This is a genomic window from Polaromonas sp. CF318 (genome assembly GCF_000282655.1).
Classification (GTDB): domain Bacteria; phylum Pseudomonadota; class Gammaproteobacteria; order Burkholderiales; family Burkholderiaceae_C; genus Polaromonas.
Genome location: NZ_AKIV01000010.1, coordinates 1 through 54172, shown reverse-complemented (window position 1 = coordinate 54172; position 54172 = coordinate 1). Strand labels below are relative to the sequence as shown.

Annotated in this window: 58 protein-coding genes and 3 tRNA genes (1 of these 61 cut by a window edge); 27 read left to right on the top strand and 34 right to left on the bottom strand. The window is 64.6% G+C overall.

Annotation, left to right across the window (positions count from 1 at the left end; genetic code table 11):
• From ctaD to PMI15_RS01555, 5 genes are all read left to right on the top strand, one after another.
• A protein-coding gene (gene ctaD / locus PMI15_RS01570; RefSeq protein WP_007862925.1) for a cytochrome c oxidase subunit I crosses the window boundary here: on the top strand, window positions 1–284 show its end. 1351 nt of this gene lie to the left of the window's left edge; the window shows 284 of its 1635 coding nt (coding positions 1352–1635); the start codon falls outside the window, past its left edge; the stop codon is at window positions 282–284.
• Window positions 285–308: 24 nt separating this feature from the next.
• Window positions 309–422, top strand: a complete 114-nt coding sequence (locus PMI15_RS25230) for a cytochrome oxidase small assembly protein (RefSeq protein ID WP_007862923.1) — start codon at window positions 309–311, stop codon at window positions 420–422.
• Window positions 423–463: 41 nt separating this feature from the next.
• Window positions 464–1075: a cytochrome c oxidase assembly protein gene (locus PMI15_RS01565; RefSeq protein ID WP_007862921.1), complete on the top strand. Its 612-nt coding sequence runs from the start codon at window positions 464–466 to the stop codon at window positions 1073–1075.
• The gene (locus PMI15_RS01560) at window positions 1072–1287 is read left to right on the top strand and encodes a DUF2970 domain-containing protein (RefSeq protein ID WP_007862920.1); all 216 of its coding nucleotides are present in this window, start codon (window positions 1072–1074) and stop codon (window positions 1285–1287) included. The genes PMI15_RS01565 and PMI15_RS01560 overlap by 4 nt, the downstream gene beginning before the upstream one ends.
• 75 nt (window positions 1288–1362) lie before the next feature.
• On the top strand, window positions 1363–2280 hold the full coding sequence (locus tag PMI15_RS01555; RefSeq protein ID WP_007862918.1) for a cytochrome c oxidase subunit 3: 918 nt from the start codon (window positions 1363–1365) through the stop codon (window positions 2278–2280).
• Window positions 2281–2365: 85 nt separating this feature from the next.
• Here PMI15_RS01555 and PMI15_RS01550 read toward each other — a convergent pair whose 3' ends face one another.
• Complete coding sequence (locus PMI15_RS01550) at window positions 2366–2596, bottom strand: twin transmembrane helix small protein (protein ID WP_007862915.1); 231 nt, start codon at window positions 2594–2596, stop codon at window positions 2366–2368.
• A gap of 18 nt (window positions 2597–2614) precedes the next feature.
• On the opposite strand from PMI15_RS01550, the gene PMI15_RS01545 reads away from it, so the two are divergent.
• The 5 genes from PMI15_RS01545 to PMI15_RS01525 are packed head-to-tail and all read left to right on the top strand — an operon-like array spanning window position 2615 to window position 6837.
• Window positions 2615–3376 (top strand): SURF1 family protein, encoded by a 762-nt coding sequence (locus PMI15_RS01545; protein WP_007862913.1) that lies wholly within the window; start codon window positions 2615–2617, stop codon window positions 3374–3376.
• Complete coding sequence (locus PMI15_RS01540) at window positions 3373–4089, top strand: hypothetical protein (protein WP_007862912.1); 717 nt, start codon at window positions 3373–3375, stop codon at window positions 4087–4089. The genes PMI15_RS01545 and PMI15_RS01540 overlap by 4 nt, the downstream gene beginning before the upstream one ends.
• Window positions 4090–4133: 44 nt before the next feature.
• The gene (locus PMI15_RS01535) at window positions 4134–5267 is read left to right on the top strand and encodes a heme A synthase (protein ID WP_007862911.1); all 1134 of its coding nucleotides are present in this window, start codon (window positions 4134–4136) and stop codon (window positions 5265–5267) included.
• A 9-nt stretch (window positions 5268–5276) separates the two neighbouring features.
• Window positions 5277–6197, top strand: a complete 921-nt coding sequence (cyoE, locus tag PMI15_RS01530) for a heme o synthase (protein WP_007862910.1) — start codon at window positions 5277–5279, stop codon at window positions 6195–6197.
• 7 nt (window positions 6198–6204) lie between these two features.
• Window positions 6205–6837 carry an SCO family protein gene (locus PMI15_RS01525; protein WP_007862909.1) on the top strand — a complete coding sequence of 211 codons (633 nt, stop codon included), beginning with the start codon at window positions 6205–6207 and terminating at the stop codon, window positions 6835–6837.
• A 9-nt stretch (window positions 6838–6846) separates the two neighbouring features.
• On the opposite strand, the gene PMI15_RS01520 is transcribed toward PMI15_RS01525, so the two are convergent.
• The 3 genes from PMI15_RS01520 to PMI15_RS01510 all read right to left on the bottom strand — a co-directional run bounded on the left by PMI15_RS01520 (window position 6847) and on the right by PMI15_RS01510 (window position 10806).
• Entirely contained in the window at window positions 6847–8646 is a 1800-nt protein-coding gene (locus PMI15_RS01520; protein WP_007862908.1) for a 7TM diverse intracellular signaling domain-containing protein, read from the bottom strand.
• Between the two features lie 213 nt (window positions 8647–8859).
• Window positions 8860–9822: an RNA polymerase sigma factor RpoH gene (rpoH, locus tag PMI15_RS01515; RefSeq protein ID WP_007862907.1), complete on the bottom strand. Its 963-nt coding sequence runs from the start codon at window positions 9820–9822 to the stop codon at window positions 8860–8862.
• Window positions 9823–10032: 210 nt separating this feature from the next.
• Window positions 10033–10806, bottom strand: a complete 774-nt coding sequence (locus PMI15_RS01510) for an IclR family transcriptional regulator (RefSeq protein WP_007862905.1) — start codon at window positions 10804–10806, stop codon at window positions 10033–10035.
• A gap of 95 nt (window positions 10807–10901) precedes the next feature.
• On the opposite strand from PMI15_RS01510, the gene PMI15_RS01505 reads away from it, so the two are divergent.
• The 3 genes from PMI15_RS01505 to PMI15_RS01495 are packed head-to-tail and all read left to right on the top strand — an operon-like array spanning window position 10902 to window position 13540.
• Window positions 10902–11873, top strand: a complete 972-nt coding sequence (locus PMI15_RS01505; protein ID WP_007862903.1) for a tripartite tricarboxylate transporter substrate binding protein — start codon at window positions 10902–10904, stop codon at window positions 11871–11873.
• A gap of 45 nt (window positions 11874–11918) precedes the next feature.
• On the top strand, window positions 11919–12602 hold the full coding sequence (locus PMI15_RS01500; RefSeq protein ID WP_007862901.1) for an RraA family protein: 684 nt from the start codon (window positions 11919–11921) through the stop codon (window positions 12600–12602).
• Window positions 12599–13540, top strand: coding sequence for an NAD(P)-dependent oxidoreductase (locus PMI15_RS01495; protein ID WP_007862898.1), 942 nt, complete (start codon window positions 12599–12601; stop codon window positions 13538–13540). The genes PMI15_RS01500 and PMI15_RS01495 overlap by 4 nt, the downstream gene beginning before the upstream one ends.
• A gap of 205 nt (window positions 13541–13745) precedes the next feature.
• Here PMI15_RS01495 and PMI15_RS01490 read toward each other — a convergent pair whose 3' ends face one another.
• From PMI15_RS01490 to PMI15_RS01460, 7 genes are all read right to left on the bottom strand, one after another.
• Window positions 13746–14048: a hypothetical protein gene (locus PMI15_RS01490; protein ID WP_157214491.1), complete on the bottom strand. Its 303-nt coding sequence runs from the start codon at window positions 14046–14048 to the stop codon at window positions 13746–13748.
• A 60-nt stretch (window positions 14049–14108) separates the two neighbouring features.
• Complete coding sequence (locus PMI15_RS01485) at window positions 14109–14600, bottom strand: DUF962 domain-containing protein (protein WP_007862894.1); 492 nt, start codon at window positions 14598–14600, stop codon at window positions 14109–14111.
• A 101-nt stretch (window positions 14601–14701) separates the two neighbouring features.
• Window positions 14702–15676 carry a tripartite tricarboxylate transporter substrate binding protein gene (locus tag PMI15_RS01480; protein ID WP_007862892.1) on the bottom strand — a complete coding sequence of 325 codons (975 nt, stop codon included), beginning with the start codon at window positions 15674–15676 and terminating at the stop codon, window positions 14702–14704.
• Between the two features lie 21 nt (window positions 15677–15697).
• On the bottom strand, window positions 15698–16723 hold the full coding sequence (locus PMI15_RS01475; protein WP_007862890.1) for an Ldh family oxidoreductase: 1026 nt from the start codon (window positions 16721–16723) through the stop codon (window positions 15698–15700).
• Window positions 16724–17650, bottom strand: coding sequence for a hydroxyacid dehydrogenase (locus tag PMI15_RS01470; protein ID WP_007862879.1), 927 nt, complete (start codon window positions 17648–17650; stop codon window positions 16724–16726). It abuts the gene before it with no gap.
• Between the two features lie 12 nt (window positions 17651–17662).
• Window positions 17663–18838 carry a UxaA family hydrolase gene (locus tag PMI15_RS01465; protein WP_007862871.1) on the bottom strand — a complete coding sequence of 392 codons (1176 nt, stop codon included), beginning with the start codon at window positions 18836–18838 and terminating at the stop codon, window positions 17663–17665.
• 148 nt (window positions 18839–18986) lie between these two features.
• Window positions 18987–19268: a UxaA family hydrolase gene (locus PMI15_RS01460; protein WP_007862870.1), complete on the bottom strand. Its 282-nt coding sequence runs from the start codon at window positions 19266–19268 to the stop codon at window positions 18987–18989.
• A gap of 127 nt (window positions 19269–19395) precedes the next feature.
• Between PMI15_RS01460 and PMI15_RS01455 the strand changes: the two genes are divergently transcribed.
• The 3 genes from PMI15_RS01455 to PMI15_RS01445 are packed head-to-tail and all read left to right on the top strand — an operon-like array spanning window position 19396 to window position 22046.
• Window positions 19396–20181 carry a GntR family transcriptional regulator gene (locus PMI15_RS01455; RefSeq protein ID WP_238541057.1) on the top strand — a complete coding sequence of 262 codons (786 nt, stop codon included), beginning with the start codon at window positions 19396–19398 and terminating at the stop codon, window positions 20179–20181.
• A gap of 2 nt (window positions 20182–20183) precedes the next feature.
• On the top strand, window positions 20184–20975 hold the full coding sequence (locus tag PMI15_RS01450; protein WP_007862866.1) for an inositol monophosphatase family protein: 792 nt from the start codon (window positions 20184–20186) through the stop codon (window positions 20973–20975).
• A gap of 48 nt (window positions 20976–21023) precedes the next feature.
• Window positions 21024–22046 carry a YeiH family protein gene (locus tag PMI15_RS01445; protein ID WP_007862863.1) on the top strand — a complete coding sequence of 341 codons (1023 nt, stop codon included), beginning with the start codon at window positions 21024–21026 and terminating at the stop codon, window positions 22044–22046.
• A gap of 16 nt (window positions 22047–22062) precedes the next feature.
• Here the strand turns inward: PMI15_RS01445 and ftsY are convergent, their stop codons facing one another.
• Complete coding sequence (gene ftsY, locus PMI15_RS01440) at window positions 22063–23166, bottom strand: signal recognition particle-docking protein FtsY (RefSeq protein ID WP_007862862.1); 1104 nt, start codon at window positions 23164–23166, stop codon at window positions 22063–22065.
• 73 nt (window positions 23167–23239) lie between these two features.
• Here ftsY and PMI15_RS01435 point away from each other — a divergent pair, with 73 nt between their 5' ends.
• From PMI15_RS01435 to PMI15_RS01415, 5 genes are all read left to right on the top strand, one after another.
• Window positions 23240–24745 carry a pitrilysin family protein gene (locus tag PMI15_RS01435; protein WP_007862859.1) on the top strand — a complete coding sequence of 502 codons (1506 nt, stop codon included), beginning with the start codon at window positions 23240–23242 and terminating at the stop codon, window positions 24743–24745.
• A gap of 20 nt (window positions 24746–24765) precedes the next feature.
• On the top strand, window positions 24766–26130 hold the full coding sequence (locus PMI15_RS01430) for a pitrilysin family protein (protein WP_007862857.1): 1365 nt from the start codon (window positions 24766–24768) through the stop codon (window positions 26128–26130).
• Complete coding sequence (rsmD, locus tag PMI15_RS01425; RefSeq protein ID WP_007862855.1) at window positions 26127–26768, top strand: 16S rRNA (guanine(966)-N(2))-methyltransferase RsmD; 642 nt, start codon at window positions 26127–26129, stop codon at window positions 26766–26768. Before PMI15_RS01430 ends, rsmD begins: the two co-directional genes overlap by 4 nt.
• 78 nt (window positions 26769–26846) lie before the next feature.
• On the top strand, window positions 26847–27356 hold the full coding sequence (gene coaD, locus PMI15_RS01420; RefSeq protein ID WP_007862854.1) for a pantetheine-phosphate adenylyltransferase: 510 nt from the start codon (window positions 26847–26849) through the stop codon (window positions 27354–27356).
• A gap of 2 nt (window positions 27357–27358) precedes the next feature.
• Complete coding sequence (locus PMI15_RS01415; RefSeq protein ID WP_007862853.1) at window positions 27359–27628, top strand: YfhL family 4Fe-4S dicluster ferredoxin; 270 nt, start codon at window positions 27359–27361, stop codon at window positions 27626–27628.
• A gap of 19 nt (window positions 27629–27647) precedes the next feature.
• Here the strand turns inward: PMI15_RS01415 and pth are convergent, their stop codons facing one another.
• From pth to PMI15_RS01380, 7 genes are all read right to left on the bottom strand, one after another.
• Complete coding sequence (gene pth, locus PMI15_RS01410) at window positions 27648–28271, bottom strand: aminoacyl-tRNA hydrolase (RefSeq protein WP_007862851.1); 624 nt, start codon at window positions 28269–28271, stop codon at window positions 27648–27650.
• 135 nt (window positions 28272–28406) lie between these two features.
• Window positions 28407–29102 carry a 50S ribosomal protein L25/general stress protein Ctc gene (locus tag PMI15_RS01405; protein WP_007862849.1) on the bottom strand — a complete coding sequence of 232 codons (696 nt, stop codon included), beginning with the start codon at window positions 29100–29102 and terminating at the stop codon, window positions 28407–28409.
• Between the two features lie 112 nt (window positions 29103–29214).
• The gene (locus PMI15_RS01400; RefSeq protein WP_007862847.1) at window positions 29215–30189 is read right to left on the bottom strand and encodes a ribose-phosphate pyrophosphokinase; all 975 of its coding nucleotides are present in this window, start codon (window positions 30187–30189) and stop codon (window positions 29215–29217) included.
• 231 nt (window positions 30190–30420) lie between these two features.
• Window positions 30421–30497: transfer RNA gene (locus PMI15_RS01395), tRNA-Gln, on the bottom strand.
• Between the two features lie 85 nt (window positions 30498–30582).
• Window positions 30583–31503: a 4-(cytidine 5'-diphospho)-2-C-methyl-D-erythritol kinase gene (gene ispE / locus PMI15_RS01390; RefSeq protein WP_007862845.1), complete on the bottom strand. Its 921-nt coding sequence runs from the start codon at window positions 31501–31503 to the stop codon at window positions 30583–30585.
• Window positions 31504–31536: 33 nt separating this feature from the next.
• On the bottom strand, window positions 31537–32058 hold the full coding sequence (locus PMI15_RS01385) for an outer membrane lipoprotein LolB (protein WP_007862843.1): 522 nt from the start codon (window positions 32056–32058) through the stop codon (window positions 31537–31539).
• A gap of 15 nt (window positions 32059–32073) precedes the next feature.
• Entirely contained in the window at window positions 32074–33855 is a 1782-nt protein-coding gene (locus PMI15_RS01380) for a tetratricopeptide repeat protein (RefSeq protein ID WP_007862840.1), read from the bottom strand.
• 131 nt (window positions 33856–33986) lie between these two features.
• Here PMI15_RS01380 and mutM point away from each other — a divergent pair, with 131 nt between their 5' ends.
• The 3 genes from mutM to mutY all read left to right on the top strand — a co-directional run bounded on the left by mutM (window position 33987) and on the right by mutY (window position 37922).
• Window positions 33987–34802 (top strand): bifunctional DNA-formamidopyrimidine glycosylase/DNA-(apurinic or apyrimidinic site) lyase, encoded by an 816-nt coding sequence (gene mutM, locus PMI15_RS01375; RefSeq protein ID WP_007862837.1) that lies wholly within the window; start codon window positions 33987–33989, stop codon window positions 34800–34802.
• A 78-nt stretch (window positions 34803–34880) separates the two neighbouring features.
• Complete coding sequence (locus tag PMI15_RS01370) at window positions 34881–36860, top strand: dynamin family protein (RefSeq protein ID WP_007862836.1); 1980 nt, start codon at window positions 34881–34883, stop codon at window positions 36858–36860.
• A 3-nt stretch (window positions 36861–36863) separates the two neighbouring features.
• Window positions 36864–37922, top strand: a complete 1059-nt coding sequence (mutY, locus tag PMI15_RS01365) for an A/G-specific adenine glycosylase (RefSeq protein WP_007862835.1) — start codon at window positions 36864–36866, stop codon at window positions 37920–37922.
• A gap of 25 nt (window positions 37923–37947) precedes the next feature.
• Here mutY and rapZ read toward each other — a convergent pair whose 3' ends face one another.
• Genes rapZ through PMI15_RS01350 form a run of 3 tightly spaced genes read right to left on the bottom strand, consistent with a single transcriptional unit; the run spans window position 37948 to window position 41351 of the window.
• A complete protein-coding gene (rapZ, locus tag PMI15_RS01360; protein ID WP_193372134.1) occupies window positions 37948–38799 on the bottom strand; it encodes an RNase adapter RapZ in 852 nt (283 codons plus the stop codon).
• Between the two features lie 14 nt (window positions 38800–38813).
• On the bottom strand, window positions 38814–40457 hold the full coding sequence (recN, locus tag PMI15_RS01355; protein WP_007862831.1) for a DNA repair protein RecN: 1644 nt from the start codon (window positions 40455–40457) through the stop codon (window positions 38814–38816).
• A gap of 18 nt (window positions 40458–40475) precedes the next feature.
• A complete protein-coding gene (locus PMI15_RS01350) occupies window positions 40476–41351 on the bottom strand; it encodes an NAD kinase (RefSeq protein WP_007862829.1) in 876 nt (291 codons plus the stop codon).
• A 48-nt stretch (window positions 41352–41399) separates the two neighbouring features.
• Here PMI15_RS01350 and hrcA point away from each other — a divergent pair, with 48 nt between their 5' ends.
• From hrcA to PMI15_RS01335, 3 genes are all read left to right on the top strand, one after another.
• A complete protein-coding gene (gene hrcA / locus PMI15_RS01345; protein ID WP_007862828.1) occupies window positions 41400–42419 on the top strand; it encodes a heat-inducible transcriptional repressor HrcA in 1020 nt (339 codons plus the stop codon).
• Window positions 42420–42464: 45 nt separating this feature from the next.
• Window positions 42465–42541 (top strand) — tRNA-Ile (locus PMI15_RS01340).
• 27 nt (window positions 42542–42568) lie between these two features.
• Window positions 42569–42645, top strand: a tRNA-Arg gene (locus PMI15_RS01335).
• Between the two features lie 89 nt (window positions 42646–42734).
• Here the strand turns inward: PMI15_RS01335 and PMI15_RS01330 are convergent.
• The 12 genes from PMI15_RS01330 to PMI15_RS25110 form a co-directional block, all read right to left on the bottom strand.
• Window positions 42735–43856: a tyrosine-type recombinase/integrase gene (locus PMI15_RS01330; protein WP_007862827.1), complete on the bottom strand. Its 1122-nt coding sequence runs from the start codon at window positions 43854–43856 to the stop codon at window positions 42735–42737.
• A gap of 233 nt (window positions 43857–44089) precedes the next feature.
• Window positions 44090–44575 (bottom strand): hypothetical protein, encoded by a 486-nt coding sequence (locus PMI15_RS01325; RefSeq protein ID WP_007862826.1) that lies wholly within the window; start codon window positions 44573–44575, stop codon window positions 44090–44092.
• The gene (locus PMI15_RS01320; RefSeq protein ID WP_007862818.1) at window positions 44572–45525 is read right to left on the bottom strand and encodes a phage Gp37/Gp68 family protein; all 954 of its coding nucleotides are present in this window, start codon (window positions 45523–45525) and stop codon (window positions 44572–44574) included. The genes PMI15_RS01325 and PMI15_RS01320 overlap by 4 nt, the downstream gene beginning before the upstream one ends.
• Window positions 45522–47348 (bottom strand): DNA cytosine methyltransferase, encoded by a 1827-nt coding sequence (locus tag PMI15_RS01315; RefSeq protein WP_036837082.1) that lies wholly within the window; start codon window positions 47346–47348, stop codon window positions 45522–45524. The genes PMI15_RS01320 and PMI15_RS01315 overlap by 4 nt, the downstream gene beginning before the upstream one ends.
• Window positions 47349–47404: 56 nt before the next feature.
• The gene (locus PMI15_RS01310) at window positions 47405–47656 is read right to left on the bottom strand and encodes a hypothetical protein (RefSeq protein ID WP_007862814.1); all 252 of its coding nucleotides are present in this window, start codon (window positions 47654–47656) and stop codon (window positions 47405–47407) included.
• Window positions 47653–49722, bottom strand: coding sequence for a ParB/RepB/Spo0J family partition protein (locus tag PMI15_RS01305; protein ID WP_007862811.1), 2070 nt, complete (start codon window positions 49720–49722; stop codon window positions 47653–47655). Before PMI15_RS01305 ends, PMI15_RS01310 begins: the two co-directional genes overlap by 4 nt.
• A gap of 236 nt (window positions 49723–49958) precedes the next feature.
• On the bottom strand, window positions 49959–51371 hold the full coding sequence (locus tag PMI15_RS01300) for an RNA-directed DNA polymerase (protein WP_369751946.1): 1413 nt from the start codon (window positions 51369–51371) through the stop codon (window positions 49959–49961).
• The gene (locus PMI15_RS01295; protein ID WP_007862806.1) at window positions 51368–51757 is read right to left on the bottom strand and encodes a four helix bundle protein; all 390 of its coding nucleotides are present in this window, start codon (window positions 51755–51757) and stop codon (window positions 51368–51370) included. Before PMI15_RS01295 ends, PMI15_RS01300 begins: the two co-directional genes overlap by 4 nt.
• A gap of 49 nt (window positions 51758–51806) precedes the next feature.
• Window positions 51807–52322 (bottom strand): DUF1566 domain-containing protein, encoded by a 516-nt coding sequence (locus tag PMI15_RS23870; protein ID WP_007862804.1) that lies wholly within the window; start codon window positions 52320–52322, stop codon window positions 51807–51809.
• Between the two features lie 61 nt (window positions 52323–52383).
• On the bottom strand, window positions 52384–52893 hold the full coding sequence (locus tag PMI15_RS01285) for a DUF1566 domain-containing protein (RefSeq protein ID WP_007862802.1): 510 nt from the start codon (window positions 52891–52893) through the stop codon (window positions 52384–52386).
• Between the two features lie 68 nt (window positions 52894–52961).
• A complete protein-coding gene (locus PMI15_RS01280) occupies window positions 52962–53468 on the bottom strand; it encodes a DUF1566 domain-containing protein (protein ID WP_007862800.1) in 507 nt (168 codons plus the stop codon).
• 13 nt (window positions 53469–53481) lie between these two features.
• The coding region (locus PMI15_RS25110; protein ID WP_007862798.1) for a hypothetical protein at window positions 53482–54172 on the bottom strand (691 nt) is incomplete at its 5' end.

Sequence of the window (54172 nt, the reverse complement as noted above, 5' to 3'; positions counted from 1 at the left end):
GCATGCCGCGCCGCTACGCCGACTACCCCATGCAGTTCGCCGACTTCAATGCCGTGGCCAGCGTGGGTGCCTTCTTCTTCGGCTTCGCGCAGCTCTATTTCTTCCTGTTCATCGTGGTGCCCACGATGCGCGGCAAGGGCGCCCCGGCCAAGCAGAACCCCTGGGTGGATGAAGGCGGCAAGGGCGCCGAAGGCCTGGAGTGGGAAGTCCCGTCTCCCGCGCCTTTCCACACCTATGAAACCCCGCCCAAGCTGGATGCCTCGGCAACCCGCGTGATCGGCTGATTCAAACTCCATCGGTAAACCGTCATGACGACACCTGAGCAAAAGAAAAGCAACCTGAGGCTGGCCCTGATACTGGCCTCGGTCGCGCTCGTCTTTTTTGTGGGTTTCATGGCCAAGATGATTTTCCTGGCGCACTGAACCGGTCCATCCGGCTACAGGCTCAAACCGATACCACTGTGATGCGGCTCAAGCGCGAAAACTTCAAGATGATGGGCAAGCTGGGCGTGATCGTGCTCGGCATGTTCGCCTTCGGTTATGCGCTGGTGCCCCTTTACAAGGCGATTTGCGAGATGACCGGCATCAACGTGCTGGCCCTGTCGGACCGGCAGATTCCCGGGGCGACTTCCAGCCTGCCGGCCAATACCCAGGTGGACTTCAGCCGCACCATTACCGTCGAGTTCGACGCGAATTCGCGCGGTCCCTGGCAATTCAAGCCCGCGAAAAACACGCTGCAGGTGCATCCGGGCGAGCTGACCACGGTGATGTACGAATTCCAGAACGTGCAGAACCGGACCATGTCCGCCCAGGCCATTCCCAGCTACGCGCCCGCCCAGGCCGGCGCGCATTTCAACAAGCTGGAATGCTTCTGCTTCAGCCAGTACACCCTGGCGCCCGGCGAGAAAAAGCAGTGGCCGGTGGCCTTTGTCATCGACCCGAAGCTGTCGAAAGACGTGAGCACCATCACGCTGTCCTATACCTTTTTTGAAGTCGGCGGCAAGACGCCGGCCGCGCCGGCGACGTCCAAGGCGACGACGGCCGGTGTTGCTGCGGAAAAACAGGCAGGCGCATGAGCAGCATGGCCGCCGCATCCGCCAAAAAACCTTCCTTCTGGCGCACGGTCAAGGCCGTGGCCTGGTCCTTCGTGGGGCTGCGCGCGCGCGGCGATTACGAGGAAGACGTGAAAAATCTGAACCCTCTCCACATCATTGTGGTCGGGCTGATCGCCGTGGTGGTATTTGTCGCAGTCCTGGTGCTGCTGGCGAAGTGGATGGTCGCGCGCTGAGGCCGCATCCGCCAGCGCATCACGGTGTGAGTTAAAAGATTATTGAAAATTCGAGAGAAAAACAGGAGTCCAGCGATGTCATCAGCAACCCACGGGTCAACCCCCCACTATTTTGTTCCCAGCCCATCGAGCCATCCGGTGATGGCGTCTATCGGCCTGTTTTTTGTCATTCTCGGCGCCAGCCAATGGATCAACGGCCACGACTGGGGCAAATGGTCGCTGGCCTTCGGCATGATCTGGTGGCTGGTGACGCTGTACCGCTGGTTCAGCCAGTCCATCGGCGAAAGCGAAAGCGGCATGTACGGCCGCAAGATCGACATGTCTTTCCGCTGGAGCATGAGCTGGTTCATCTTCTCGGAAGTGATGTTCTTCGGAGCCTTCTTCACCGCCCTGTGGTGGGCCCGCGCGCACTCGCTGCCTGCCTTGGGCAGCCTGGAAAACGCGCTGCTCTGGCCCGACTTCAAGGCCGTCTGGCCCAGCCTGGCCGCCGGCGTGACCGCTTCACCCGCTGACATCATCGAGCCATTCACCGCCATGAAGCCGCTGGCCGTGGGCGGCGGCATCTGGGCCAGCATCATGGGCTCCCTGCCGACGGTCAACACCGCGCTGCTGCTGAGTTCCGGCGTCACCATCACCATTGCCCACCATGCGCTGATCGAAGGCAAACGCGCCCGCACCATCGCCTTCATGTGGGCGACGGTGGTGCTCGGCGTGGTCTTCCTGTTCGTGCAGGGCTATGAGTACTTCCACGCCTACCACGAGATGAACCTGAAGCTGTCGTCCGGCGTGTACGGCTCGACCTTCTTCATGCTCACGGGTTTCCACGGCTTTCACGTGTTCGTCGGCATGCTGATGCTGCTGTTCATCACGCTGCGCCTGCAAAAAGGCCATTTCACGCCTGAAAAGCACTTCGGCTTTGAAGGCGCCGCCTGGTACTGGCACTTTGTGGACGTGGTGTGGCTGGGCCTCTACATCCTGGTGTATTGGCTCTAAGACGGAACCAATTGCGGCTACGGCCGCTCAATCAAAGGCCGCTTGATGCGGCCTTTGTTCTTTATTTCGCCAGCTGGCGTGACGTTTATTTGCCTGCGGGAATACCAGTGGGCTGTATGTAACCAAGCTTCCACGCAATCAGAATGCAAATGAACAGCAGCACAGAGAACCCGATACGGAAGGCCAGCGCGCGCGCCATGTTGCTGGCTTTGCGCTTGCCATCTTTACTGTCGCCGCTGCCCCTGAGCATGAAAAAAAGCGCGGAAGCCAGGCTGGCCAGGATGGCGATAAACGCCAGTGCAACGAGATAGTTCATGAACAGGATTATCGACGCATGACACCGGCTTTGCATTCCCCGCGCTTCTGGCTGCTGACCGCGGCCGCTGTGCTGGTGGCCGGCACCACCTTCTCGCTGGGGCAGTGGCAGCTACGCCGCGCCGCGCAGAAGGAAGCCCTGCAGGCGGACGTCGAGTCCAAGGGCCGTTTGCCCGCCCTCGATGCGCGCGCGCTGCTCGCGAGCCCGAACAGGGCGGGCGAGATACACCGGCCGGCCGTGCTCAAGGGCAGCTGGCGGCCGGAACACACGGTTTACCTCGACAACCGGCCCATGGCCGGCAAGACTGGTTTTGTGGTGCTCACGCCGCTGGTGCTGGAAGGCGGCTCCCAGGCCATCGTGGTCCAGCGCGGCTGGGTGCCGCGCGATTTCGCCGACCGCACGCGCCTGCCGGAGGTGGCAACGCCCACCGGTACCGTCACGGTGGAGGGCCGTATCGCCTCGTCACCTTCCAAGCTTTATGAGTTCCAGGGCATAGAGACCGGCCGGATACGGCAAAATCTCGACTTGCCGGCCTATGGGGCGCAAACCGGCCTGCCGCTGCTGGAGGTCTCCCTGCTGCAGACAGGCGTGGCCAGCGAAGGCCTGTTGCGCGAATGGGCCGCCCCGAATCTCGGTGTCGACAAGCACTACGGTTATGCCTTCCAGTGGTTCGGCCTGTGCGCCCTGGTATTCATTCTTTATGGCTGGTTTCAGCTGGTTCTTCCTTTCCGTGCCCGTATCCACTCACGCCGCCCAACAAGCCGCGATCAACTGCCGTGACCCCAACGCCTGACACCTCCTCCAACCCCGCCGCCGCGCCGGCCCCGCAGGACCAGCCCCTGGGCCTGACCGTGCATGCCATGCCCGTGCTGGACCAGTCCAGCACGCGCGAGCCGAACACCGTCGCCGGCCGCTGGAAGATGCTGGCCGTGCTGCTGGTGTGCGCCGCCCCGGTGGTCGCCTCCTATTTCACTTACTACGTGGTCCGTCCTGAAGGCCGCCGCAACTTCGGCGATCTGATAGACCCGCAGCGCCCGCTGCCGCCGCTGGCCACACGCGCGCTCGACGGCCGCACCGGCACGCTGACGGCGCTCAAGAACCAGTGGCTGCTGATCAGCGTGGCTGGTGGCGCCTGTGAGGCGCGCTGCGAACAGAACCTGTATTTCCAGCGCCAGCTGCGCGAATCGCTGGGCAAGGAAAAAGAGCGCCTGGACCGCGTCTGGCTGGTTGCCGACGACGCGCCCGTGCGCGATGCGCTGCTGCCGGCGCTGGCATCGTCGGCCGTGTTGCGCGTGGCGCCGGCCGAACTCGCGCAGTGGCTGGAGCCCGCCGCCGGCAAGCGCCTGGAAGACCACCTCTACCTGGTCGACCCCATCGGCAATTTGATGATGCGTTTCCCGGCCGACATGGATACCGCCGCTGCGGCCAAGGCCAAGCGCGACCTGGAGCGCCTGTTGCGCGCCTCAAGTAGCTGGGATAAAGAAGGACGTTAAACCGACAAAGCCGGTTTAACGCCTATCTCATCTCACATCACACCATGTCCAGTACCGTCCTCTACGACCTGAGCCCCGCCCTGCGCCTGATGATCATGGGCCTTGTGGTTGCGCTCGGGCCGCTGGCCTGGGTGTGGGCGCACAACAAGCATGCGCCGGTAGCGCAGCGATTGCGCGTGCTCACGCTGGTCACGCTCTTCCTTACCTTTGACCTGGTGATCTTCGGCGCCTTCACCCGCTTGACCGATTCGGGCTTGGGCTGCCCCGACTGGCCGGGCTGCTACGGCAGCGCCAGCCCGGTCGGTGCGCAGGTGTACATCGAAGCCGCGCAAGCCGCGATGCCCACGGGGCCGGTCACGCATTCCAAGGCGTGGATTGAAATGATCCATCGCTACCTCGCCACGGGCGTCGGCGTGCTGATCCTGACCCTCGCGGTGACCAGCTGGCTGGAGCGCAGGCGTATATCCGTCTCGCCCTGGTGGCCTACCGCCACCTTGGTCTGGGTGTGCTTGCAGGGCGCATTCGGCGCGCTCACCGTCACCATGAAGTTATTCCCCGCCATCGTCACGCTGCACCTGCTGGGCGGCCTGGTGTTGCTGGCGCTGCTGCGCGCGCAGGCCGCGCGGTACGCGCAGGCACACGGCGCCAGCGCCACGGTTCTTCCCGCGGGCCTGCGCCTGGCCGTGATGGCGGCCTTCGCCTTGCTGTGGTTGCAGATTGCTCTGGGCGGCTGGGTCAGCACCAACTACGCGGTGCTGGCCTGCACCGACTTTCCGGGCTGCCAGAGCTCGCTGTGGCCGGCCATGGACTTTCGCCAGGGTTTCACGCTGTGGCGCGAGCTGGGCGCGGGCCATGACGGCGCCAACATCAGCTTCCAGGCGCTCACGGCCATCCACTATGTGCACCGCCTCACGGCCTACCTGGTGTTTGCCGCGTTTCTCGCGCTGGCTTTCCTTCTGCATCGCGTGCCGGCGTTTCGTGCGCCTGCGCGCTGGCTGGCCGGGCTCACGTTGCTGCAGGCCGTCACGGGTATCAGCAACGCCGTGCTGGGTTGGCCCTTGCTGGCCGCGGTCATGCATACCGGCGGCGCCGCGGCCCTGGTCATTGTGCTCAGCGGCGTGGTCTTTTCCGGCCGCGGCGGGGCCCTCGCGCCACATGCGTCAAAATTGAATGCCTAACGATTCCCCATGAACCCCAGCACCCCGTCCGCCGCCCCGGCTTCCGCCGCGCCCCACGTTCCGTCGAAGTTCGCGCAGTTCTATGCGCTGACCAAGCCGCGCGTGGTGCAGCTCATCGTGTTCTGCGCGCTGATCGGCATGGTGCTGGCCGTTCCCGGCGTTCCCACCTGGCCCGACATCAGGCTCGCGCTCATCGCCTGCGCCGGCATCTGGCTGGTCGCCGGGGCCGCCGCGGCCTTTAACTGCCTGGTCGAGCAGCATATCGATGCGCGCATGCGCCGCACCGCGTGGCGCCCTACGGCCAAGGGCGAGCTCAACAATCCGCTCACGCTGGCGTTCTCGGCCGCGCTGTGCGCGCTGGGCTCCTGGATCCTGTATGTGTGGGTGAACCCGCTCACCATGTGGCTGACTTTCGCCACCTTCATCGGCTATGCGGTGGTCTACACCGTGATCCTCAAGCCCATGACGCCGCAGAACATCGTGATCGGCGGCGCTTCGGGCGCCATGCCGCCGGTGCTGGGCTGGGCCGCGATGACGGGCGCGGTCGGCCCCGAGGCGCTGATTCTGTTCCTGATCATCTTCCTCTGGACGCCGCCGCATTTCTGGGCGCTGGCGCTGTACCGCGTCGAGGACTACCGCAAGTCCGGCCTGCCCATGCTGCCCGTCACCCACGGCAACGAGTTCACGCGTCTGCAGGTGTTTTTGTACACGCTGGTGCTGTTTCCCGCCTGCCTGATGCCCTTTATCTTCAAGATGAGCGGCTGGCTCTACCTGGTGGCCGCCGTGGCGCTGAGCATAGGCTTCAGCTGGTACGGCTGGCGCCTGTGGCGCAACTATTCCGATGCGCTGGCGCGCAAGACCTTCCGTTTTTCGCTGATCCACCTTTCGGTCTTGTTTGCGGCCTTGCTGCTGGACCACTACCTTGTCTGAATCCCGCATGAAAACCCCCAACACCTTGCCGCCCACGCGCCGCGGCGCGATTCGAACCCTGGCCGGCGGCGCCGCGCTCGCGGCCATGGCCGGCTTGCTGGCGGCCTGCGCGCCCGACAAGCCGCAGTTCAAAAGCATAGACCTGACCGGTGCCGACTATGCGCAGGGTTTCACGCTGGCTGACCACAACGGCCAGGTGCGCACGCTGAAAGATTTCCCCGGCAAGGTGGTCGTGGTCTTCTTTGGTTTCACGCAATGCCCCGATGTCTGCCCGACCTCCATGGCCGAGCTGGCCCAGGTCAAGAAACTGCTGGGCCCCGACGGTGACAAGCTGCAGGCCATCTTCATCACCGTCGACCCCGAGCGCGACACGCCCGAATTGCTCAAGGCTTATATGGGCAACTTCGACCCGGGCTTTCTGGCGCTGCGCCCCACCATGGCCCAACTGCCGGACGTCGCCAAGGACTTCAAGGTCTATTACAAGAAGGTCGACGGCAAGACCCCCGGCAGCTACACCATGGACCACTCCGCGGGCAGCTATGTCTTCGACGGCAAGGGCCGCATACGCCTGTACAACCGCTACGGCGGCGGCGCGGAGGCGCTGGCATCCGACATCCGCCTGCTGCTGAAGAACTCCTGAGCAGCCCCGTTAAAAGTTCACCGTCTTGATGGACTTGCGCGTGTCGGCCGGCATCTCCCGCAGCGACTTGAGCATATAGGCCAGGTGCAGCGCCGCGTCCGGCTGCGCGCCGCACTGCGCGTCCGGCACCATGGCGATCGCGACGTGCAGCTTCAGGTGCGAGCCCACCGGCAGCAAGTCCGAGGGCTGTAGCGCACGCGCCACCAGCTGGGTGGCCGCGGCCACGGCCTGCGCGGCAGTCACAGGCCCTTCTATCAACAGAGCAAACTCGCTGTCGTCGACGCGCGCGGCGATGTCGATGTCGCGCGCCAGCTTGCGCAGGCAGGAGCCCGCCAGCACCAGCGCGTAGTCGGCGATCTGCCGCCCGTGCTCCCTGGCGAACCAGCCGTGGTTGGAGAGCTCAATCATCAGCAGCGCGCTGCGGTGCCCGTAGCGGCTGGAGCGCAGCAAGGCTTCCTGCAGCCGCGCCTCGAAGGTGTGCAGGTTGCTCAGGCCCGTGAGCGGCTCGGTCTGCGCCAGCGCCGCGGCGCGCGCCCGGGCTTCGCGGCGCTGCGCGCCCCGCCGCAGCAGGCCGTAAAACAGCAGCGGCGTTTCCAGCGCCGCGCCCAGGGTAAGGCCGTACTGGGTGAGGAAGCTGATCGGGACCAGGCCCAGGTCGCGCAGTATGGGGAAGGGCACCACGACCGCGACCGGCACAAAGCCTAGCGCGATCCAGCGCATGGTGGGCTCACCGCTTCGCCAGGCGATGAACACCATCACGCAGATCAGCACCAGGGCCGCGACGATGAGGGCCGTGACGGTGATGAAGCCCGCGCGTGTCGGGAGCGCGGTGTCCAGCAGCGTCAGCAGCGCCAATACGGTGATCAGCCTGAGCGACAGCCAGTCCAGCACGGCCGAGAACTGGCGCGGGCGGGTCACCACACGGGCAAACCAGAGGCCGCTGCAGGTTGCCAGCACCGGCAGCAGGAAGGCCGAAAGGTCGTTCCATCTCGGCGAGTCCGGCCACAGGTATTGCCCGCCTATGCCCAGCAGCGCGGCTTGCGCCGCCGCCAGCGCGGCGATGTAAACGGCGTAGGCCGCGAAACTCCTGTCCCTGAATGCCACCGCATTGGCGGCGGCCACCAGGGCCATCAGCAGCGCAAGGCCGAAGTAGGCACCCAGCAGGAACTGCTCCTGCATGCGCTGCGCCAGCAGGGCAGGGTGCTTGTAGATATAAAGAGGCGCTGAAAATGGCCTGCGCGCCTGCTCTACGCGTATGAAATAGGTGACCGGCCGGGTCTGCTCGCTATCCAGGTCGAAGACCGGAAAGCGGTCGGGGCGCGGCCACTGGTTCACCGGGATTTTGTCGCCCGCCTTTTGTTCGACCCAGTTCCCGGCGGCGTCGCGGTAATGCAGGCTCACGCGGTCCACGCCCGCGCTGCTCACTTCCAGCGCCCAGCGCTGCGACAGGTCGGGTTGCATGGCATTAAAGCGCACCCACATCACCTTGCCCTCCAGCATGGCGGTGTGGCCGGCCGGGCGCATCGCAAACGGCAGGTCGTACTCCCAGGCTTCCACCTGTTCCGGCACGGCCTTGCCGGTCGCATCGATCCAGAACTGGCTGTGTTCGGCCAGTTCGATCTGGCCGTCGGGCGCATTGAGCTGAAGCACCGGCAACCGCGCGTCGGCGCCTTGCTGCGCCCATCCCGGCATGGCGGCCAGCAGGCACACCGCCAACACCCTTCCCCTGATGCCCTTGCTGCAGAGGATGGCGCGCACGAACTGCTGAAAGCGTCCGGGCCTGCCGGTGAGCGCGTGAAAGATCAGCACAAATTCATTGTGCGACTGCGCGCGGGTAAAAGCTTTCTAAATTTGCGCCGGCCTGGCGTGCCTCGCTCAAGTGGTGTGCGCGCGCAACGGCAATTTATTGCAGCGGAAAGCCAAAAGGAGGAGGCATGGCCCACAAAAAAGCCCGCACCCTGGAGGGAGCGGGCTTTCGGGGAGCACGGCGCGGGCTTGCCCGGCCTGTTTATGCGTCTTCGCTTATGCGTAAGCCGCCAGCACCTTTTTCATCTTCTTCATGGCCGCCACTTCGATCTGGCGAATCCGTTCGGCGCTGACCTTGTACTCGGCTGCCAGGTCGTGCAGCGTCATGCCGCCCGAACCGTCGTCGTTCACCTTGAGCCACCGCTCTTCCACGATGCGCCGGGCGCGAGGATCCAGTTCTTCCAGCGCGGCCGTGATGCCGTCAGAGGCCAGGTTGTCGCGCTGGCGCGATTCCATCAGCGCGGTCGGCTCCTGCGTCGCGTCGGCCAGATAGGCGATGGGGCCGAAGGCGTCCTCGCCGTCGTCGCCGGGGCTGGGATCCAGCAGGACGTCGCCGCCCGACATGCGCTGCTCCATCTCGATGACTTCCTCGCGCTTGACGTTCAGCGTCTTGGCCATGGAATCGATCTGGCCTTCGGTCAGCGTGTCGCGGTGCGTCGCCACGTCGGCATCGTCCTTGAAACCCTGCTTCATGGAGCGCAGGTTGAAAAACAGCTTGCGCTGGGCCTTGGTCGTGGCGACCTTGACCATGCGCCAGTTCTTCAGGATGTACTCATGGATCTCGGCTTTGATCCAGTGCATGGCATAGCTCACCAGGCGCACGTTCTGGTCCGGGTCGAAGCGTTTGACGGCCTTCATCAGGCCGATGTTGCCTTCCTGGATCAGGTCGCCGTGCGGCAGGCCGTAACCCAGGTATTTGCGCGAAATCGACACCACCAGGCGCAAGTGAGAGAGCACCAACTTACCGGCCGAGTCCAGATCGTTGTTTTCCTTGAGGTTTTTGGCGTATTCCTGCTCCTGCTCCAGGGTGAGCATGGGCAGGCGGTTGACGGCGGAAATGTAGGCGTCCAGGTTGCCCAGTGGGGGAACCAGCGACCAAGGGTTGACGGCTGCGACGGCGCCCGACTGGGGCACGGCCACGGCAGCGGTCAGCGATTGGGGGGAAAGAGCATATGACACTGCAGAACTCCTTTTCTCTAGTGCTAAATATTAGCACTCTGTTAGAGAGAGTGCTAAGCAATAGGTTCAATGACTCGGATAGCGCAAGGCTAATAAGTAATAACCCTAGGTCCCCAGTATGAGCGCGGTGCCCGGGCTTTGGTTCAGCCGCTTTGGTTTCCGGGATGTAAATGCGGGTAATTCTTCCAATTACCAGATGGGCCAACGATCTTAAGGATGCCAGGCGGCCGGAGCTCCCGCTGGCCCGGCCGCAGGTTTGCGGCTTCCCGCCAGCGCATAGGACAGCTGGTTGGCCGCCTTGATCACGGTTTGGGCCAGCTCCTTCAGGCGCGGCTCCGTCAGGCGCGAGGTGGGCCCTGAAATGCAGACCGAACCCAGCAGCCGCCATCCCATGCTGAAGACCGGCGCCGACACGCTGGACACCTCCGGCTCGCGTTCGCCGAGCGACAGGTGGTAGCCGCGCTGGCGGATCGTTTCATAAGGCTCGCCGGGCTCGCCCGAAAAAGCCAGGATCACCCGGCCAGGCGCGCCCAGGTTCAGCGGCAGCCCGATGCCGACACGCACGTGGTGGCGAATGGTGCGCGGCCCGTCAACCCGGGCCAGGCAGGTGCGCTGGTTGCCTTCGCGCACGTAAAACGAGGCACTTTCACCGGTCTCTATGGTGAGTTCCCGCAGCACGGGCTCGACCACTTCATGCACGTTGAAGGTCGCCTGGTAGCAGGCGCCCAGCCAGCCGGCGGCCCGGCCCAGCCGCCAGCTGCCGTCTTCCTTTTGCACCAGGTAATGGTCGGTAGCCAGCGTGCGGGCGATGCGCAAGGCCGTGGTCTTGTGCATGCCGGTGCGGCGGCTCAATTCGGCCAGGGTCAACTGGGCATCGCTGGTGCCAAAGGCCTCCAGCAGCCGCAGCGCGCGGGTGACTGCGCTGACACCGGTGGATTCTTCTTCGGGCGCCGGGCCAGGGGTGTTGGGCGGGGATGCACTCATGACATGAACTGTGTTGCGACAGGTGAAACTGTATTTTAACAAACGGAACGCTGCATCACAATTTGCGGGTCAGTTCAGAACTACGGAGACATTTCATGATTTTTCTGCGCCGCGGCCTGCTGGCCGCCCTGCTCGCCATGCTGGCGATTCCCGCGCTGGCCCAGCAGGCCTATCCGAACAAACCGATCCGCCTGGTCGTGCCCTTCCCGGCGGGCGGGGGCACGGACATCATTGCGCGGGAGGTGGCCCAAAAGCTGTCCACCACGCTGGGCTGGACGTTTGTCATTGACAACAAACCCGGCAGCGGCGGCAACCTGGGTGTGGACACCGCGGCCAAGGCGGCTGCCGACGGTTACACGCTGGCGCTGGGGCAAACCAGCAACCTGGCCATCAACCCCGCGCTTTACAGCAAGATGCCTTATGACCCGGTCAAGGACCTGGCGCCGGTCGGCCTGGTGGCCAGCGCGCCGCTGGTGCTGGTGGTGGCCGCCGATTCACCCTACAAGACGCTGGCCGACGTGGTCAATGCCAGCAAGGCCAAACCCGGGTCCCTCAATTTCGCGTCCCCTGGCAACGGCACCGTGGCCCACCTGGCCAGCGAGCTGCTGCAGAAGACGGCGGGGGTCAAATTCATCCACGTGCCGTACAAGGGCATGGCCCAGGCGGCGACCGACGTCATAGGCGGCCAGGTGCAGCTGTATATGTCGTCGGTACCCACGCTGCTGGGCCATATCAAGAACGGCAAGATGCGCGCCATCGCCGTCACCTCCCTCAAGCGCGTGGACGACCTGCCGCAGGTGCCGACGGTGGCCGAGTCGGGCTACAAGGGTTTCGAGGCGGTGACCTGGTTTGGCGTGGTGGCCCCCGCGGCTGTGCCCAAAGACATCGTGCTGCGCCTGAACACCGAACTCAACAAGGCGCTGCAAACCGCCGACGTCAAGAAAAAACTCGGTGACCAGGGTGCCGCCGTGCTGGGTGGAACGCCCGAACAGTTGGGCGCGCTGATCAAGGCTGAGATCACGCGCTGGGCACCGGTCGTCAAAGAATCCGGCGCCAAGCTGGACTGAGCGCGCCGCACTGTCTTTTTCAACAATTCCTTATTGAGCACTCCCATGAACCAGCAAGACATCAATAAAGCCTTCGACCGCGTACCCGCCGGGGTCGTCGCGCAGGCCGCGCAATACCAGCCCGCCATCCTGGCCGACGTGGCGGGTCGCCGCGGCGCGCTGCACGGCCGCATCAAGGCCTTGCGCCCGCGCATGAAGTTCGCCGGCACGGCCTTCACCGTGGAGGTGCGCCCGGGCGACAACCTCATGATCCATGCCGCCATGGCGCTGGCCCGGCCGGGTGACGTGCTGGTGATTGACGGCAAAGGCGACCAGACCAGCGCGCTCATGGGCACCATCATGATGACGGCATGCCGGCAGCTGGGACTGGCCGGCGTGGTGATCGACGGCGCGGTGCGCGACAGCCTGGAGATCGACGACATGGACTATCCGGTGTTCTCCGTCGGCACCAATCCCAACGGACCGACCAAGCAGGCCGGCGGCCGTATCGGCCATCCGGTGTCGGTGGGCGGCGTGACGGTCAACCCCGGCGACTTCATCAGCGGCGACGCCGACGGCGTGGTCGTGGTCGAGCGCGAAAAAATTGAATCGCTGCTGCCGCTGGCGGCGCACAAGGTGGCGGCCGAGGCCAAACGCATCGCCCAGATCAAGGAAGGCAAAACCAGCGCACCCTGGCTGAATGAATCATTGGTGGCCGCCGGCGTGCTGCAGGCGGGGGAAAGCCTGTGAGCGCCAAGCCCGCCATCCTGGTCACCGCCGCCGACCTGGCCCCCCAGGCGCTGTCCTTGCTCAAGGATTTTGAAGTGGTCTATGCCGGCAAGACGCCGCAGGTGGCCGACCTGGTGGCCCTGTGCCGGCACTACAACCCGGTGGCCATCATCGTGCGCTACAGCAGCATCACGCCCGAGGTGATGGATGCCGCGCCGGCCCTGAAAGTCATTTCCAAGCACGGCAGCGGCACGGACACCATCGACAAGGCGGCGGCCGCCGCGCGCGGCATAGCGGTCACCGCCGCCGTGGGCGCCAACGCCGCCGCGGTAGCCGAGCAGGCGCTGGCACTGCTGCTGGCCTGCGCCAAGTCGGTGGTCCAGCTTAACGCCCGCATGCACACGGGACACTGGGACAAGGCCACGCACAAGAGCGTGGAGCTGGGCGGGCGCAGCATAGGCCTGATCGGCCTGGGCGCCATAGGCCTGCGTTTCGCGAAAATGTGTGATGCCATGGGCATGCGCGTTCTGGGCTTTGATCCCTTTGCGAAGAGCCTGCCCGCCCATATCCAACCGGTCGATCTGGACACGCTCTGGCGCGAGTCCGATGCCATTTCCCTGCACTGCCCGCTGACGGCCGACAACAAGCAGTTGCTGAACGCGAACACCCTGGCGCAGTGCAAAAAGGGCGTGATCGTGGTGAACACCGCGCGCGGTGGACTGGTTGACGAGCCCGCGCTGCTGGCGGCTGTGCAGTCGGGCCAGGTCGGCATGGCCGCGCTCGACAGTTTTGCGCTAGAGCCCATGACGGTGCCGCATATCTTTCACCACCAGCCCGGTTTCATCCTGAGCCCGCACATCGGCGGCGTCACCAGCGATGCCTACGTCAACATGGGCGTCGCCGCCGTGAACAACACGCTGGCTGTACTGCGGCAAAACCGTTCACCCGTCGCGGCCTGAGGCGCGGGGCCAGCAGGGCAAGGCCGATCTCTTCCAAGGGCCGCAATCTGGACGTGCGCACGGCACCGCGAATATCGCACCGGTGGCCAGCAACGCGAACGAAGCCGGCCGCGCGAAGAACCGCCGCGTGGAACTGGTGGAGCAGCAAGAAAAGAAAGCAGGGCTGCGATGGGACTGGCGTCCTGCGCGCCTTGGCGGCGGGGATTTAAGGCAGGCGTTTGTCGTCGCGCACTTCGCGCACTTCAACGTCCACCACGTCGCCGGTGCGTGCCGCGTTGCCGGCCTCACGGCCGGCGCCGCCCGGCCACATGCCCTGGGGCGAATAGCGCTGGAAGCGGCCGAAGACCACCGCTGGTGCCGGCTTGCGGCCGGTGACCAGGGATTTCAGCAGGCTCAGCACCACGACGATCAGCGCGGCCGCCAGCAGGCTGAGGGCAAACACCGCCGCAAACAGGCCCAGCACCAGTTTGAGGAAAAAACGCAGAATTTTGCTGATCAAGCGAAACACCTGTGAAAAGGTTTAAACCTCGCATCTAGAGGCGAAGGGCGCTTTTTCAAGCTGGATGCATCACCAGCGTATGCCCAGCTTGCCGAACAGTTTGCTCAGCACAAACAGCGGGCCGACCCAGAGGTACTGGATGTCTTCGAAAAACGAGGGCTTTTTGCCTTCGATCTTGTGGCCTATGAATTGCAGGATCCAGGCGCCCACAAAAATGGCGATGCTAAGCGGCAACACCAGCGGCCCCATGGCGAACACCAGGGCCATGAACAGCACCGACCACAGCGCCATGCTCACGAAGAACACCGCGGACAGCCGGGCGTAGTACACCATGCTGGCCGCGACAAAGGCATAGGCCACATAGGGATGCAGCGCAAACAGCATGCCGACCAGGCTCAGCATGATGAGGGGAATGGCGATGAAGTGGATCAGCTCGTTGCGCGGGTTCTGGTGGCTTTCGCCGTAGTGCGCGAGCAACTGGTCGACTTTGCGGGGTTCGGCCGGTGCGCCGGCAGTGTCGGGGGTGTCGGGGGTGTCGTGTGTGTGCGCCGTATTGTCCATGTCTGTCTCCTTTGGGAAAAAAGGCGCAATCAGCGCCTTTTTTCTCCCACTTTAATACAGCCGCGGTGTTTTACAAAGCCGGGCACGGCGCCCGGGCGACATCAGGTCGGGGTGATTTTCGCGGTCTTGATAATCCGGCTCCAGCGGTCTATTTCGCTTTTCAGGAAGCGTCCGAACTCGTCCGAACCCTTTTGCGAGACACGAAAGCCTTGCTGCTTGGCGCGCTCTTCCACTTCGGCGCTGTACATGATCTTGATCATCTCGCGCGAGAATTTGTCCACGATGTCATCCGGTGTTTTTGCCGGGAGCATGGCGCCTGTCCAGTTTTCGACAAAGAGACCCGGCATGCCCGCTTCCAGGGCGGTCGGAACATCAGGCACCCCCGGGTGCCGGCCCAGGCTGCAGATGGCGATCGCGCGCAGCTTGCCACCTTTGACGTGAGCGATCGATTCCGGATAGTTGGAAAAGACCACGTCCAACTGGCCACCGATCAGGTCGACCATCGATGGCGCACCACCGCGGTAGGGTACATGGATCATCTTCGTTTTGTTCAGTTCGTTGAACAAAGCCATAGTCAGGTGCGCCGGTGTGCCGTTGCCGCTCGAGCCCGCGCTCAGCTGCTTGGTTTTGGACACCGCCATCAGGTCCTTGAAATCCTTGATGGGACTGGCGGTGGGGACAACGACCAGCATCGGCGAACTGGCCAGCAGGGCGACCGGACGCAGGTCTTTGGTGAAGCTGTAAGCCGCATTGGGATACAGGGACACGTTCGCAGCATGCGTCAACGTGATGGCCAGCAGCGTATTGCCGTCGGGCGCTGATTTGGCGACCTGCTCGGCGCCGATCTGCGCGTTTCCGCCGGCCTTGTTTTCGACAATTACCGAGGTCTTCCACGCTTCGGAGAGCTTTTGGGCAACCGTGCGGGCCATCATGTCGGTCAGTCCGCCGGGCGTAAACGGAACCACATACTTGATGGTGCTGCCCGGCTTGGGAAAGGTCTGTTGGGCCAGCCCCAGGCCCGGAACGCCCGTCAGGGCTGCACCTGCTGATGCCAATACGATGTCACGACGCTTCATGCCAATCTCCTTGAGTTTTAACTAAACGACAGATCCCTCACTGATTAACTGATCCAATTGAGCTTTGAGCGCATCGGGGATGGTGATCCCCGCCTGCTGTGCCTTGGCTTCCAGCGCGATGCGCCGCGCGCCGGCCAGGCGCACGCCGTCGTCCTGCAGCATTTCGGCGATCAGGGTTTCCATGCGCTCAAAATAGCTGTCGGCGCCGGCCAGGGCGCCTGGGTCTATCAGGATAAAGGCCTGGCCTAGGCGCGGCTGGTTGCCTTCATCGACAAAAAAGGAGGATGCCTCAAAAGAAAAGCGCGCGCCTATCACGGCAGTGACAAGCAGTTCCACGACCAGTGCCAGCATGGAGCCCTTGGGGCTGCTCACCGCGCCCAGCGGCAGCATGGAGCCTTCGAGCGCCGCCTGCGCGTCGGTGGTCGGCCGGCCTTCGGTGTCCAGCGCCCAGCCCAGCGGAATCGGCTTGCCTTCCTTGGCGGCCAGCATGACCTTGCCGCGCGCAACCTCGCTGAGCGAGAGGTCGATCATCAGCGGGTCGGCGTCGCGGCGCGGAAAGATCGCGGCCAGGGGGTTGGTTCCGAACACCGGGTGTTTGCCGCCGGCCGCCGGCATGGCCGCCGGCGCGTTGGCGAAACCCAGGCCCACCAGACCGGCATCGGCCGCGGCACGCAGGTGGTCTATCAACACGCCGCAGTGGTGGCTGTTGGTGATGCCGACAAAACACACACCCATCTCGCGCGCCGTGGTGATGGCCGTGGCGATGGCCAGGTCACAGGCCGGAAAAGCGAGCCCCTGCTTCGCATCCACCAGCACGGCAGCGCCTTTTTTATGCGACACAACGGCGACGGCCTGACCGTCGGCGCGGCCGTTGCGAAGATGGGTGGCGTATTGCGGCACGCGGCTCAACCCATGCGAGGCGAGGCCTTGCGCGTCGGCGCGAACCAATGCTTTTGCCGTGGCATCGGCCATGGCCTCGGCGGCGCCGGCTTCGCGCAGCGCCTGCGTTGCCAGGCGACGAGCTTCTTCAAGAGTCAGATGCGCCATTTACAAAAAACTTTCCAGAACCTTGTCGGCGATCATTACAGATACACGCGCATTCGACTGCGCGCTGACACCTGAGATGTGGGGGGTTAGCAACAGATTGGGGCAATCCTGCAACAAAGGACTTACAGGCAGGGGTTCAAGATCGAACACATCGATCGCCGCCCCGCCCAGGCGGCCGGCACGTAACGCGGCGGCGACAGCATCGATGTCGACGATGTAGCCGCGCGAGGTATTGATCAGCACCGCATTTTTTTTCATTTCGGCGATGCGGGCCGCATTGAAGAGGCCGCGCGTGCTGTCGAGCAGGGGGATATGCAGCGTGACGGCGTCGGCATTGCGCACGAGTTCATCAAGTCCCACAGGCCGGACGCCGGACTGCGCGAACACGGGCGCGTCGGGCGGCAGCATCGCATCGTGCGCGATGACCCGCATGCCCAGGCCGATCGCCAGGCGCGCCGTGGTCTGGCCTATGGAGCCGAAACCTATGATGCCCAGCGTCTGCCCGGCGGTCTCGCGCCCGTTGCCCAGCGCCGCCCGCGGCCACTGGCCGGCGGCCACCGCCGCGCTGGAGGCAAAGGCGCCGCGCAGCAGCAGCATGGTGCTGGCGATCACGTATTCGGCCACGCTGAGCGCATTGGCGCCGGTGGCGGGGATGACCTTGATGCCCCGGGCCTCGCAGGCCGGGACGTCAATGTTGTCCAGGCCCACGCCCAGCCGGCCCACCACCTTGCAGCGCGTGAGCGCGGCCAGCAGTTCGCCGCGCACCTGGGTCAGGTTGCGCACGACCAGCGCATCGGCCGTTGCCGCCTCGGCCCGCAGGCGGGCGCCATCGCCCACCAGCTGCGGGTCGTAGAGCACCTCGTGCGCCGCCCCAAGCCGCGCCACGGCGCGCTCGTCCATGAACTCGCAGATGACTATGCGCGCCATGCGTCCTCCGCTCTAGGCTGATTCAAACAGGCGCGTCAGCACGAACTCACGGTGGCCCAGCGCTTCCGCCGCGGTCAGGCGGCCATTGGCCGTGCGCAGCATGTTCTCCAGCAGCTTGTCGCCGGCCTGGTCCAGCGTGATCTCGCGCTGCAGCAGGCCCGAGGTGTCCACGTCGATGTGTTCGCTCATCAGGCGCACGGTGCGCGGGTTGGAGCAGATCTTGATCACCGGGACGATGGCGTTGCCGATCACATTGCCCTGGCCCGTGGGGAAGAAGTGCACGGCGTAACCCGAGGCTGCGCACAAGGTCACCATCTCGGCGGCGGCGCTGGACGAGTCCATGAACCACAGGCCCGGGTGCGTGGGCATTTCGGCCTTGTCGATGACGCCGTCCACCGTGCAGACCTTGCCGATCTTCTGGATGTTGCCCAGGGCTTTTTCCTCGATGGTCGTCAGGCCCCCGGCGATATTGCCCTTGGTGGGTTGCGAGTCGGACAGGTCGCTGGTCTTGTGGCGGTTGATCATGTCCTGGTAGCGGTTGAACATGAACATGAAGCGCTCGCGCACCGCGTCGTTGGCGCAGCGGTCGGCCACGATTTTTTCGCCGCCGGTGATTTCCGAGGTTTCGCCGAAGCACAGGTAGTTGCCCAGCGGGTGCAGCTTGTCGAAAGCGTTGCCCACCGTGGGATTGGCGCCGCAACCCGACGTGGTGTCGGACTCGCCGCATTTGGTGGAGACCCAGAGTTCGGAGATGCCGCAGACCTCGCGCTGCTTTTCGCTGGCCCACTGCACATACTCGCGCGCCGCCCTGGAGGCCTTCATGATGGTCTCGTGGTCGCCGTGGCCCTCGATGCCGAAGCCCACCACCGGCTTGCCGGTGGTCGCGATGCCGTCGACGACTTTTTTGGTCCAGCCGTCTTCAATGCCTATCACCACCACCGCCGCGACGTTGGGGTTGCAGCCCGCGCCTATCAGCGTGCGGAAGTGCAGCTCCAGGTCGGCGCCGAACTGCAGCCGGCCGTAAGGGTGCGGAATCGCCATGCAGCCCTTGATGTTGTGGGCCACGGCCTCGGCCGCCGCGTTGGACAGGTCGTCCAGCGGCAGGATGATGACGTGGTTGCGCACGCCGACGCGGCCGTTCTCGCGGCGATAGCCCAGGAATGTGGTGTCTTTATTAATCACTGACATGGGAAGTCCTTTTAAAGTTTTCTGAGTTGATGGTTTGGATGGCGTAGCGAGCGGGCGGCAGGCAAGGCGCAAACCGCAGCCGGGCTGCTGCCCGGCGAGGATTTGCAACGCAGCATCCCGCCCGCGCAGTAGCCAGACAGGCCATCAACTACCATCTTTTTGTTTTGATGTTGTGCACGTGCGCATGCTGGCCCGCCTTGATGTTGGCGACGACCTTGCCCATGTCGATTCCGTACTTGAGCACCGTATCGCCGACGGCCATGTCCTTGAGCGCCACCTTGTGGCCGATGGGGATGTCCTGCTGGGCCTGCACATTGATCATGCGGTCCTCGTCCATGATCCAGCCGGTCATGGCGGTTCCGGCCTTTACACCTTCCACCACCACGACGGCCACGGTGTCTTTGGCGTCATGCAATACAAAATGAATCATGGGTTCTCCATCAAGGGGCTGGGTTGAATCGAGCCGCCAGTTTTATGGAGGGCCGGCACCTTGTCAATTTACTCATATATATGACTTGTACGACCCGGCCATCGGTGTTTCAATGGCGGCCGTGAACGTGAAAAACAGACCCATATCCCTGCGCCCGCTGGCGGGCGGGGACACCATGCCGCTGTACCGCCAGGTCAAACGGGAGCTGCAAAAACTCATTGAAGCCGGTCACTACGGTCCGGGTAAACCCCTGCCCAGCGAGGCTGAAATCGCCACGGGCCTGCAGGTCAGCGTGGGGACCCTGCGCCATGCGGTGGACGAGCTGGTGCACGAGCACGTGCTGCTGCGCCGCCAGGGCAAGGGCACGTTTGTGGCGCCGCACACCAATGCCCGTTTCATGTTCCAGTTTTTCCATGTGGAGCCGCGCTGGAATTTCGGCGACGACGATGAGGCGCGCGAGCGCGACTACCCCGAGATCGATTGCATCGCCTTCGCGCGTGAGCGGGCGACGGAAGCCGAGGCCGCCGCCTTGCGCATCAAGGCCGGCGAGCCGGTGTTCAGGGCCGAGAACCGGCTCGCGCTGCGCGGCCGCGTGGTGATGCATGACAGGCTGGCCATCTCGGCGGCGCTGTTTCGCAACCTCACCGAAAAGCGCTTTGTCGAAAGGCCCAGCACGATTTACGCGCTGTACCAGACCGACTTCGGCATCACCGTGCTGCGCGCGCAGGAGCGCGCGCGCGCGGCGGCGGCCGACAAAACCACGGCCCGCGTGCTGGGCGTGGCGGCCGGCGCGCCGGTGATGGAAGTGCACCGGCTGGCGCTGACCTTTGGCGACAAGCCGGTGGAATACCGCGTGTCGACCATCAACACCCAGGCGCACGACTACGTCAGTGTGCTGTCCAAGAGAGCCTGAGCATGGACCTTGTTTTTTTACTCGAGAAGGCCAGGCTGGCCGGCATGGAAGCGGCCGCCCGCATCCAGCAGGCCCAGGCCGGCCTGAAACCGGCCGACGTCAGCCAGAAAGCGCCCGGCGATTGGGTCACGCGCTTTGACCGTGAAGTGGAGGAGGACCTGCAGGAAGCCCTGCAGCATGCCTTGCCGCAGGGCCGCTTTGTCGGCGAGGAGGGCGGCGGCGAGTTGACGGACGAGCCCACCTGGCTGGTGGACCCGATAGACGGCACGGCCAACTTCGCGCGCGGCTACCCGCAGTACGCGGTGGCCATCGCCCTTTGCGTGGGCCGTGAGCCGGTGCTGGGCGTGATCGTCGATCCTTCGCGCGATGAAGTCTTTACCGCTGCGGCCGGGCTGGGCGCGCGGCTGAACGGGCAGGCCATCACCTGCGCCGGCCCGCGCCTGCCGGGCCAGTGCCTGGTGGCCACGGTGTTTCCCAAACCCGGTGCACCCTTCATGGACGACTACCTCGCCGAATTCGGCCGCGTGCTGAAAACCTTCGGCCAGGTGCGCCGCAGCGGCGCGATGGCGCTGGAGCTGGCCTATGTGGCGGCCGGCAGGGTAGACGCCTTCTGGGAGCGCGGCATGGGTGCCTGGGACGCCGCGGCCGGCGCGGTGCTGCTGCGCGAAGCCGGCGCCGTGATGCGGGCGATGGACGGCCTGCCGCTGCTGGAGAGCCGGATGCTGGTGGCCGGCAGCCCTGCCGGTACCGCCCTGCTCGAAGGCGTGCTCAAACTCCATGACAAGCGCTCATGAGGCGGGTGCTCCGCTTCGCAATTTTTTTGAAATTTTTATTGGGTTCCGATGATTCACACATGGCGCTCGCAACTGGCCTCCTTGACTTCGTACTTCCCGGGTGTGCTGGTATGCATGGTGATTGCGCTGGCGGCCACCTTTGTGTCCGAGCATTACGGCGGGCCGCAACTGCTGTACGCGCTGCTTATAGGGCTGGCCTTTCACTTTCTCCACAGCCATCCGCAGGCGGCCAAGGGCATAGGTTTTTGCGGCCGTGTGGTGCTGCGTGTCGGTGTGGCCTTGCTGGGCGCGCGCATCACTTTCTCGCAGGTGGCCCAGCTGGGCCTGGAGACCGCGGCGGTCATTGTGCTGGCGGTGCTGCTCACGATAGGGCTGGGCGTGCTGCTGGCGCGCTGGCTCAAGTGCTCGCGCGATGAAGGCCTGCTCTCGGGCAGCGCTGTAGCCATTTGCGGGGCGTCGGCGGCGCTGGCGGTGTCTTCGGTGCTGCCGCAGACCAAAGAGAACGAGCGTTTCACGCTGCTGGCCGTCGTGGGTGTCACGGTGCTGTCGACGCTGGCCATGGTGGTCTATCCCTTCAGCCTGCAGGCCATAGGCCTGCTGCCGGGCCAGGCCGGCATCGTGCTGGGCGGCTCCATCCACGACGTGGCGCAGGTGGTGGCGGCCGGTATGATGCTGGGGCCGCAGGCCGGCGACACGGCGACGGTGGTCAAGCTGTTCCGCGTCATGATGCTGATGCCGGTGGTGCTGGCGGTGGCCGTGATGTACCGCAAGCATCCGGCCGTGAAGGTGCCGGAAACCGAGGTGCCGCTGGTGCCGGGCTTTTTGCTGGCCTTTGTCGTGCTGGTGATGCTGGCCAGCGCCGGCCTCATCAGCCCGCCTCTGGTTCAGCTGGCCGGCGATGCCTCGCGCTGGATGCTGGTCACCGCCATCGCGGCCGCGGGTGTCAAGACCAGCTTTGAGGACCTGCTCAAGCTGGGCTGGAAGCCGGTGGCGATGCTGGTTACCGAGACCGTGTTTATCGTGGCCTTTGTGGTGGCCGCGGTGCTGCTGTTGCGCCTGGGTGGTGCCTGAAGCCTGAAGGAAGCGCTTAGCCCAGCAGGGCCTGCGCGAATTCGCGCGCGTTAAAGGTTTCCAGGTCTTCGAGTTGCTCGCCCACGCCGATGAAGTACACCGAGACGGGGCGCAGCGCCGGCGAGGCCAGCGCGCGTTCGCGGGCCCACAGCGCAATGGCCGCCAGCACGCCGCCCTTGGCCGTGCCGTCCAGCTTGGTCACGATAAGGCCGGTCAGCTGCAGCGTGTCGTCAAAGGCCTTGACCTGGGCCAGGGCGTTCTGGCCGGTGTTTCCATCAATCACGAGCAAGACCTCATGCGGGGCTGTGGCATCCGCCTTTTGCACCACGCGCTTGATCTTGCGCAGCTCTTCCATGAGGTGCAGCTGCGTGGGCAGGCGGCCGGCGGTGTCGACCAGCACCACATCCTTGCCGCGCGCCTTGCCGGCGCTCACGGCGTCAAAGCTCACGGCGGCCGGATCGCCCCCTTCCTGGCTCACGATCTCGACGGTGTTGCGGTCGGCCCAGACGCTGAGCTGCTCGCGCGCCGCCGCGCGAAAGGTGTCGGCCGCCGCGAGCAGCACCGAGGCGCCTTCGCTCGCCAGGTGGCGCGTGAGCTTGCCGATGGAGGTGGTCTTGCCGGCGCCGTTCACGCCGGTGACCATGATCACGGTGGGTTGGTACTGGCCTATCACCAGCGGCTGCTCCAGCGGTTTGAGCAGTTGCGCAATCGAGTCGACCAGCGCGTTCTTGACGGCGACGGGGTGGGTCATGCCGCCTTCGCGCACGCGGCGCTTGACGTCGGCCAGCAGGTGTTCGGTGGCCTTGGTGCCGGCGTCGGCCATCAGCAGCGCGGTTTCAAGGTCTTCGTAAAGCGCATCGTCGATGCGGCTGCCGGTGAACACCGTTGAAATGCTGGAGCCGGTTTTGCGCAGGCCGGCCTGCAACTTGTTGAGCCAGCGCTCGCGTTCCGGCGGGGTGGCGCCGGGGGCCGGCATGGCGATGGGGGTGACCAGCGCGCTGCCTATCAATCCTCCCCCGGCAGGTGTCGACGCAGGCGCAGCGTCTGCAGCCGGCGCAGGCGGCGCCGTGGACGGTACGGCGGCGGGAGGGGGGGATTTTTTCTTGAAAAAACTGAACATTGGGTATGCTTGCGGAGTCCTAGTGGGCTGTTGCACCGTTGCGGGGCAACGTGCGGCGCCACCCAGCTATTCTATGAAACACCCCAGACAAACCCTTTTGGCCTCCCCAGTACCCCTTTCCCGCCCCGTTTTCCGCCTTCGCCGTGCCCCGGCCGCCGTCCTGGTGGCGCTGTGCCTGGGGGCCGCCGCTTTTGCCCAGGCGCCCGCTCCGGCGCCGGTGGTGGAGAAATTCACGTTAGCCAACGGCCTCACGGTGATTGTCAAACCCGACCACCGCGCGCCCACGGCGGCCCACATGCTGTGGGTGCGGGTAGGCTCCATGGACGAAGTGGACGGTACCTCGGGTGTGGCCCATGCGCTGGAGCACATGATGTTCAAGGGCACAGCCACGGTGAAACCCGGCGATTTTGCCAAACGGGTTGCCGCGCTGGGCGGGCGCGACAATGCCTTTACCACCCGTGACTACACCGGCTACCACCAGCAGATCCCCGCTGCCAAACTGGAGGATGTGATGCGGCTGGAGGCCGACCGCTTTGCCCACATGCAGTGGCCCGACGAGGAGTTCAAGCGCGAGATCGAGGTGGTCAAGGAGGAGCGCCGCCTGCGCACCGAGGATTCGCCGCGCGCCATGCTCTACGAGCAGGGTGCGGCCGTGACCTTCATCACCTCGCCTTACCGGCGCCCCGTCGTTGGCTGGATGAGCGACCTGGACGCCATGACGGCGGCCGACGCGCGCGATTTCTACCGGCGCTGGTATGTGCCGGCCAACGCGGCCGTGGTGGTGGCGGGCGACGTGGAAATCGCCCAGGTCCGGAAACTGGCCGAAAAATACTACGGCGGCATTCCGGCCAGGCCTGTGCCCGAGCGCAAGCCCCGCACCGAGCCCGAGCAGGACGGCCCGCGTCGCCTGGACTACAAGGCCCCGGCCAGTCAGGCTTACGTGAGCATGTCCTTCAAGGTGCCCAAGCTGGAGCCGGCCGACCTCCTGGATCCGGTCGCCGGTGCACCGGCCTCGCCGACGGCGGCGGGCAGCCGCGACGCCCTGGCCCTGACCGTGCTGGCCGCGGTGCTCGACGGCTATGGCGGCGCGCGCCTGGAGCGCGCGCTGGGGCAGGGCGACAACAGGGTGTCCGACGGCGCGGGGGCCTCCAACGGCCTCATGGGGCGCGGGCCGCAGCTGTTTGTGCTTGACGGCGTTCCCGCCGACGGCAAGACCACGCAGCAGGTGGCCGAGGCCTTGCGCCGGGAAGTCGCCCTGGTCGCGCGCGAAGGCGTGAGCGAGGCGGAACTCAAGCGCGTCAAGACCCAATGGGTGGCCAGCGAGATTTACAAGCTCGACTCCGTGTTCAGCCAGGCGCGCGAGCTGGGCTCCAACTGGATACAGGGCCTGCCGCTCGATGGCAGCGAACGCGTGATTGCCGGCCTGCGCCGCGTCACGGCCGCCGAAGTGCAGGCGGTGGCCGCCAAATACTTCGGCGACGACCAGATGACGATGGTTACCTTGTTACCGCAGCCCGCCGACCCCAACCGCAAACCCCGCAAGCCGGCGCTCCCGATTCGCCATGGCGACGGCTCCTGAACCCGATAACCCGAATCCCCATGACAATCGCCACCAAATACAGGGCCAACAGCCCTCTTCCTCTCTGGGCTGCCGGCTTTATATGCCTGTGCCTGCAGGCAACGGCCGGCGCGGCCATCCCCATCCAGCAATGGGCGCAGCCCGGCGGCGCGCAGGTTTACCTGGTCGAAAGCCCGGCCATCGCCATGCTCGATGTGCAGGTCGATTTCGACGCCGGCACCCGGCGCGACCCGGCCGCCCAGGCGGGCCTGGCGAGCATGACCATGACCATGCTGGACAAAGGCCTGGACGCCAAAAATGGCGAACCCGCCATGGACGAGAATGCGCTCAGCGAGGCCTGGGCCGACCTGGGCGCGCAGTTCGGCGCCAGCGCCACCGGTGAGCGCCTGGGGTTTTCGCTGCGGACACTGACCGATCCAGAACTGCTCGACAAGGCCGTGGCGCTCGCGGCGCGCCAGATCGCGCAGCCGTCCTTCCCGAACGCCATCTGGCAGCGCGAACGCGAGCGCATGGTGGCATCGCTCAAGGAGTCTTACACCCGGCCCGGCAGCATCATTGCCCGCGCCTACGCGAAGGCGGTGTACGGCACGCACCCCTACGGCTATGAGGTGACCGAAGCCACGCTGGCGCGTATCAGCATCGCCGACATGCGTGCTTTTTACAATGCCGGCGTGGTGGCCTGCCGCGCCCGTGTCAGCATGGTGGGCGCGGTGACGCGCGCGCAGGCCGATGCGATCGCCGCGCGCCTGCTGTCGCGCCTGCCGCAGGTGCCTTGCGCCAGCCTGCCGCCCATGCCGCAGGTGCCCGAGGTGGCGCCTCTGGCCCAGGCCGAGGAAAAACGCATCCCCTTTGATTCGGCGCAGGCCCACGTGCTGATGGGCCAGCCCGGCTTCAAGCGCGACGACCCGGACTATTTCGCGCTGACCGTCGGCAACTACATCCTGGGCGGCGGCGGTTTTGCCTCGCGCCTGACGCGGGAAGTGCGTGAAAGTCGGGGGCTGACTTACGGCGTTTACAGCTATTTCTCTCCCGGCCTGCATGCCGGCAGCTTCACCGTCGGCCTGCAGACGCGGCCCGACCAGGCCGGCCGGGCGGTGGCGCTGGTGCGCGAGGTGGTCAAGGACTTTGTCGCCAAGGGCCCCACCGAGGCAGAACTGAAGGCCGCCAAGGACAACCTGGTCGGCGGGTTTGCGCTGCGCATCGACAGCAACCGCAAACTGCTGGACAACATCGCGAGCATTGCCTGGAACGGCCTGCCGCTCGATTACCTGGACACCTGGACGCAGCAGGTGGACAAGGTGACGGTGGCCGACATCAAGGCGGCCTTCGCGCGCAAGCTGCAGCCCGAGAAAATGGTGACGCTGATCCTGGGCGCCGCGCCATGAAATACACCCCCGCATCCAACGCCCCCTCCGCCGACAAGGCCCCGCGCCCCAAGGGCGGCAAGGTGGTGGGCCGCAAGACCGTACCCCCCGGCGAAATCCGCATCATTGGCGGCCTGTACAAGCGCAGCAAGCTGCCGGTGCCCAGCAAGCCCGGCCTGCGCCCCACGCCCGACCGCGTGCGCGAAACGCTGTTCAACTGGCTGGGCCAGGACTTGACGGGCTGGCGCTGCATGGACGTGTTCGCCGGCACGGGCGCACTGGGCTTTGAGGCCGCCTCGCGCGGCGCGGCCGACGTGCTGCTATGCGAGCAAGACCCGGCCCTGGCACTGCAGCTCAAGGCGGTGCAGGCCAGGCTCAAGGCCGACATGTGCCACATCGAGCGCGGGGATGGGCTGAGCGCCTTGAAGCGCGTTGCCCCAGGCAGCCTGCAACTGGTGCTGCTGGACCCGCCCTTTGAATCCACGCTTTTCGAATCCGCGCTGCAGGCCGCCGCGCGGGCCATAGGCCCGACCGGCCTGGTCTACCTGGAGGCACCCAAGCCCTGGAGTGACGAGGAATTGCAGCCGCTGGGCTTGCGGGTGCACCGCAGCGGCAAGGCCGGCGCCGTGCATTTTCATTTGCTGGCCGGGGCGGCCTGAATCCCGCGGCCTTGCCTGCCTCGTGGTTACAGTGCTGCCCACACCGGGGAAAAGGCGGGGGCGGGCATAATTCCCCCTATGGCTACCCCCCGCATCGCTGTCTATTCCGGCACGTTTGACCCCTTCACGCTGGGCCATGACGACGTGGTGCGCCGCGCGGCGGGGCTGTTCGACCGGCTCGTCATCGCCGTGGCCGTGGCCCACCACAAGAAAACCTTGTTCACGCTGGAGCAGCGCGTGGCGCAGGTGAAGGCTGCGACGGAGGGCATTGCCGGCGTGAGCGTGCTGCCCTTTGACGGCCTGATCATGGATTTTTGCGCGGAACAAAAGGCCTCGGCCGTGGTGCGCGGCATACGCAACCTGACAGACTTCGACTACGAAGCCCAGATGGCGGCCATGAACCGCAAGCTGCGCCCGCAGGTGGAAACCGTGTTCCTGCTGCCCGACGCGCCGCTGCAGTGCATCAGCAGCACGCTGGTGCGCGAGGTCAGCAAGCTGGGCGGCGACGTCGCCCAGATGGTGAGCCCGGCGGTGGCGGCGGCCCTGGCGGCCGCGCACCAGGGCGCCAAAGCAGGCAAGGGGGGCTGAATATGGCCTTGATGATCACCGACGAGTGCATCAACTGCGACGTCTGCGAGCCCGAATGCCCCAACCAGGCGATCTACCTGGGCAAGGAGATCTACGAGATCGACCCGCACAAATGCACCGAATGCGTGGGCCATTTCGACGAACCGCAGTGCGTGCAGGTCTGCCCCGTGGCCTGCATTCCCATCAACCCGCAGCACATCGAAACGCGGGAAACCCTGTGGGAAAAATACCAGCGCCTGCAGGCCGTCATTCCCATCATCGCGGCCCGCTAGGCCGGTAGGGCCTGGCCCCTCAGTCTTCGGATTCGGGCTCGACGGGCTTGCGCGGCGGCTTGGGCCGCGGCGGCGTGCTGGTGTGGATCATCATCGTGGCCTTTTCCATCTCGCCCTTGAGCAGCTCCGGCACGGCCTTGAGGCAGCGCGCGATGCAGTCTTCAATGGCGATACGGTGTTCGGCCGAGGGCTTTTTCAGCACCCAGTTGACCACTTCGGCTTTCACGCCCGGGTGGCCCACGCCTATGCGCAGGCGCCAATAGTCGGGCGTGCCCAGCTGCGCATGAATGTCGCGCAGGCCGTTGTGGCCGGCATGGCTGCCGCCGAACTTGAGCTTGACCTGCCCAGGCACGATGTCCATTTCATCGTGCGCCACCAGCACTTCTTCGGGCGCGACCTTGAAGAACCGGGCCAGCGCCGCGACTGACTTGCCCGATACGTTCATAAAGGTCAGCGGCTTGAGCAGCCAGACGTTCTGGCCGTTCACCGTGATGCGGGCCACCTGGCCGTGGTAGCTCTTATCCAGGCTGAGCGGCGCCTTGAGTTCGCGCGAGAGGGCGTCTATCCACCAGAAACCGGCGTTGTGGCGCGTGGCTTCGTATTCAGGGCCGGGGTTGCCCAGGCCAACAAATAATTTGATCATGCGGAAATTTCCATCGCCCAATTCTAGGGGGCGCGCCTGCGACGCCTCGCCAGGGGTGGGCGGCCAAGAAAAACGGCCCTTGTCCCGCAAAAGGACAAGGGCCGTGGGCCTTTTCAGGCCTGCGCGCGAAGTGGATTACTTCTTGGCGGCAGGCTTGGCGGCGTCAGCCTTGGCGCCGGCTTTGGCTTCCTTGGCGGCGGCGGCCTTGGCAGCTTTCGGGTCCACCGGTGCGGCAGCGGCAGCGGCTGCTGCGGCATCGGCCTCGGCTTCGTCGGAAACGGCGGACACGGACACCAGAACCGGGTTGTCCTGGCCCTTGGCGACAAATTTCACACCCTTTGGCAGCGTGATGTCCTTGATGTGCAGCGGCGAGCCCTTCTTCAGGCCCTTCAGGTCGACGGCGATGAATTCAGGGATGTCGGCCGGGAAGCAGGAGACGGTCAGCTCGGTGATCACGTGGTTGACCAGGCAGTTCTCGGTCTTGACGGCCGGGGACTCTTCTTCACCGCTGTAGTGCACGGGCACCTTGACGGTCATCTTGGTCTTGGCTTCAACGCGCTGGAAGTCGATGTGCAGGATCTGCTGCTTGTACGGGTGCATTTGCAGGTCGCGCAGCAGAACTTTTTGTTCTTTGCCACCCAGTTCCATCTCGAGGATGGAAGCATGGAACGCTTCTTTCTTGATGGCGTGGAACAACGCGTTGTGATCGATTTCGATCAGCGTGGGTTCCTTGGCGCCACCGTAAACAATACCGGGCGTGCGGCCCGTGATGCGGAGACGGCGGCTCGCACCCGTGCCCTGCTTTGCGCGCTCAAAAGCGACGAATTTCATAATCTTCTCCAAAAAGGGCAGGCCGCGACCAGCTCACCCCGACTTTAAAAAGCTGCACAGCCCGGTGAGGTCCCTGGACCTCGCGGGCGAAGCAGCCGCTTTTTGTTTCAGATCAGAACAGGTTGTCCTGGTCCGAAAACAAACTCATGACCGACTCTCCCTTGGCGATGCGCTGTATGGTTTCAGCGATCAGCGGCGCCACGGAGAGCTGGCGAATCTTCTTGCAGCCTTCGGCATTCGGGCTCAGCGGAATGGTGTTGGTGATCACCACTTCATCGAGCGCGTCGCCCTTGGCGATACGGTCTATGGCCGGACCCGAAAAAATCGGATGCGTGCAATAGGCATAAACCTTCTTGGCGCCGCGCTCCTTGAGCACCTCGGCCGCCTTGACCAGCGTGCCGGCCGTGTCGATCATGTCGTCCATGATCACGCAGTTGCGGCCTTCGATGTCGCCGATCACGTGCATCACTTCCGACACGTTCGCCTTGGGGCGGCGTTTGTCGATGATGGCCATGTCGCAACCCAGCTGCTTGGCCAGCGCCCGGGCGCGCACCACGCCGCCCACGTCGGGCGAGACGACCATCAGGTCGGCGTAATTTTTCTGCCGCAAGTCGCCCAGCAGCACCGGCGACGCATAAATATTGTCGACCGGAATGTCGAAAAAGCCCTGTATCTGGTCGGCATGCAGGTCCATCGTCAGGACACGCGACACGCCCACGGCCTGCAGCATGTTGGCCACCACCTTGGCCGTGATGGGCACACGCGCCGAACGCGGGCGGCGGTCCTGCCGCGCGTAGCCGAAATACGGGATCACCGCGGCGATGCGCTCGGCCGAAGCCCGTTTCAGCGCGTCGACCATGATCAGCAATTCCATCAGGTTGTCGTTGGTCGGCGCGCAGGTCGACTGCACCACGAACACATCGCGAGCCCGCACGTTCTGCTGGATCTCGACGGTGACTTCACCATCCGAAAAACGTCCCACATGGGCCGCGCCCAGCGAAATACCCAGGTTCTGGGCAATCTCGGAGGCCATGCTCGGATTGGCATTGCCGGTAAAAACCATGAAATCGGGGTGGTGCGTTTGCATGTGGGGCCCAGCTGCTACAAGGACTTGAACGTGGCTGAAATTTCTGATCGAAGCAAAATACGCACGGGGACAACACGTTGCAAGGGGGCTTGGCAGTGAGCGCCGCTTGCCTGGCGTGTTTCCAAAAACACACAGACCCGCTGATACACATCATGCGGGTCTGTCAGGAGTCACGCGGGCCCGCTCCGGGCGGGTCCGCAACACCGGGGCTGTGGCCCGCAGTCTTAAATTTGGCAGGGGTGGAAGGATTCGAACCTGCGAATGCCGGAATCAAAATCCGGTGCCTTAACCAGCTTGGCGACACCCCTACACAGGACAGTTGTTGTTGCCAACAACAGACCTATAACTTGTTCATTTATGGTCGCTTGGAAACACATTTCGAGAGCGGCTATTTTACCAACCGGCCAGGGGATGCGCTTCCAAATTACCGCATTTGCGGACTTTCCAGCCCTCGGGCAATCCTGAGGTATCCGGCAAATCTGCTTCATGCGGCAGTTGCGCAAATACAGCACTTCCGGAGCCGGTCATGCGCCCTTGAAGATGTCTGCTTTTGAGCCAATCGAGCGATTGGCCTATCTGCGGGCACATCTCCTGCGCTACCGGCTGCAAGTCGTTGCGGCCGAATCCGAAATCAAACGATTTCGACTGGCCTTCAGCATTTGCAGCAAAGCCTTGGATTGTAGCAGTTTCTGTGTCGCGTTTGAGCCCTGGGGCGCTGAAAATACCTTGGGTGGGCAACCCGGCGGCCGGCTTGAGCACCAGAAAATGGGCCGACGGCAGGGCCAGGGGCGTGATTTTCTCGCCTATGCCCTCCACCCAGGCATGGCCTCCCGAGAGGAAAAAAGGCACGTCGGCGCCCAGCGAGAGTGCGAGGGCTTGCAGTTTTTGGGGCGTCAGGCGCACGCCCCACAAGCGTTGCAACGCCAGCAGGCAGCTGGCCGCGTCCGAGGAGCCACCGCCCATGCCGGCCTGCGAGGGAATACTTTTTTGCAGGCCGATGTGCACGCCCAGCGAGGTGCCGCAGGCGGCTTGCAGCGCCCTGGCGGCGCGTACCGCCAGGTCGTCCGCGGGCAGGGCCTCGGCCGCCTGGCCGTCGGCTTCCAGGTCTTCGCGGCTGATCCGGCCGTCGGTGCGCAGTTCAAAGTGCAGGGTGTCACACCAGTCGATCAGCATGAAAACGGACTGCAGCAGGTGGTAGCCGTCGGGTCTGCGCCCGGTGATGTGCAAAAAAAGGTTGAGCTTGGCGGGCGCCGGCACGTCATAGAGGGCCTTGAGCGGGGGTGTAGTGCTGGAGGCGGAAGCGCTTGAAGTCATAAAAACACGAAAGCCGATGCGAGGGCGGGGTGGCTATTGGTCGAGCACAACGCGCAGGTCGGCCTGCGGCGCAGGCTGGGACCTTTTGGCCGAAATGCGGCCGTCCTGGTAACGCGAGAGGTCGGCCGACCAACCGCTGGCGGCGGCATTGTCGCCCCGCAGCCAGGCAAACAGCGCACCCAGCGGCACGGCCGCGCCCGTGGCCTGGGCCATCAACTCGTCGACGGAGGCAAAGCGCTGGACCTTGCCATTGCCCGAATCCAGCAGCGCTTCGCCGGACGCCCAGCGCAGCACGCCCAGCACATTGCCCAGGGGGCTGACCAGCGAAAGCTCACCGCGTTCAGGCCCGCCCCTGAGTTCGAAACTGGCCGAGAAAGACTGAACAGGCTCGCTCTGCACCTGCAGGCTGATGCGGCCGGTCCAGAATTCGTTCTTGAGCCCGTCCTGGGCCGTGGCCCGGGGCGTTTGCGCGCAGCCGGCCAGGAAAAGTGCCGTGAAAAAGCCCGCAAAAACAAGGGCCAGCCGGGCCAGGCGCGTAGAGAGGGTGAGCGGCAAGGTCGGTGTTCCGGATTACAGCTTCACGCGCAGGCGCTTGAGCGTCTCGAGCAGTGTTTCGTTCTCGGGGTTGAGCAGCCGGCCTTCCTTCCAGATGGCGATGGCGCGGTCGCGCTGACCCATGGCCCACAGCACTTCGCCGAAATGCGCCGCGATCTCGGCATCGGGCTTGGCCTTGTAGGCCGCCTCGAAAATTCTCACGGCTTCGGCGTTGTTGCCCATGCGGAACTCCACCCAGCCCAGGCTGTCGCCGATAAACGGGTCGGAGGGGGCGAATTCCAGCGCCTTGCGGATCAAGTCGCGCGCCTCGGGCAGCCGCACACTGCGATCAGCGAGCGAGTAGCCCAGGGCGTTGTAGGCGTGGTGGTAGTCCGGCTTGAGCTGGATGACCTTGCGCAGCAGGCTTTCCATTTCGTCGAGCTTGCCCAGCTTTTCGGCCATCATGGCCTGGTCGTAGAGCAGCTCGGTTTCGTCCGGCGCCTTGACCAGGGCCTGCGCAAGCACGTCGTGGGCCAGCTGGTACTGCTTGAATTCGCGCAGCAGGGACACCTCGGCATTGAGCTTCACCCTGGCCTCGGATGCATTGCGCTCGGGCAGCTTGCGGATCAGCTGGCGGCCCTCATCGAGCTTGCCCTGGCTGGCCAGGATGGACGCGCGCCGGGTTTGCGCCAGCGCCAGGTCGGAGGGATTGTCGATCTTGGCGAGCCAGCTTTCCGCCGCGGCGTAATCCTTGCGCTTTTCCGCCAGTTGCGAGAGCGACAAATAGGCCTGGGCCAGGCCGCGGTTGCGTTCGCCCTCGGACGTCTGCTGCTGCGCCAGGCCGACGTAGCGCTCCAGCGAGCTTTGCGCCTGCGCCAGCTGGTTGTCCTGCAGTTGCAGGGAGCCCAGCACCAGCCAGCCTTCGGGCATGTCGGGTTTGTCGCGCGTCACGATTTGCAACTGGGCGGAGGCCTCGGCATAACGCTGGGCATCCAGCAGGGCCCGGGCATAACCCATCCTGATTTCGGGCAGGGCCTTGGGATTGCCTTCGAAATAGCCGCGGACCACGCCTTCGGCTTCGGGCATCTTGGGGTCCATCAACTCGAGCGCCACCAGGGCCGGGCCCTCGGCACGCGGGGCGGCGGCCTGGCCGCGCCTGGCGGCTGCCAGCGCTCCCTTGGTGTCGCCGGCGGCCAGGCGCATGCGGCCCACCGCCGTCCAGGCGGCGCCAGCGGTGGCGGGTGCACCCAGGTAGTCGGCAAGCGCTTCTTCCACCACGGTGCTGGCCTGTTTTTTGTCCCCTACACGGGCATAGACGCGCGGCACCGCGGCCAGGACGGCGGGCCGTTCCACATCCGGGGCCAGCCTGATTTCGGTTTGCAGCGGCTCCACCGTGTCGGCGATCCGGTTGAGCGCCACCAGGATCTGCAGCACATAGCGATTGGCCTCGCGTGAGGTCGGCTGGTCCTGCTTCCAGGCGCGTGCCGACTGCAAGGCGGCGTCGCCCGAGCGCGACTGCAGGGCGATGTCGGTGGCGCGCTGGTAAAGCTGCGCGTCGCCGGTCTTCCGGGCAGCGTCCAGCATGAGGGCGAAGCCCGCTGCGGGCTCGCCGTCCTGCAGGGTCATTTCGCCGACCAGCAACTGGTAGAACAGCGCGCTGTCCAGAAGGGAAGACGGCGCAGCCTCCTGCACTGCCTTGGCTTCGCCCAGCGTGGCGGGGGCTGCGGACACAGGCGCGTCGGTCTGTGCCAGCGCCAGGGGGACGACAAACCACAAGCCGCTGAGGGCAAGGCCGGCAAGGCCAGTTTTTTTCTTCATCGAACCATGATAATTGATGCTCCCTCGCGGCGCTCCCGCTTTACCCGGCCGTCATGAAAGCTTTTGTGCCGGCCCCGCGCTGCCGTCGATCACCTTGCGCCCGTGGACCGGCGCCCCCAGCTGCAAAACCTATGCCTGAACTGCCGGAAGTCGAAGTCACCCGCCTGAGCTTTGCGGACCGCATCACGGGGGCGCGCATAGAGCGCATCGAGATGGGTAAGCCCCTGCGCTGGCCGCTGGGCTGCCAGCCGCGCCAGCTTGCGGGCCGGCAGGTACTGGCGGTTCGCCGGCGCGGCAAATACCTGCTGGTGGACCTGAGCGAGGGCCTGCTGCTGATTCACCTGGGCATGTCCGGCAGCGTGAGTTTTGGCATCGGCTTTCCCGCGCCGGGCAAGCACGACCACTTCGAGATGGTCACCAGCCTGGGAACCCTGAGGCTCAACGATCCGCGCCGTTTTGGTGCGGTGGTTTATGCCAGCGATGAAAATTCCCCGGCCGCGCAAAAGCTGCTGGGCCGCCTGGGCGTGGAGCCGCTCAGCGAGGCTTTCGACGCGGCCGGCTTTCACCGGGCGCTCAAACTGCGGCAGACGCCCATCAAACAGGTGCTGCTGGGCGGGGAAGCGGTGGTGGGCGTCGGCAATATTTACGCCTCCGAGGCCCTGTTCCTGGCGGGCATTCGTCCTACCACGCGGGCCAGCCGCATCAGCAAGCCGCGCGCGGCGCTGCTTCACGCGGCCATACGCCAGGTGCTGGCGCAGGCTGTTACAAAGGGCGGCAGCACCTTACGGGACTTCTCGAATGCCTGGGGCGAATCGGGCTATTTCCAGCTGGAGGCCATGGTTTACGACCGGGCCGGCCAGCCCTGCCGGGTCTGCGCCGCACCCGTCAAAAGCATACGGCAGGGCCAGCGCTCCACTTTTTATTGCGCAACCTGCCAAAAACCTTGAAGCCGGGTCCGTAGTCGCGCCAATAGGCCTTTCGGGGCTGCGATGCTATATTGACCGACCACACTTAACGGAAGACCGATGTCTTTTAACGAACAATTTGACCAGCATGGCCAGTGGCGGCGCGAATTTGCGCTTCGCCTGAAGCTGCTTGCTGAGTGGATGAAAGACCATGACCTGCTCGACGCGGCCGTCGAGGAGCGACTGCAGCGGCTGGAGTCGCAGGTGCGTTCCGACAAGGTCATGGTGGCTTTTGTGGCGGAATTCTCGCGCGGCAAGTCCGAACTGATCAATGCGATCTTTTTCGCCGGCTACGGCCGCCGCATCATGCCGGCAAGCGCCGGCCGCACCACCATGTGCCCGACCGAACTCGGCTACGACGCGGACGTGCCGCCCTGCCTGCGCCTGCTGCCCATAGAGACGCGGCTGCAGAAACAGGCGTTGATGGAATGGCGCTCGGCGCCCGAAAAGTGGACCCGGCTGGACCTGGACGTTAACGATCCCGCGCAGCTGGCCCAGGCCCTGGAAAAAGTCGCCGAAGTGCGGCACGTCACCAAGGACGAAGCACGCGCGCTCGGCTTCTGGCATGACAACAGCCCTGACGACAACCCCCTGGCCGGCTCCGACGGCCTGATCGAAGTGCCCAAGTGGCGCCACGCGCTCATCAATATCGCGCATCCGCTGCTCAAGCAGGGCCTGGTGATCCTCGATACGCCCGGCCTGAACGCCATAGGCGCGGAACCCGAGCTGACCGTGAGCCTGATTCCCCAGGCGCATGCCGTGGTGTTCATCCTGGCGGCCGACACCGGCGTCACCAAGTCCGACCTGTCGATCTGGCGCGAGCACCTGATCACCGAGGGCGACGGTAGCGACGCGCGCCTGGTGGTGCTCAACAAGATAGATACGCTCTGGGACGCGCTGAGCACCCCCGAGCAGGTCAAGGCCCAGATCGACCGGCAACGCGCGACCTCGGCCGAAATCCTGGGCTTGCCCGAGACCCAGGTCATTCCCGTCTCCGCCCAGAAGGGCCTGGTGGCGAAGGTGACCCGCGACAAGCCGTTGCTCGAATCCAGCAACCTGCCGGCGCTTGAACTGGCGCTGGGCCAGGGCGTGATGGGCCAGCGCCAGAAAATCCTGCGCTCGGCGGTGGCCGCCGGCATCGGCGAGCTCAGGACGGAGGCCGGACGCGCCATGCACATACGCCGGCGCGACCTGGCCGAGCAGATGATCGAGTTGCGCGGCCTGCGCGGCAAAAACGTTTCGGTGATCAAGCACATGCGCAGCCGCATCGAACAGGAGCAGGCCGAGTTCGACACCAGCGGCTCCAAGATCCACGCGGTGCGCTCGGTGCACCTCAAGATGCTGCGTGACCTGTTCAACCTGCTCAGCACGCCCACCCTCAAGGCCGAACTGGCCGAGCTCACGAACGCGCTGAAGCAGCCGGGCATCAAGCTGGGCGTCAAAAAAGCCTACGGGCAGACCTTCTCGCGCCTGCGCGAGGGCCTGCAGAAATCCCAGGTCCTGAGCGGCGAAATCCAGTCCATGCTGACCGCTTCCTTTCGCCAGCTCAACTCCGAATTCAGCTTCTCGCTGCAGGCGCCCAAGGAGCCTGAGTTGATCCGCTACGAACACGACCTCGAGCAGATAGAGCGCAGCCACCTGCAGTACCTCGGGCTCGGCAATGTGATCAAGCTGTCACAGGCGGACTTTTCCGAACGCCTGGTGCGCGCGCTGGCCACGCGCCTGCGCGTGGTCTATGAAACCGCGCTGGGCGAGGTCGAGCTCTGGAACAAATCGGCGGCTTCGCAGCTGGACGCCCAGCTGCGCGAGCGGCGCCGCAATTTCGGGCGCAGGCTGGAGGCGATTGAGCGTATCCAGCAGGCCGCATCGGGCCTGGACGAGCGCATCGCCGAGATCGACGAGCAGGAGGGTGTGCTCAATGAACTGGACACCAAACTCACTGAGCTGACCGCGCACCTGATGGGCGGCCCCTCGGCGCAGGACAAGGCGCAGGGCGCCGCCGTGGCCGCCAGTAATACGGCCTTGCCCGAGGCAGCCTGAGCCTTGCCTGCCGGTTTTTCCGCGGAAATCGTCCGCTGGCAAAGTACTCACGGGCGCAACAGCCTGCCCTGGCAGAACACGCGCGATCCCTATCGCGTGTGGCTGTCCGAAATCATGCTGCAGCAGACCCAGGTCGCGACCGTGCTCGATTACTACGCGCGATTCCTGCAGCGCTTCCCCACGGTCGCCCAACTGGCCGCCGCGAGCGAAGACGAAGTGCTGGGCCTGTGGAGCGGGTTGGGCTACTACAGCCGTGCGCGCAACCTGCACCGCTGCGCAAAAGACGTGGTGGCCCTGCACGGCGGGCAATTTCCGGGCACGGCGGAGCAGCTCCAGACCCTGCCCGGCATAGGCCGCTCGACGGCGGCCGCGATTGCCTCTTTTTGTTTCGGCGAGCGTGTCGCGATCCTGGACGGCAACGTCAAGCGGGTGCTCACGCGGGTGCTGGGTTTTTCCGCCGACCTGGCCCAAAGCGCCAATGAAAAAGCCTTGTGGAGCCTGGCGACGGAACTGCTGCCCAGGCGAAACCTTTCCGAAACCATGCCGCGCTACACCCAGGGGCTGATGGACCTGGGGGCCTCGATCTGCGCCGGGCGCCAGCCGCAGTGCCTGCTGTGCCCCGTCCAGAAACTGTGCCGCGGTTTCGCCGAGGGCGACCCTGGAAAATACCCCGTCAAGACTCGCAAGCTCAAGCGCAGCGCCCAGGGCCTGAGCCTGTTGTGGGCGCAGCGGCCCGACGGTTCCGTGTGGCTGGAAAGACGCCCGGGCCGGGGTGTCTGGGGCGGGCTGTATTGCCTGCCCGTGTTCGACAGCGATGACGAACTCAAGGCGGTGCTGCCGGCTTCACTGCAATCACGGCTCGATCCGCTGCCGCAGTTTGTCCACGTGCTGACCCACAAGGATTTGTACCTGTCGCCGTGGGTGGTGGGCTTTGGCGCCGGCCAGGCCCTGCCCAAGGCCATGGTGTCGGAAGAACGGCCGGGCGCCTGGTTCGGCCCCGATGCCTGGCCCGGACTGGGCCTGCCCGCGCCCATACGCAAGCTGCTCGCGCAAGATGCCTGAGGCCGGCTCCCGTTTCTGAAAAACCTCAGCCGGCGTCCAGTTCGCGGTGCCGCTTCAGCGTGCGCCAGTGCGGGCTGAAGGTCACCGCCAGCTCTTCGACCAGGTAGACCGAGCGGTGCTGGCCGCCGGTGCAGCCTATGGCAACCGTCACGTAGCTGCGGTGGTCGCGCACCAGCGCATTCAGCCAGTGCTTGAGGAATTGCTCGATGTGGCTGAACATTTCGCCGACTTCGGCATGCCCCCTGAGGTAGTCCGCCACGGGCTGGTCCCGTCCCGTCAGCGCGCGCAGCCCTGACTCATAGTGCGGGTTGGGCAGCATGCGCACATCGAACACATAGTCGGCGTCCAGCGGCACGCCGCGCTTGAAGGCGAAGGACTCGAACACCAGCGTGAGCTGCGTGATGGGCGCGGAAATCAGCGATTTCACGTAACCCTGCAGCTGCGAAGAGCGGATCATGCTGGTGTCCAGCACATGGGCCTGCTCGCGCATTTCGCCGAGCAGCTCGCGCTCCAGTTCGATGGCGTCCACCAGCGCGCGGTGCTGGTCGGAGGCGTCTATGCGCGACAGCGGGTGCAGCCGGCGCGTTTCCGAAAAGCGGCGCACCAGGGTTTCGGTGTTGGCGTCCAGGAACAGCGACTGCACCACCACGCCGGATTCGCGCAGCTGGCGCAACTGCTGGGGTACCAGCGGCAGCGACGTGGCGCTGCGCACGTCCATGGCGATCGCCACTTTTTGCGCGCCGTGTTGTTGCTCCAGCGCGACGAAGGGCGTGAGCAGTTCCGGGGGCAGGTTGTCGACGCAGTAATAACCGGCGTCCTCCAGCGCATGCAGGGCCACGGATTTTCCCGAGCCCGACATCCCGGTGATGAGGACCATTTCCAGCGCCGCCATCACTGCCCCAGCATTTCCTTGGCATGGGCCAGCGTGGTGCCGGAGAGGCGCTCGCCGCCCAGCATGCGGGCGATTTCGGCCACGCGCTGTTCGCCGTTGACATGGTCGACGGCGCTCAGGGTGACGCCGTTTTCGGCGCGCTTGGCGACCACCAGGTGCTGGTCGGCGCAGGCCGCCACCTGGGGCAAATGGGTGACGGCCATGACCTGGCGGTCCTTGCCCAGCTGCTTCATCAGGCGGCCCACGGTTTCGGCGACGGCGCCGCCCACGCCGGAGTCCACTTCGTCAAAAATCAGGGTTTCGGCCTGGCCGAGCTGGCTGGTGGTGACGGCAATGGCCAGCGCGATGCGCGACAGCTCGCCGCCCGAGGCCACCTTGCCGACCGGGCGCGGCGTGCTGCCGCTGTGGCCGGCCACCAGGAATTCGGCCTGCTCCAGCCCGTGTTGGGCGGCTTGTTCCAGCCTGGCCAGTGCCACGTCGAATTTGCCCCCCTGCATGCCCAGGCCCTGCATGGCCTGGGTGATGGCCTTGGCGAGTTTGGGCGCGGCCTTGGCCCGGGCCTTGGACACCTGGCTGGCTTCTTCGAGGTAGGCGGCCTTGGCCTGGGCCTCGTTCTTTTCCAGTTGGGCCAGGTCGGCCGCGGCATTGAGTTTTTGCAGCTCGGCCTGCCAGGAGGCCAGCAGTTCCGGCAGCTCTGCCGGCGTGCGTTTGTAGCGGCGCGCCAGGCTGACCCACAGCGACAGCCGCTCGTCCAGTTCGGCCAGGCGCTGCGGCTCGAGTTCGGCATGGCGGGCATAGCCGTTGAGCGAGTGGACGGTGTCTTCCATCTGCGCCAGCGCGCCGTTCAGGACCTCGATCATGGCCTTGAATTCGGGCTCTATGTGTTCCTGGTTCTGCAATGCGGTGATCGCGCGGCCCAGCAGCGCGTTGGCGTTGTCGTCGGACTCCTGCAGCGCGTCGACGGCGGTCTGCACCGCGTCGCGCAGGGCCTGGGCATTCGACAGGCGCCCGTGCTGGGCATTGAGTTCGTCCCACTCGTCGGCGCCGGGGGCGAGCTTGTCCACTTCGCCGATCTGCCAGGCCAGGCGCTCGCGTTCGCGCTGCAGGCTGTCCTGGGCGTCGCGCGCTTCCGCCAGTGTCTTTTGCGCCAGGCGCCACTGCTGCCAGCGGCGCGAGAGTTCGTCCGTGGAAACGTCCGCATAAGAGTCCAGTAGGCCGCGCACCGCGTCGGGCCGCGTCAGGCTTTGCCAGGCATGCTGGCCGTGGATGTCGACCAACTGGTCGGCGATCTCCTTGAGCTGGGTGGCGGTGGCCGCGCTGCCGTTGATCCAGGCGCGGCTTTTGCCCTGCGCGTCTATCGTGCGGCGCAGCAGCAGGGTGTCGCCGCCGTCGAAGCCGGCTTGCTCCAGCCAGGGGGCCAGGCTTTGGGGGCTGTCGAATTCGGCGCTGATCTCGCAGCGCGCCGCGCCTTCACGCACCACGCCGGCATCGGCGCGCGCGCCAAGCGCCAGTTGCAGCGCGTCGATCAGGATGGATTTGCCGGCGCCGGTTTCACCGGTAAGCACCGTGAATCCGCCGGACAGGTCCAGCTCGAGTTCGTGGACGATGACAAAATCGCGAAGCGAGATGCTTTTGAGGCTCATAAGGTGGATCCGGGCCCTTCAGGCTCCGCCTTCATTCCAGTGGAGTTTTTTGCGCAGGGTGTCAAAGTAGCTCCAGCCCTTGGGATGCAGAAAACGCATCTGGTGCTCCGAACGCCTGACGGTGATGCGGTCGCCGTGCAGCAGGCTGGCCAGCGACTGCATGTCGAAATTGGCGCTGGCGTCCCGGCCGGCGACGATTTCAATCGTGATCTCGCCTGAGTCGGACAGCACGATGGGCCGGTTCGACAAGGTGTGTGGCGCGATCGGCGCCAGCACCCAGCCGGCAATCGAGGGGTGCAGCAGCGGGCCGCCGGCGGACAGCGCATAGGCCGTGGAGCCGGTGGGCGAGGCGATGATCAGGCCGTCGGCGCGCTGATTGGCCACGAAGCGGCCGTCCACCTCGACGCGAAGCTCCACCATGCCGGCGGTCGCCCCGCGGTTGACCACCACGTCGTTCATGGCGGTGGCGCTGAAGACGCAGCGGCCGTCGCGCACCACCTTGGCCTGCATCATCCAGCGGCGGTCTTCCTCGTACTCGCCGCGCAGCATGGGAATCAGCGTGTTCTGGTAGCCCTCGAAGGCGATGTCCGTGATGAAGCCGAGCCGGCCCTGGTTGATGCCCACCAGCGGGATGCCGAACTGCGCCAGCAGCCGGCCTATTCCCAGCATGGTGCCGTCGCCGCCGACCACCAGGGCCAGGTCGCACTGGGCGCCTATGCCGGCCGCGTCCAGCGTCGGGAATTGCGTCAGGCCCGTGTTGCTGGCGGTGTCCTGCTCTATCGCCACCTCGCAGCCCTGGGTGCCCAGGAAGTGCGCGATGTCTTCCAGCGCCGACCGGGAACCTTGCGCGTGGTACTTGCCGATCAGGGCGACATGGCGGAATTGCGACTTCATCGGCAAATTACATCACAACATCCGGCCCAGGCTTCGTAGAATGTCGGCATGCTTGATGATCGTGCGCGGTTGCTTCTCAAGGCGCTGGTGGAGCGCTACATTGCCGACGGGCAACCGGTGGGTTCGCGCACGCTGTCCAAGGCCTCGGGCCTGGAGCTGTCCCCCGCCACCATACGCAATGTGATGAGTGACCTCGAGGAGCTCGGCCTGATCGTCAGCCCGCACACCTCGGCCGGCCGTATTCCCACCGCGCGCGGCTACCGCCTCTTCGTCGACACCATGCTGACCACGCAGCGCGACCCGTTCGCCGCCGCCGGCCAGATAGGCGCGCCCCGGCTGGCGCCCGACCAGCCGCAGAAGGTGCTCAGCAACGCGGCGCACATGCTGTCCAGCCTGTCGCAGTTCGTCGGCGTGGTCATGGCGCCGCGCCGGACCTCGGTGTTCCGCCATATCGAATTTTTGCGCCTGTCGGAGAAACGCTTCCTCGTCATCATCGTGTCGCCCGACGGCGACGTGCAGAACCGGGTTATCTTCACCGAGGCCGACTACACCCAGTCGCAGCTCGTGGAGGCCGCCAATTTCCTCAATTCACACTACGCAGGCATGGCCATCGAGGAAGTGCGCGAGCGCCTGAAAAACGAGGTCGAGGCGCTGCGCGGCGAGATCGCCACCCTGATGCAGGCCGCAGTCAAGGTCAGCTCCGAGGCCATCGAATCGCGCGACGAGGTCGTGATCTCCGGCGAGCGTAACCTGCTGGCCGTCAGCGATTTCTCGGGAGACATGGGCAACCTGCGCAAGCTGTTCGACCTCTTCGAGCAAAAAGCGCAGCTCATGCGCCTGCTCGACGTGTCCAGTCGCGCCGAAGGCGTTCGCATCTACATAGGCGGCGAAAGCCAGGTCATTCCCTACCAGGAACTGTCGGTGGTGACCGCGCCCTACGAGGTTGACGGCCAGGTCGTGGGCACGCTGGGTGTCATAGGTCCCATGCGCATGCCCTACGAAAAAATGATCCAGATTGTCGACATCACCTCCAAACTGGTCAGCACCGCCCTCAGCCACAGCAAGTAGGCCCGAGAACAGGCCTCAGACGCCCTTACAATCTCCCTCTTGTGTGGGGCGTTAGCTCAGTTGGTTAGAGCAGAGGACTCATAATCCTTTGGTCGAGTGTTCAAGTCACTCACGCCCTACCATTTAAATAAGCTATAATTTGAGGCTTAGCGGCTGTAGCTCAGTTGGATAGAGTACTTGGCTACGAACCAAGGGGTCGTGGGTTCAATTCCTGCCAGCCGCACCAAAATCTGCTTACAGATCAATGCCTTAGGTATCTCAACTACCTAGGGCATTGTTTTTTGCGTGACTCGCAGCGTGACTTTTCACCCCTTGTTACCCATTTACAACACGTAGCAGGGTGGTCCGGTCCACCGTGTACTGTGCCTTGTTGGCCGCCTCCACCAGGCGGGCCACCGTGGCCGTCGCATAGTGTTGCGGCATTCCTTCTATCGCATGGCCCAGCAGCAGGGCCCTGTCTTCCTCGGTGACGCCGGCGTCGCGCAGCCGCTGGCCGAAGGTGTGGCGGAGGTCGTGAACCCGCATCTTCTCCAGTCCAACCTCCGCCCGCACACGCTGGAACGCGGTGTTGTTGATGGTGTCGATACGCCGGTATTCCATCTCCGGCGGCCGGTCAAGATGCTTGACCCGCTCGCGGCGGTACACAAAGACATAGTCCTCGTGACGGCCACGACACGACTCCACAATGCTCCAGGCGGCATCATTCAGAATCAGCACGTGGTCGCGCTGCCCCTTGAACTCCTCCGCCGGCACAACAAACACGCTGCGCCCCAACTCCGGCACCTTCACTTCCCAGTCCCACCGCAGGCCGCAGATGTTGTCATCCCTGGCGCCGGTGTTTAAGGCAAACAGCACGGGCCGCTGCAAGTGACCAGGCAAGGCTGGCACCAGCGCCGCCTGCTGCGCCCAGGTGATGGGGTAGGGCTGGCGGCGCTGTGCTGTCTCGTCCATCATCTCGATCAGCGGCGGGCTGGGTATCCATGGCTTGCCGTTGTCCCGCCACACGCGTGCGGCCCGGTTGGTGATGGTTCTCGCCACCTCCAGGCTGCGGTTGATGGTGGCGTTTTTGACGCCATCCTCAAGCCGATCGGCCACAAAGCTTTCCAGCGACTCATTGCAGACCAGCGGCATCGGCAGTCGGCCAATGTACGGCAGCAGAAGGGTAACGTGGTAACTGATCGTGTCCAGGGTGCGCACACCCTTGGCTTTGCACTCGATCAGGTACTTCGCTGCCCCATCAGCGAACAGGCGGCTATTGCCCGTTCGAAGCTCCCGTTCTCGGTCGTTGTCGATTTCCGCTTGCCTGCCTCTAAGCCATGCCTCCGCGTCGTCTTGACTGATTTTGCCGAGGCGCTGGAAGATGCGTACACCGTGGTATTGCTTTTCAATGATCCGCTCGTCCCCGACGAGTTGGATTCCCTTTGTTCGGGTTCGCATGGTCTTTCTCCTTTTCGGTTGCGACCCGGACGCCCACGGGCAGCAATATACGCTTCCCACCAGGCGTCCAGCTCTAGCCTGTCATAGGCGATGCCGTGTTTGCCCATGGGGACCTCAGTCAATTCGGGCCGAACTTCCTCGTTGAAGCGGTTTTTGTCCATGCCCAGATAGTCTGGCGCATCGCGCTGCCGGATGACTCTGGGAAGGATTTCAATGGCCATGGTGATACCGGCTTAGAGTGCGGTGATTTCCACGTCATGAGGGCGCTTGCGGCCGGCCAGGATCTCGCGCAGGCGCTTTTCGGTGAGGCGGTGGCACTGCACCATGGTCCGATGCGGCAGCGCCTCCAGAACCTTGGCATAGTCTTCGAGCACGGCGCGGATGGCCTGGATGCCTTTGCCGTCCATACGGATATGGTTGCCGGCGACATGGCGCTTGCCGGCCATGGCCAGCGCGGCCACTGCGTCGAGCAGCAGGCCGCGGTGGTCTTCTACCTGGCCCATGTCCACCAGGGTTTCCATCAGGTTCACAGCGTCGCTGCAAACTCTCCAGTCGTCTGTGGTTGGCAGCGGCGCCGTTTCGATCGCGGCCAGGCCCTGCCACATGCGGGTGAGCTGGTGCACGCGTAGGGCCTTGGGCATGGGCGCGATCGGGCTGGCGAGCAGCTCAGCCAGCGGGCCATAGGTGCCGGTGGTTTTGCGGTGGCTGCGGCGCTTCATTGCGGAAACTCGTTGTGCTCTACGCCGTCCAGCAGGCGGCCGGCATCTTTCTTGCCAAGCTTGGCGACGTGGGCGCCGCCAATACGGGAGAGAGTCAGGCGCCCGAAAAGCTGCTCTTCGGTGCCGTCGTCCTTGAATATTTCGGCGCATTCAGGGTCGCTGTCGACCACATCTACTGGCGCCCACTCTCCCCATTGCTTGAACAGGAACGCCACCTCTGCCGTGGCGCAAAAGTCGCGCGCTGCACGGAACCAATCGGGATGCGGCGGCCGGGCCGTGGCGCCGCTCTCGCCGCCGGCGACCATCCAGCGAAGAAACTCCCAGTCGCTCCAGTCGACGGGGCCCAGCGCCGGCTCGTAGCTGGCCCAGGTCAGCCAGCCCGCATCCGCCAGGGCAGCGAGCGGGGCGCGGCGCACGTCCGCATAGCGCTGGTTTTCCACGCTTGTGCCGAGCCAGACGTTGGGCATGGGCAGGCCAGACCACTGGCTGACCGGATCGCCTGTGCGCTGCAGGTGCAACTGCCCGACCTGCTGGCCTATCAGCGCTTCGCGGATGGGGTTGGCGAAGTACTCGGCCATCCTGGCGGTGCGCTTTGTCAACACCTGGAATTTGTGCTGTGGGCACAGCGCCATGACTGCGAAGATTCGGTCTATGGTTTCAAAGGGCACGCCGGGGTGGAAGAGGTCGCCGTGCGCGCAGACAAAGATCATGCGCGACCGAGTCCAGTCCATCGGCTGGTTCAGCCACGGCTCGTTGAAGCGGACCTCTCCAGTCCAGACGGGTCCGGCCGCGCTCATCTTCGTGAGGTTGATGCGCGACCAATGGTTGCGCAGCCGCGTGCCCGCCAGCTTCATGGCATAGCAGTCGCGGCAGCCTGGGCTTTCGATGTCGCAGCCAGTGATGATGTTCCACGTGGCGTCGGTCCACTCGATGGGTGTTTTTTCGCTCATGACAGATCCGCCAGTGGTTGCACGGAGAGGGCGACAGCAAGCGGCTGCACCCAGATTGGTGTGCTGCCCAGTGCGAAGGTCTCGCCGCTTCGCGCCAGCAGGATGGTCTGGCCCATCACCGTCCCGATGGCTTTGGCCGACTTCCGCGGCACAGCATTGCCGATGCCTTCGCGCCAGCGCTGGTCGCTGCTGCCGTCCATGACGAACGTCTGGCCTAGCGAGCCGGGTCCGCCGGGCGCGAACCACTCTTCCGGATCGATGATGGTTTGCAGCGCTGCCAACTCCAGCGTGGTGAAGGGGCGGTGCCAGGTGCCGTCCAGGGCTTGGATGCGGCACACGATCTTGTCGCTTGGCGCCGGCATAGGCCTGGGGTCAGCGACGCTCCAAGGGCCGTTGTCGTGACAGGCGCTGGCACTGACTGCGCCGCTGCTCGCGCTCCACGGCACGACGCCATAGTGACCGCCGGTCAGGTAGTGATCGCCCTTTTCTCGCTGCATCCCAGGGCGCGGATCCGCCACGGACAGATAGCCAACTTGGACCCCTTTGCCGCCCGCTGTGACGGTGCGGCTGTGGGCCTCGTAATCGGTGACGTGCAGGTGACCGTGGCGGCCGTCCCAAGCGGGGCGTGGATCTGCAACACCCTGAGCGCCGGCGCTGGGCCCTGTACCGCCGGTGACGGTGCCGGCATGTTGGTCAAACTTCACAATCCGGAAGCAGTTGTTGTGCTTGATGGTCAGGCGTGGATCGGCAACGCTGAAACGACCATTGCTGGGCAGAGACTCGCCCGACACGGCGCCAGAAGGCTCTCCCCATGGCGTGACGCCATAGCCGGCAGAGTAGAGCTGTTGCCGTGGATCAGCGACAGAGAAATTCCCGTTGTTGGGCATGCCGCGGCTCGTGATCGTGCCCATCGGCTGGCCCCATTCGTTGACGCCCAGCATCCCGGAGTGGACCAGCGGCATGATCAGGTAGTCCTTCAAGCGCCCGTCCTCGACGGCCAGCTTGTTGAGGCTGCGCCAGTCGCTGCCGGCTTCCACGAATGCCAGGCGTACCCAGGTCTTCCACTGTAATGATGGGATACGGTGCATCGGGCCACCGAGCTCGTCGCCCGGCATGGGCATGTAGCCGAGCACGTCGGACACCGGGCGCAGCGCGCGCTTGGGCGGCTCGTAAAGGAAACTGGGGATCTTGCTGGGCAGCCTGGCCACCAGCAGGAAGCGCCGGCGGCTCTGGCTCATCCCGTCGCCCAGCTCTCCGCAGTCGTGGTAAGTCTCGTTCACGATGTAGCCATAGTGGCGCAGCAGCGCGACGATCTGGTCCAGCAGGTGCCGGCCGCGTGTGGCGATGCGCGGCACGTTCTCAAAGATGAAGAGCGACGGCAGGTTGTCGGCGAAGGCCTCCAGGGCCAGCCACACACCGCGCAGCGTCAGCTCGTTAAGCGCCTGGTAGCGGATCGTGGTGCTCTTGACGGCCGACAGCAGCCCGCTGAATCCCTTGCAGGGCATCGAGGTGAAGACGATGTCCGGGAAGATGCGGTGCGCAGCGTCGCGCATATCCTGCGGGACCATCTCAACCCATCCTGGCGGCGGCATATGCCCGTGAAAGGCGCTGTACTGGCCGAGGCTGAACATGTCCCGGCAGGTCTGAGCCACACCGGTTAGCTGCTTGAAATCGGCGCAGGCCCTAGGGTCCACGTCGACCCCGCCGACACAGACCATCTTGCCCTTAAGCGTCCCGAGGGTAGGGTCGGCATCGTTGAAGCCAGCAGCGCCAGATCCGACGCCTCCGCATACGTGAAAATGATGAATGTTTTCGAGGCTCATATTGTCGTTTTCGTTGTTGTGCAGCCAGAGCCGCGTCAATCAGGTTCTAGAAAATTTCATTTCGGCAGTTCGCCGGTAGGCAGGATCTCGCCTACCCGCAGGCGGCCATATCCGTGGGCACGCAGCCACTCGCCGCTCTCCAGCCGCAACGAGGCCTCAATCTCGCGGCACTCATAGCGGGCCTTGTGGAGTCCAATGAGCGCCACCTCGTCGCTGGCGCCAGGGCACTGCGATTTGAAGTAGGCGATGTTGAGGGTGCGCAGCGCTGTGATGCGCGCATGCAGGAAGTTCTCAAGATCGGTTGTCATACCGCCACCAGAACCTTCCGCACGCCGCGTTCGTCGCAGGTGCTGACTGTGCCCTGGGCCTCCAGCCAAGCCATCACCTCCAGGGCCTTGGTGGTGCCTATGCCTAGTTCGGTCTTCAGCAGGCGCACGGTGGCCTTCTGCTGAGTTATGACGAGTTGGGCGGCCTGTTGCTGCAGGGGGTCTACCTCGCCGCCTGCCGCTGGTGCGGCAGGTTCCTGCCCTTTGCCGGGCTTGCTGGCCGTCTTGGTGGTTGTGGGTTGTTGTACGGCTGGCGGCGCTGCGGCGGGAACCGCCGCTTTCTCTTCAAGGTTTTGCATCGCGGAAGCGATGCCTTGAGTGGCTTGCTCTGCGGAGATCTTGGGTTTTCTGGAGGTTTTTCGTTTTTGGTCTTGGCCCCCCCCCTCCCCCTTAGATGGCGAAGCCGCCGGGGTAGGGGTCTTTTCGGAGGCGCGGATGGCCTTTTTGGTGGCGTCCTTGGCTTCCTGGACGTCGACGCCGTATTCGCTAGCGACTTGCAGCAGGCCGCGGTTGGCGGCGGTGGGGTCGGCCATGAAATCCTTGAACTCGACGTCGGCGTGCATGACCAGCAGCAGGACGACGCGCTCAGGATCGGCGCAGGCCAGGATGTAGTCGTTCAAGGCCTGGCGCGGGGCGATCTTGCCCAGCGCCAGCAACTCGCAGAGCTGGCGGGTGCGCTCGCCGTTGGCGCGGTCGACCAGGTGGCGGGCAATGATGCGCAGCACGTCGTCAGAGATCACCTGGAACTCGATGGGCGCGGCCTCGCAGAGTTTTGCGTAGGTGCGGTTGAGCAACTCGTCGCGCCAGCCCTGCTCGAACGCCAGCTTTTTGGCCTCCTTAGCGGCCTCGGCCTGGGCGCGGCTGGTGCCCTCCTCCTCGGCCTCCAACGCGCTGGCGGCTGCTTTGTGGCCACGCGCCTTGAGCAGTTCGGCCACTTTGGCGGCCGGTAGCACGGCGATCATCTCGCCCTTGTTATGGGGGTTTTCGACCAGCGTGGTCTTGACCTCATCGCGCTCCAGAATGTTGCCCAGCAACTTGCGCAGCGGCTTGTCGGTAGGGCTGTCCTTGGCGTCGTCAAGCCGCAGGTAGCCTTCTATGCCGCCAAAGCTGTTGGGCATGAGAGCCTTGGCCTCGCGGCCGGTGATGACCTCTTGCCCGTTGGCGTGGGCCTGCTCGAGCACGCGGTTGTGGTGCGCGGCTTCCTTGCGGTGGTAGCAGGGCGGGTCGGTGCAAATGTCTGCACCCTTGACGTCGGCGAACAGGTCGGGGTTGTGGCCGGTGCGCTTGGTGCAGGTCTTGCAGTTGCCCGCCTCTGGCACCAGCGTCTCGTCGGTGCACTTGAAGGGCGCGCCGCTCAGGTTGAGCATGAAGTCGCGCTGTATGAGTTCGCTGGCGCGGGCGCTGCTGAGTTCGTAGTCCCCATGGAAGTCGCGCTTGGCCAGCATGGGCAGGGCCTTGAGTTGCTGCTCATGGTCTGGGATGCGGGCCAGCAGCAAGGCCCGGGTGGCGTCGATCTCGCCCGCGGTCAGCGCCGTCCTTGTTTCGGCGCGCAGGTCCAGCAGCTTCATGCGGTTGAACACATGCCGGCGGCTGCGGCCGACCTTGGCGGCCACCTCGTCGGCGGTGAGGTGGTTGTGCTGCATGAGGCGCTGGAAGGCCTCGCCTTCTTCGAACTCGGTGTAGTCCTGGCGCTGGACGTTCTCGATCACCTGCTCTTCGAGGGCCTCGGCGTCGGTGAGTTTGCGGATGATGACGGGCACGTCCTGCAGCGCGGCCAGCGCGCCGGCGTGCCAGCGTTGTTCACCACACACAATTTCGTGTGTGGGCAACGGTTGACCCTTGGGGGTGTTGAGCTTTGTATCGTGCAGCCGCTCAGGGGGGAGCACGCGCACGATCAGCGCTTGGCGCACGCCGCGCCCGTTGCGCATGGTGTCGGCCATCGCCTGGAGTTTTGCCAGAGGCAGCGGCTTGCGATTGGTCAGGCTCGGCACCAGCAGGTTGTGGGCCATGCGGGCGAAGGACTCGGTGGTGGCGACGGCGTTTGTCATGTGGGTTGCCTTAAGGGTGAGTGGGGATGTGGTGATTTGAGGTCGGCTCGCACGGGCCGCCGAGCTTGCCAACGGCTTCAAGCGCGCGTGTGCAGCCACCGCAACGCATGCGTCCAGTGATGGGAAGGCGTTGCCAGCCCAGTTGTGTTTCTGCCTGCTCTTCGGTGGCCTGGGTGCCGCACCCACCGGAGCAAGTGATGAGAGGTTCCCCTGGGCTGGCTGATGTGTTTGTCATGTCAAGCGGCCTTCCTAAAAATCTTGGTTAAGTCGGGTTTGAAGCTGTGGCCGCGCTTGCGCAGCACATTCATGAGCTGGGCCTGGTCGTGGTGGCTGTGGCTGGCCTGGCGTGCCAATCCCAGATAGCTGTTGCCAGCGGTGAAGACTTCTTCCGCCGGCATCTCTCGCAGCCGTTTGATGGCGACGGCGACGGTGCGCTTGCGGGTGGTCCTGCGCCATGGCTTGATGACATGGCCTACGAAGTCGACGCCGCGATCTATGGGCTGCAAAATGGTTTTGCTGGGATTGAGGCGCACGCCCAGGCGCTCAGGAAGCCATGCGGTGAGGCGTTGCAGATATTCGTTGAGTTGCTGTGGGCTTTCATGCAGCAAGATGAAGTCGTCGACGTAGCGCCCGTAATGCCTTGCCTTGAGCTGGTGCTTGCAGAACTGGTCCAGCACGTCCAAAAGCACGTTGGCAAAGAACTGGCTGCTCAGGTTGCCGATGGGCAGGCCGGTCTCATTGGGTGCATTTACCAGGCGCTTGTGGCCCGGCACCATGTCTTGCAGGCCGGGATCGCCGCGCAGCCGGAAGTCGGTGCGTGGGTCATGCATCAGAACTGTGTCGGCCAGCCAGCGCCAGAATGGATGTTTGACTTTCTTGTGCAACTCGGCCTGTAGCACCTGCTTGTCGATTGCGACAAAGAAATTGGCCAGGTCGCACTTGAGATAGAAGGCGCGGCGGCTCCAGTTCTGGGTGATGCTGCGCACCTGATGCTCCAGGCGCTTGGCGGCATACAACGTGCCGCGGCCCGGGATGCATGCGGCGCTGCCGGCGTCAAAGCTGGCCAGGAAACGTGGAGCGATGGCGTTGTAGAGCAGTTGGTGCACGACGCGATCGCGGAAGTCGGCGGCCCAGATCTCGCGCGGCTTTGGGTGGGTGACGACAAAGCAACTGCTGCGGCCGGGCACATAGGTTTGGCTGATCAACTCGGCGCGCAGCAGGCACAATTCACGTTCGATATAAGACCGGAAGGCCTTGGCGCTGTGGGTCTGGCGCTTGTGGCGCTCGCAGCCCAGCCACGCATGGACTAGGTCTGCCATTGAAAAGGGCGCCCCATCGTGTGGGGCGGATGAATCCGCGGAAAGCACGAACCCGAAACTCGTTGTCCTTGTTGTTCCAGTTGCTGTTGCCGTTCTCGAAGTTCTGGACGAAGGCGTTGTTGCGCGAGTTCTGCGCGTTGCCGAGCTATCTACGTCGCCAGGCCGAAGGCTCAAATTGCTTTGAGTACCGATCAGCCCGGAAACTGCGCCGGACCATAGATCGAGCTGTAAGTGCTCGCCGGTATCCGTGGTGCGCATGGCGGTGGGCGAGGTGCCCAGCGGCTCGACCGGATTCATAAAACGCACGGGCATGATGGCCTTGACCGTCATACAGCAGGCGCCGTGGAAAGCCTGGCAATGACATCTTTGGTCTGATTTTTCCAACCCCCTGCCATCGCACCAATGGTGTCCAGCAGGTCAATGGAATCAGCCCAGAGGGCATTGCTGATCAACTTCATTTTGTGGGCGTGGCCCACACGTAGCAGCGCAGTGAGCGTGCGTGAATGCTTGAGCAGCATTTCGATCTGCTCCAGCCTTTCATGCTCCCTGGTGGCGTTTGCCATGGCCATGTCTTCCAGCATGTCCACGCACAGGGCGTGAATCCTGTCGCCCAGCGTGCGTTTGAAGTCGCGGCGCATCTGGGTCTGGACGTCGAGCGCCAGCTCCAGCAATTTGCAGCCGTGCTCGTAGATGGGAAGTTCGGTATGAAGGGCCATGGGTAGAAAAATTCAACGACCGGCTGCGCCGGTGGGGTTGGGGAATTGGTTAAGTGGTCAAGAGTTCAAGCGGAATCGCGCGGAAAGCACGAACCCGAAACTCGTAGTCCTTGAGGTACCAGTTGCTGCGGCCGCTCTCGAAGTCCTGGACGAAGGCGAGGTTGCGCGAGAGCTGCGTGCTGGCTTGATAGATGCCTTTTGGTTCGAACTGTTCGGGCACATTGGCTGCGGCGGCGTTCAATTCGCCCAGGCTGGGCACGTACCAGTCGCTGTGGCCGCCGATGGACAGTTCGCGCACCCACAGAGCCGCTGGGCTTTGCGCGAGCACCAGCGCATCGGTGTTGGCTTTGCCGTTGGTGCGGCTGGTGGCGCCGGCGACATCGGTGCCGTAATTGCCATAGGCGTGCTTGTCGGTCTCGCCTTCGGATTTATCGGAGATCAGCAGGGCATAGGGCGGCTGCTCGACGCCGAAGATGGAAGGGCCGCGCATGATGGCTGCGAGGATGCCGGCCTGGCCAGCGATGACGCTGCCGAAGGCTGGAAGTGTGAAATTCACTGGCTTCATGAAAACTCCTGATGGTTGAAAAAATCGCGGACCGGCTGCGCCGGTGAGAGGATGAAGGTGTTTAAGTGGTCAAGGCTTCAAGAGGAATCCGGCGGAAAGCACGAACCCGAAACTCGCCGTCCTTGCTGTCCCAGCTGCTGTCGCCGTACTCGAAGAGCTGGACGAAGGCGAGGTTGCGCGAGTACTGCGTGCTGGTCCAATGCCAGCCCTTGCTGAACAACTCGGGGGCATTGGATGCGGCGGCATTCAATTCGCCCAGGCTGGGCACGTACCAGTCGCTGTGGCCTTCGATCACCAAGGCCTTCACCTTGAGTGCTGCAGGGCAACCAGCAGCGGCCATGGCTTCGGTGTTGGCTTTGCCGTCGTGGCGGCTGTTGGCGCCGTCGACAGATTGGTCGCGGTTGCCCCAGATGCTGATGAACTCGCCGGCGGCGGCCTCGGATGCGATGAGTGCATAGGCTGGCTGCTCAACGCCGTTGACGACGTGGCCGCGCATGACGGCTGCGAGGTAGCCGCCCTGGCCCGCGACATACCCTGTGAGGTAAGGCGGCTTGAATGGATTGGGTTTCATGGATGCTCCTGAAAAAAATTGCGGACCGGCTACGCCGGTGGTGATGGACTCTTTGAGGATTGAAGGGTTTAAGGTGTCAAGAGAACCCAGCGGAAAGCACGAACCCGAAACTCGCCGTCCTTGCAGTACCAGTAGCTGCTGCCGTACTCGAAGTACTGGACGAAGGCGCTGGTGCGCGAGGTCTGCGTGCTAGACCAGTAGTAGTCCTGCTGGTTGAAAAGCTGCGATGCGCAGATGTGGGCCATCACCAAATCCAGGCGCGTAGGCAGGTAAAAATCCGAGTGGCCGTCAGCCGTATAGGCGCGGGCCCACTGTGCTGCTGGGTGGTTCTGGCCGCTGTCGATCAGTGCCTGGGTATTGGCGGGGCCGTCGATCTGGCTTTTGGCGCCGGGCACGTCCAGGCCGTAGGGGCCATATTGGAGGTCCTCGGCCTCGCCCTCGCTGACGACGAGGTGGCGCGCCGGCACACCCATCAGGGCGGGCATGGTGCAGATGAAGCGCCCGCCCTGGCCTGGCCAGATCTCGCCGTGGGCTGGTGGGGTGAGCACATTGTGGGTAGCGACTTGTGTATCCATGGTTTTCTCCTGTTTACGGTTGGTGATGGGAAGCGATGGGAATGCGCTTGCGGCGCGGTGGCGTCGGCACGAAGCCTTGCGGCGGCTCGTAGCCTTCGTACTTGGGTAACTTGCCGTCGTGCACGAGCTGTGCGACCTGGCAGTCAATGGCGCGGTGGAACTGAGCCACCGTCGACGGCATGCATGGCTCGTCGCAGTCAAACTGGCAGTCATCGCAGCCGGGCCAGTCGCCATCCAGGGTGGCGATCGCCTTCATGAGGTCGGCTTCGCTCCAGTCTTGAATTTCGCGGTCTGCTGACCACTGGCGGGCGGCCTCGATCACGGCCGCCGTTGCATCCGCCGTCGCCAACTGATCAGCGACGGCGCTGCCGTTTGAGACCTTGTTTTTGCCGAGGTATTCGCGCCATGGCACCTTCTTGCCGTCGACAAGGAAACCCCATGTGCCCTGGTATTTCCATGTGAAAAACAGCGTCCAGACGCCGCCGACGCTGACGCTGGTGATGCGGTGGTATTCCCCGAACAGCAGCCGTCCGGTCATGCCCGGAAGGCGGGTGCGCAGGTAAGGCTGGCCTGGCAGTGCTTCGGTGTAGCCGCCGCGCAGGACGATGGTGCGGGCGTTCCATGGGTGATCGTGGAAGTCGCGGTCCTGGTCTTCACGCATGATGCGGTGGATGCGGATGGACGGCAGCCACGACCAACGGCGG

What these genes read in the sequence shown, in the direction of transcription:
- PMI15_RS01280 (WP_007862800.1), bottom strand. Translation starts at nt 53,468, where the DNA reads ATGGATACACAAGTCGCTACCCACAATGTGCTCACCCCACCAGCCCAC.
- PMI15_RS01445 (WP_007862863.1), top strand. Translation starts at nt 21,024, where the DNA reads ATGATTCACACATGGCGCTCGCAACTGGCCTCCTTGACTTCGTACTTC.
- PMI15_RS01330 (WP_007862827.1), bottom strand. Translation starts at nt 43,856, where the DNA reads ATGCGAACCCGAACAAAGGGAATCCAACTCGTCGGGGACGAGCGGATC.
- coaD (WP_007862854.1), top strand. Translation starts at nt 26,847, where the DNA reads ATGGCTACCCCCCGCATCGCTGTCTATTCCGGCACGTTTGACCCCTTC.
- PMI15_RS01485 (WP_007862894.1), bottom strand. Translation starts at nt 14,600, where the DNA reads ATGGACAATACGGCGCACACACACGACACCCCCGACACCCCCGACACT.
- PMI15_RS01555 (WP_007862918.1), top strand. Translation starts at nt 1,363, where the DNA reads ATGTCATCAGCAACCCACGGGTCAACCCCCCACTATTTTGTTCCCAGC.
- PMI15_RS01560 (WP_007862920.1), top strand. Translation starts at nt 1,072, where the DNA reads ATGAGCAGCATGGCCGCCGCATCCGCCAAAAAACCTTCCTTCTGGCGC.
- PMI15_RS01310 (WP_007862814.1), bottom strand. Translation starts at nt 47,656, where the DNA reads ATGACAACCGATCTTGAGAACTTCCTGCATGCGCGCATCACAGCGCTG.
- pth (WP_007862851.1), bottom strand. Translation starts at nt 28,271, where the DNA reads ATGATCAAATTATTTGTTGGCCTGGGCAACCCCGGCCCTGAATACGAA.
- PMI15_RS01525 (WP_007862909.1), top strand. Translation starts at nt 6,205, where the DNA reads ATGAAAACCCCCAACACCTTGCCGCCCACGCGCCGCGGCGCGATTCGA.
- PMI15_RS01505 (WP_007862903.1), top strand. Translation starts at nt 10,902, where the DNA reads ATGATTTTTCTGCGCCGCGGCCTGCTGGCCGCCCTGCTCGCCATGCTG.
- PMI15_RS23870 (WP_007862804.1), bottom strand. Translation starts at nt 52,322, where the DNA reads ATGAAGCCAGTGAATTTCACACTTCCAGCCTTCGGCAGCGTCATCGCT.
- PMI15_RS01405 (WP_007862849.1), bottom strand. Translation starts at nt 29,102, where the DNA reads ATGAAATTCGTCGCTTTTGAGCGCGCAAAGCAGGGCACGGGTGCGAGC.
- PMI15_RS01460 (WP_007862870.1), bottom strand. Translation starts at nt 19,268, where the DNA reads ATGATTCATTTTGTATTGCATGACGCCAAAGACACCGTGGCCGTCGTG.
- PMI15_RS25230 (WP_007862923.1), top strand. Translation starts at nt 309, where the DNA reads ATGACGACACCTGAGCAAAAGAAAAGCAACCTGAGGCTGGCCCTGATA.
- PMI15_RS01435 (WP_007862859.1), top strand. Translation starts at nt 23,240, where the DNA reads ATGAAACACCCCAGACAAACCCTTTTGGCCTCCCCAGTACCCCTTTCC.
- cyoE (WP_007862910.1), top strand. Translation starts at nt 5,277, where the DNA reads ATGAACCCCAGCACCCCGTCCGCCGCCCCGGCTTCCGCCGCGCCCCAC.
- PMI15_RS01475 (WP_007862890.1), bottom strand. Translation starts at nt 16,723, where the DNA reads ATGGCGCATCTGACTCTTGAAGAAGCTCGTCGCCTGGCAACGCAGGCG.
- PMI15_RS01370 (WP_007862836.1), top strand. Translation starts at nt 34,881, where the DNA reads ATGTCTTTTAACGAACAATTTGACCAGCATGGCCAGTGGCGGCGCGAA.
- recN (WP_007862831.1), bottom strand. Translation starts at nt 40,457, where the DNA reads ATGAGCCTCAAAAGCATCTCGCTTCGCGATTTTGTCATCGTCCACGAA.
- PMI15_RS01320 (WP_007862818.1), bottom strand. Translation starts at nt 45,525, where the DNA reads ATGAGCGAAAAAACACCCATCGAGTGGACCGACGCCACGTGGAACATC.
- mutM (WP_007862837.1), top strand. Translation starts at nt 33,987, where the DNA reads ATGCCTGAACTGCCGGAAGTCGAAGTCACCCGCCTGAGCTTTGCGGAC.
- PMI15_RS01470 (WP_007862879.1), bottom strand. Translation starts at nt 17,650, where the DNA reads ATGGCGCGCATAGTCATCTGCGAGTTCATGGACGAGCGCGCCGTGGCG.
- PMI15_RS01550 (WP_007862915.1), bottom strand. Translation starts at nt 2,596, where the DNA reads ATGAACTATCTCGTTGCACTGGCGTTTATCGCCATCCTGGCCAGCCTG.
- PMI15_RS01465 (WP_007862871.1), bottom strand. Translation starts at nt 18,838, where the DNA reads ATGTCAGTGATTAATAAAGACACCACATTCCTGGGCTATCGCCGCGAG.
- PMI15_RS01415 (WP_007862853.1), top strand. Translation starts at nt 27,359, where the DNA reads ATGGCCTTGATGATCACCGACGAGTGCATCAACTGCGACGTCTGCGAG.
- PMI15_RS01295 (WP_007862806.1), bottom strand. Translation starts at nt 51,757, where the DNA reads ATGGCCCTTCATACCGAACTTCCCATCTACGAGCACGGCTGCAAATTG.
- PMI15_RS01325 (WP_007862826.1), bottom strand. Translation starts at nt 44,575, where the DNA reads ATGAAGCGCCGCAGCCACCGCAAAACCACCGGCACCTATGGCCCGCTG.
- PMI15_RS01400 (WP_007862847.1), bottom strand. Translation starts at nt 30,189, where the DNA reads ATGCAAACGCACCACCCCGATTTCATGGTTTTTACCGGCAATGCCAAT.
- ispE (WP_007862845.1), bottom strand. Translation starts at nt 31,503, where the DNA reads ATGACTTCAAGCGCTTCCGCCTCCAGCACTACACCCCCGCTCAAGGCC.
- rsmD (WP_007862855.1), top strand. Translation starts at nt 26,127, where the DNA reads ATGAAATACACCCCCGCATCCAACGCCCCCTCCGCCGACAAGGCCCCG.
- PMI15_RS01500 (WP_007862901.1), top strand. Translation starts at nt 11,919, where the DNA reads ATGAACCAGCAAGACATCAATAAAGCCTTCGACCGCGTACCCGCCGGG.
- PMI15_RS01305 (WP_007862811.1), bottom strand. Translation starts at nt 49,722, where the DNA reads ATGACAAACGCCGTCGCCACCACCGAGTCCTTCGCCCGCATGGCCCAC.
- PMI15_RS01315 (WP_036837082.1), bottom strand. Translation starts at nt 47,348, where the DNA reads ATGAGCCTCGAAAACATTCATCATTTTCACGTATGCGGAGGCGTCGGA.
- rapZ (WP_193372134.1), bottom strand. Translation starts at nt 38,799, where the DNA reads ATGGTCCTCATCACCGGGATGTCGGGCTCGGGAAAATCCGTGGCCCTG.
- PMI15_RS01450 (WP_007862866.1), top strand. Translation starts at nt 20,184, where the DNA reads ATGGACCTTGTTTTTTTACTCGAGAAGGCCAGGCTGGCCGGCATGGAA.
- ftsY (WP_007862862.1), bottom strand. Translation starts at nt 23,166, where the DNA reads ATGTTCAGTTTTTTCAAGAAAAAATCCCCCCCTCCCGCCGCCGTACCG.
- PMI15_RS01535 (WP_007862911.1), top strand. Translation starts at nt 4,134, where the DNA reads ATGTCCAGTACCGTCCTCTACGACCTGAGCCCCGCCCTGCGCCTGATG.
- PMI15_RS01565 (WP_007862921.1), top strand. Translation starts at nt 464, where the DNA reads ATGCGGCTCAAGCGCGAAAACTTCAAGATGATGGGCAAGCTGGGCGTG.
- PMI15_RS01380 (WP_007862840.1), bottom strand. Translation starts at nt 33,855, where the DNA reads ATGAAGAAAAAAACTGGCCTTGCCGGCCTTGCCCTCAGCGGCTTGTGG.
- PMI15_RS01545 (WP_007862913.1), top strand. Translation starts at nt 2,615, where the DNA reads ATGACACCGGCTTTGCATTCCCCGCGCTTCTGGCTGCTGACCGCGGCC.
- PMI15_RS01430 (WP_007862857.1), top strand. Translation starts at nt 24,766, where the DNA reads ATGACAATCGCCACCAAATACAGGGCCAACAGCCCTCTTCCTCTCTGG.
- PMI15_RS01285 (WP_007862802.1), bottom strand. Translation starts at nt 52,893, where the DNA reads ATGAAACCCAATCCATTCAAGCCGCCTTACCTCACAGGGTATGTCGCG.
- PMI15_RS01300 (WP_369751946.1), bottom strand. Translation starts at nt 51,371, where the DNA reads ATGACGGTCAAGGCCATCATGCCCGTGCGTTTTATGAATCCGGTCGAG.
- hrcA (WP_007862828.1), top strand. Translation starts at nt 41,400, where the DNA reads ATGCTTGATGATCGTGCGCGGTTGCTTCTCAAGGCGCTGGTGGAGCGC.
- PMI15_RS01480 (WP_007862892.1), bottom strand. Translation starts at nt 15,676, where the DNA reads ATGAAGCGTCGTGACATCGTATTGGCATCAGCAGGTGCAGCCCTGACG.
- PMI15_RS01510 (WP_007862905.1), bottom strand. Translation starts at nt 10,806, where the DNA reads ATGAGTGCATCCCCGCCCAACACCCCTGGCCCGGCGCCCGAAGAAGAA.
- PMI15_RS01350 (WP_007862829.1), bottom strand. Translation starts at nt 41,351, where the DNA reads ATGAAGTCGCAATTCCGCCATGTCGCCCTGATCGGCAAGTACCACGCG.